The sequence below is a fragment of the Fulvivirga sp. M361 genome (assembly GCF_007097395.1).
In the GTDB taxonomy this organism is placed as follows: domain Bacteria; phylum Bacteroidota; class Bacteroidia; order Cytophagales; family Cyclobacteriaceae; genus Fulvivirga.
Genome location: NZ_VKDC01000001.1, coordinates 295,858 through 353,528, shown reverse-complemented (window position 1 = coordinate 353,528; position 57,671 = coordinate 295,858). Strand labels below are relative to the sequence as shown.

Here is a 57,671-nt window from a genome sequence, read left to right as displayed (position 1 = left end):
TTTGGCTTCGGCTATAGCAGACCTTTTCTCTCTCCTATATTTAGCACCCCCGCCTTTTTTCTTTCCACCGCTTAGTTTAGCCAGTGTGGCTTTTATTTTATCTTGTATTTCCTTGTCAGAAGGTTCTTCCTTATCAGCTCGTGCTTTATTAAATGAAGGTTTTCCACCTCTGTTATCACGTTCTCCGGCTCTTGGTATTCTCTTCCTGGGTCTCTTCTTCTTTTTCTGCTCTTTTTGATCGTCTGAAGAGGCCACCGGTTTCGTTTTATCTTTTTCTACCGGCAAGTCAATTTTTCCAACAACTTTTAACCCTTGTAGTCTGTCAGCTTTGGCTTTTCTTACCTCCTGTTTCTCCTCCGGTTCCGGCTCTGGCGCCACCTCCGGCACTTCTTTTTTAGGTTCTGCTACCTTTGCCACCTCTTTTTTGGGTTCTTCCTTTTCTGCAGGCTTAGCAGGCATTTCTTCCTCCTTGTCAGGGGCGCTTTCTGTTACGTCGGGTTTTTCTTCCTTTTTGGCAACAGGTTCCGGTTTGGGCTCAGGCTCAGGCTCTGGTTTAGGTTCTGGCTTCGGCTCAGGATCAGCCTTCTTTTTCCCCAAATCTATCTTTCCAACTACTGAAAGCCCTTTGAGTTTCGGCTTGCCCTGCTCAACTTTTTCGGCTGGCTTCGGAGGTTCTTCTACTTCCTCTTTTTTCTCCACAGCAAGGTTTTTGATGAGCACATTTTGCTCTTCCTCTTTACGGGGCTTAGGTGGTTGTACACCTGCCTCCACTGCCACTTCATCGCTGATCTTAGTTCCAATGGTAAGGCCAGAAGCTTCCTCCTTATCGTGGGCAGAGTCGGCAAACTCTTTTGAGAGCATAGAAAACTGCTCTCCCGTCAATTTAGAGTTGGGGCTGCTGTCAACGGTAAATCCTTTTTCAGCAAGGAAATCAACAATAGTGGAAAGCCCAACATTAAGCTTCCTAGCTACCTGACTCAGCCTCATGGTTCTTTCTTCTGACATACTCAAATATCTCTTTTTTTTGCGATTTAAAAAACTTGACCTATTCGAACTCCTGCTTAAGAATGCCTAAAACATTATCAATGGTTTCTTCTTCCAGGTCGGTTCTGCGTTCCAGCTCTTGTTTGGTTAAAGTCAATACGCTCTTGGCAGTATCCAGTCCGATACGTTTCAATTCATCAATCACCCAGTTTTCGATTTCATCTCCAAATTCATCCAGATCTACATCCTCCTCTTCGAATTCACCTAACTCTCGGAACACATCTATTTCCATTCCAACCAGCCGGCTGGCAAGTTTGATGTTTTGACCACCTTTACCGATAGCAAGACTTACCTGATCTGGTTTTAGGAATACAGAAACCCTTCCGTCTTCCTGGTCGATCTTGATACTACCTATTTTCGCAGGGCTCAACGCTCTGGAAATGTAGAGTTCCATGTTATCGGTAAAATTGATGACATCAATATTTTCGTTTTGCAATTCACGTACGATACTGTGTATCCTTGATCCCTTCATACCCACACAGGCACCTACCGGGTCAATCCGGTCATCATATGACTCTACGGCTACTTTTGCGCGTTCGCCCGGCTCACGTACTACCTTTTTGATGGTAATCAGGCCGTCATATACTTCAGGTACCTCGCTCTCAAAAAGACGTTCAAGAAATACCGGACTGGTTCGGGATAAAATTATTTTTGGACTGCCATTAAACATATCCACGCGATCTACAATAGCACGGACCTGATCTCCTTTTCTAAACCTGTCTTTGGATATTTGCTCGCTTTTGGGAACTGAAATCTCATTACCTTCAGCATCGATCAACAATACTTCCCTGCTTAATATCTGATATACCTCTCCGGTGATGATCTCTCCTACCAGGTCTTTGTATTTCTGATATAAAATATCTTTTTCCAGATCTTTCACCTTTTGAATAAGTGTTTGTCTGGCAGTCATTACCGCTCTTCGTCCAAAGTCGATCAACGTAATTTGTTCGGCCACTTCTTCTCCTATTTCAAAGTCCGGTTCGATCTGCTGTGCGTCTGACAGACTTATTTTATCATGATCCCAGATATCTTCAGAATTATTATCTACAATTTCTCTGAATCTCCATATTTCAAGGTCACCCTTATCTGCATTGATAATGATATCAAAGTTTTCATCTGTCTCAAACTTTCTTCTGATCATGGTACGGAATACGTCTTCCAGGATCCTGATCATCGTAGGTCTATCGATATTTTTCTGCTTGGCAAAATCGGCAAACGACTCAATTAATACAGAAGCATCCATTTTTACTATTATTTAAATGAAATCTGAACTATGGTTTTACTAATATCTGAAAAGGACAACTCCACCCTTTCATACGCTTTTTTCTTTCCTTTTTTTATCTCCTGATCAAGTACAATACAATCGTTTTGTACTTCCACCAGGCTACCTTTAACATCTTTTCCCTCGGCCAAAGATACTTTAACAGCTCTTCCTATATTTTTTTGATACTGTCTTTCGGACGTGAGAGGATGTTCAACACCGGGAGAGGATACTTCAAGTATATATTTATCGCTTATGATTTCCTCTTCTTCAATAATGTGACCCAGCTTACGACTGAGACGGGCACAATCATCGATATTAACTCCTTTATCTCCATCTATTAATATCAGCACTTTTCCCGACCCTTGCCTGGAAGACATTATTATATCGACCAAAAAATGGGACTCATCTTCCAAATTCTTCTCTGCTATTGCCGCTATTTTTTCCTTCAGCTCCATGAAAAAGTGCTAATAAAAAGAGGGGACTGTTGTCCCCTCGAAAAAATTCTTTTCTCTATTTCCTCACAAAATTAAGCCAATTTAATTTGCTTTACAAACTTTGAATTAAATCAGACAGATTTAAGTTTACACCCTGCACTAATTGTTAATGACCATGAAACTGATCTCCAAAGTATTTTGTCTTGTATTACCTGCTGTTCTTATCATCTCATGTAATACTTCAAAGGAAAAGACAGTTGATGTCGATGCAGAAGAGCATGTGATTACCGTTCCCCTGTTTAATAAAGATTCAGCCTATGCTTTTGTGGAGTATCAGGTAAGTATGGGGCCCAGAGTGCCGAGTACCACACCGCATGTGAAAACCGGAGATTGGTTAGTACATAAGTTTAGAACATATGGTGCACAAGTAGAAGAGCAAAATTTTGAAGCGACCAGTTTCGACGGCAAAAAGATGTATCTGAGAAATATTATAGCCAGTTATGCTCCGGAAAAAGCGAAACGAATACTATTGGCAGCGCATTGGGATACCAGGCCATTTGCAGACAAAGATAATAGCCGTAAAGATGAAGCAATTGACGGGGCTAATGACGGGGCCAGCGGGGTGGGCGTATTATTGGAGATTGCCCGGTCAATACAACAAGAATTACCCAAAGGAGTGGGGGTAGATATTATTTTATTTGATGGTGAAGATTGGGGGAATGATGTATCGTTTCAAAAGCCTGTGCCTTTAAGGGATGGTTGGGAATCCTGGTGGTGTATGGGTTCTCAGTATTGGGGAAAAAACCCGCATAAACCCAATTACTCTGCTTACTATGGGATTTTACTGGATATGGTAGGGGGTAAAAACGCCAGGTTTTTCACTGAAGGGTATTCCCGGCAGATAGCCCCTTCGATAGTGAAGAAAGTGTGGGATGTCGCTTCTCAAATAGGTTATTCCAATTATTTTGTACGGAGGGAAGGTGCAGCCATAACAGATGATCATTATTTTGTGCATAAATACCGAAACATCCCTATGATAGACATTATACCAATGGATCCAGAAAGTGATTCCTTTGGTACTTTTCATCATACCCATAATGACAATATGGACATCATTAGTAAAGAAACGTTAGGTGCCGTAGGAGAAACACTTCTATATGTATTATATCACGAATAAAAAAGCCTGCTTTTTTGTAAGCAGGCTTCCATAAAAAAGATTATTTGTCTCTTAGGCTTCCATGGCTTCGGGTTCTTCCAGATATTCGTCGACAGGCAGGCAGCTACACATTAAATTTCTATCTCCGTATGCGTTGTCTACTCTGCCTACAGTAGGCCAGAATTTATTTTCTTTCACGAATGCTAAAGGATAAGCCGCTTTTTCTCTGCTATATGGCCGGTTCCATTCATCGGCAGTTACTTGTTTGGCGGTATGTGGAGCATGTTTAAGAACGTTGTCTTCGCTATTAGCGATACCATCTTCAATTTCCCGGATTTCGTTTCTTATTTCAATCAGTGCTTCACAGAATCGATCAAGTTCAGGCTTGGTTTCACTTTCCGTAGGTTCGATCATCATAGTGCCGGCCACAGGAAATGACACAGTAGGTGCGTGAAAACCGTAGTCCATCAATCTTTTGGCAATGTCCTCAACTTCAACACCTACTTTTTTGAATTCCCGGCAATCTATGATCATCTCATGGGCTGCACGTCCGTTTTTGCCTGAATAAAGTACAGGATAATATCCATCAAGTCGTTCTTTGATATAGTTAGCATTGAGAATGGCTAATTCAGTGGCCGCTTTTAAACCCTTTTTACCCATTAAAGCAATATATGCGTAAGAAATGGTCAGAATACTGGCACTACCAAAAGGCGCTGCTGATATTGACGTTATTGCTTTATTTCCACCTGTGGTTATCAATGGATTTCCGGGAAGGAAAGGTGCCAGTTGTGGGGCTACTCCTATAGGTCCCATGCCCGGTCCTCCTCCTCCATGAGGGATACAGAATGTTTTATGCAGATTGAGATGGCAAACATCAGCTCCGATATTCGCCGGACTGGTAAGGCCTACCTGGGCATTCATATTGGCGCCATCCATGTAAACCTGGCCGCCATGCTCGTGGATAATATCACAGATCTCAACGATACTTTCTTCAAATACACCATGAGTAGAAGGATAAGTCACCATCAGGGCACAAAGGTTCTCACTGTTTTCCTCTGCTTTAAGTTTCAGATCTTCCAGGTCTATGTTTCCCTGATCGTCACACTTGACGATTACCACCTTCATTCCTGCCATCACAGCGCTTGCCGGATTGGTACCGTGGGCGGATGAAGGGATGAGCGTGACATTTCTATGGTGATTGCCGTGGCTTCGATGGTAGGCTCTGATTACCATCAGCCCCGAATACTCTCCCTGAGCACCACTGTTAGGCTGTAAGGATACCGCCGCAAAACCAGTGATCTCACACAACCATTTTTCCAGGTCTTCAAAAAGTTGGGTATAACCCTTTGCCTGTTTTTTAGGTGCAAAAGGGTGCATATTTCCAAATTCCGGCCAGGTTACAGGGATCATCTCCGTAGTAGCATTTAATTTCATAGTACATGAGCCAAGAGATATCATACTGTGAACTAAAGATAAATCTTTGTTCTCCAGCTTTTTGATATATCGTAACATCTCATGCTCTGAGTGATGTGTGTTGAAAACCGGGTGTGCAAGGTAATCAGAGGTTCTTACTAACTCCTCCGGCCAATTCAGATGGAGGTTTGCGGCCTCTTGTTCAGCTGAGAAATTACTTTCAATCTCATTTGCCTCTGCCAGGATATTAAGTATTAATGAAACATCCTGTATGCCGGAGGTTTCATCCAGTGATATGCCGATAGCACTTTCGTCAAAATATCGGAAGTTCACTCTTTTATCTTCGGCTAATCTTTGCACCTTGGCAAGGTCTGAGATCCTAACTTTAAGGGTGTCAAAGTAATTTACATTGTATTGCTCAATGCCCAGTGTCTTCAGGCCTTTGTTCAGCAATTGAGTCAATCCATGTATGCGCCCTGCAATGGCCCGTAGTCCTTTTGGGCCATGGTATACAGCATACATTCCTGCCATCACAGCAAGCAGCACCTGGGCTGTGCAAATGTTACTGGTAGCTTTTTCACGTCTGATATGTTGCTCTCTTGTCTGAAGGGCCATTCTGAAGCCGTTATCGCCCTGTGCATCTAATGATGCTCCTATGATCCTGCCCGGGATTTGTCGTTTGAACACCTCTTTAGTAGCAAAAAACGCTGCATGAGGACCGCCATACCCCATAGGTACACCAAAACGCTGACTTGAGCCCACCACAACGTCGGCACCCATTTCGCCGGGTGACTTTAACAGTAAGAGGCTCATCAAATCGCTGGCAACGGCCACAGCTACGTTATTTTCTTTGGCTGTAACCACCAAATCAGTGTGGTCAATGATTTCTCCGTTATTATCCGGGTACTGAAGCAAAACCCCATAAAGATCAGGGTCGGTCAGGTCCAGGTTAGATAACTCGTCTATCACCAATTCGATATCGACCGGTTCCGCGCGGGTAGTGAGTATATCAAGTGTCTGTGGGAAAGTATTTTTATCAACAAAGAACTTATTAGCACTTTTTTTAGCTCCTTTTCTGGCTCCGGCTAACATGGCCATCGCTTCTGCAGCGGCGGTGCCTTCATCCAGCAGGGAAGCGTTGGCTATTTCCATTCCGGTAAGATCAATGATCAGCGTTTGAAAATTGATCAGTGCTTCGAGCCTTCCCTGGGCGATCTCTGCCTGGTAAGGTGTATACGCTGTGTACCAACCCGGGTTCTCCAGTATATTTCTCAATATTACCGGAGGTACTACTGTATTGTAATAGCCCGTGCCAATGTAAGACTTAAATATTTCATTTTTTTCAGCAAGCTTTTTAAATGTCTCAAGAAACTGAGATTCGGTTTGAGCCACTGGTAGATCCAGGTCTTTTTTAAGTCTGATTAACTTTGGTATAGTTTGGTCAATAAGATCGTCCAATGAATCTGCGCCTACCAATTGAAGCATCTCGGCTATTTGTTGATCGTCCGGCCCGTTATGACGGGTGTCAAATCTCACTACATTATTAACTTCTAACTTCATTCTCTTTGTTTATAAACCTGATAATATAACAGAATACCCTATCAAAAAGATTTGCAAATCTAGCATTATTTGGCCTAAATAACGGTCCTAAAATAATTATTCTGAGCAATTTAAACGTCAGGAATTCTGTATGAGCCGCTCGTCATAATTTGGGGTGATAAATCAAATTTGGCCGCTTTATTCTATATTTTTGATTCTCTTATCAAAGAAATAATCTATGAAAAAAATAATGATAATAGCATTTGTTCTGGCCTTCACGGGCTTGTCATATGCTCAAACTGAACAAGATGCCGTAAAGTATGCCGAAACAATCACGGAGGATGAACTATATGACAAGCTTTCTATATTGGCATCAGACGCTATGGAAGGACGAGAGACAGGTGAAAGAGGACAAAAAATGGCGGCGGCGTTCATCAGTGATCATTTTCAACGTCTTGGATTAAAAGCGCCCGTAAAAAGTGGGACGGAGAATAGTTATTATCAGCCTGTATTTCTTTATTCTGCTGTACCTGGCGATACATACATTATAGCAGGTGAAGAGAAGCACAAAAACTTTGATAAAATCATTTATTATGGTTCTTCTTCTTCCGGTGCGGTAAAAGAAACGGAGGTATTGTTTGCAGGTAAAGGGAGTGAGCAGGATTTTGCTCAACTGGATGTAAAGGATAAAGCAGTAATCGTTATGGTGGATAACCCCAGGGCGTGGAAAGCGCCACACGATCTGGCGTTGGAGAAGGGGGCGAGCCTGACCCTGATCGTTTCACACAAGGACGATGCTAAGTTTACCGAGTATGGCCAGCTATTTAAAGGCTTTTTGGAAGGGGGAAGACTATCATTAGAAAAACCGGACATGGGTGGATCAGATCCGGGGGTGTTTTTTATTGCGCCTTCTGTGGCGGCTCAAATACTGGATGTTAAAAAACAGCGACTTCAGGATGCTATGGAAAAAGGGAATCTGAAAAAAATAAAGAAGGGGACTTTCAAGTATCATATGGAGCAAAAAATAAAAGAAGTTGAAAGTGAAAATGTATTGGGATATATGGAAGGCTCTGATTTGAAAGATGAGTTGGTGGTAATTACCGCTCACTATGACCATATCGGAAAAAATGGGGAACAGATTAATAATGGTGCGGATGATGACGGCTCGGGAACTTCTGCAGTGCTTGAGATAGCGGAGGCATTTGTACAAGCTAAAGCAGATGGCAAGGGCCCAAGAAGAAGCATTCTTTTTATGACAGTAACCGGTGAAGAAAAGGGCTTGCTGGGTTCGGCATATTATACTTCTAATCCCATATTCCCTCTGGAAAAAACAGTGGTTGACCTCAATATTGACATGATAGGCCGCATAGACCATAAGCACAAGGAAAATCCTGAATATGTATACCTGGTAGGATCAGATAGATTATCTACGGAATTACATGAGATCAGCGAGAAGGTGAACGAAACATATACAAAGCTGGAACTGGATTATACTTATAATGATGAAGACCATCCTGATCGGATCTATTATCGTTCGGATCATTGGAATTTTGCTAAAAATAACATTCCAATTATCTTCTATTTCAATGGTGTTCACGATGATTATCACCAACCTACGGATACCATCGATAAGATAGCATTTGATATGTTAATGGAAAGGACCAAGTTAGTTTATCACACGGCCTGGGTATTGGCAAACCGGGACCAAAAGCCGGTGGTAGATAAGCCACAGTCTCAAAATCTGGGAAATAACTAGCGTTAAGTCACGCCTCCATTGTCTTTATTTTACATAAACATAACGGTTAGCTGATAATAAGGTCGACGGCTAACAACAAGGAGCAGGCAAAATTTTATAACACACTATTGCCTGCAAACACTATGCACATAATCTACATCGGATACGTCATTTAGTCCTTGACGTAACACGGAGAAGTTCTTTTGACAGGAATAAAAACAGGCCATGAATTTATAAACTAAGGGCCTGTTTTTATATAAGATAATATTCTTGAGAAGGGGCCTGACCTATTTAGATCGGAACGTCTACATGTCTTTCTGCATGATAGGATGACCTTACTAAGGGGCCGGACTCTACATATTTCAGTCCTCTTTTTAAACCTTCTTCTTTGTAGGCTTCAAACTGATCTGGATGAATGAACTCAGCTACTTCCAGGTGCATTTTAGTCGGTTGCAGGTATTGGCCTAAGGTAAGGATGTCAAGTCCGTGTTCCACAAGGTCATCCATAGCTTTGTGCACTTCATCAACGGTTTCTCCTACTCCCAACATGATGCCTGATTTTGTTCTTTTGCCTTCGGCTTTGGTCAGTTTAGTCTGTTCGAGGCTTCGTACATATTTGGCTTGCGGCCTTACACGCCGATATAAACGTTCTACCGTTTCCATATTATGTGACACTACCTCTTGTCCTCCCTCTATCATTCTATACAAAGCATCCCAATTACCTTTTACATCAGGGATCAGCGTTTCTATAGTAGTTTCAGGAGAGAGCTCTTTTGTCTTTACTACGGTCTGATACCATATTTCGGCCCCCCGATCCTTCAATTCATCTCGATTTACGGATGTGATTACGGCATGCTTGACCCCCATAAGCTTAATCGCCTCAGCAACTCTTTGAGGCTCACCATCATCGTATTCGGGAGGTCTGCCTGTGGCTACGGCACAGAAGGTACAACTTCTGGTGCATACATTCCCAAGGATCATAAATGTAGCCGTACCGGCTCCCCAGCATTCACCCATATTCGGACAATTACCACTTTCACAGATGGTATGTAGTTTATGCTCATCGACTAGTTTTCTAACGTTGGCATACTCTTTTCCAATAGGCAGCTTTACTCTCAACCAATCTGGCTTACGTTTTTTCTTGTCTTGTTCGGAAACTACAGGTAATTCTATCATTACTTATGAGATTTTCAATACTTCAAAGTTAGGTATTTATGGTTTCAGAATAGCTCCATGAGCTTTACTATCTTCTGGAACCGTAGAAAAGAGTGAAAAACGCGGTGGGGAATACAGCTTTGTTTTTTGCAGCGGACATAAGTTCAATACGCTGTGTGTAAGCATCTACCAAAAAACCTACTTCCACTCCGGTAACACTGTTTTTGGTAGTACCCAGTTCAAAGCTCATGGAGGTTTTCAGGTTAGCTCCTATTCTCAATTTTGATTCAGTGACCCCTTGCAATACATATCCCGACCCTAAAATGTTATCTATGGAATGAACATTGGGGTCATAAGGGACTCGTCTGCTGCTAAGTCGTTGAGAGCCTCCCGAGGCAATTTCTACATAATAGGGAGCAAGTAACCCCAGGGAAGGGCCGGCAGCGGCATTTAGCTTTATTTCTACGCCCTGTTGTGGCGCTTTTCTAAATAATATCATCTCTCTGCCGTATTGGAAACGCAACGCATAGAGATAATTTACTTTACCCAAAATAAACGAATTAGTAGCCCCATTCCTACGTAAATGAAACTCCTGTGGGTGCTTAACATTCATCACCTCAACTCCTAAACTCTGATATAGCCCTTCGTTGATCCTTTTCGATTTCCTGAAAATGAACCCTCCAATAAGGCCACCAGAGGTATTTTTGTTAATACCCCATATAAATTCCGACTGGTAATCTTCCGTTTCGGGGTTTTGACTTACAGCTACCAACGGAAGGCATAACATCAGAAGAAGAATAATTTTCCACACTTTCTGCATCCGCTCCAATTAAAAGATCATTAAATTTAAGAATATACTGGTCTAACGCAAAGTGAGTTCAGATAGTTTAGTTAATCAAATCAAGAAATATGTATAGCATGCAGTCCGAATATCTGGGTAGTTTACGCACTCAATCAAAACATTTAAAATCAGGAGAGGTAGTAATGAGTGATGCCCCGGTAGATAATAATGGAAAAGGAGAAGCTTTCTCACCAACCGATCTTGTTTCGTCAGCCCTGTGTAGCTGTATGATGACAATAATGGGAATATTGGCTGCCCGTGAGGATATCGATTTGCGAGGATTAAAGGCCAATATTACCAAAGTAATGGACAGCAATCCCAGAAAGATCTCAGAAATACGGATTGATTTTTCCGGTGACATAAATGCCACAGATATACAAAAGGGAAAACTTCAAAAAGCTGCTTTAAATTGTCCTGTAGCTCTAAGTTTGGCAGATTCAGTGAGTCAAAAAATAAGTTTTAACTTTTGATAAATGCCCTGATGTCAGCATAGTTAATGCCCATATGCGAGTTGTCATATACAGGAGATCTGTCTTTGATCACAATCACCTGGGGCGACTCGTGAGATATGCCAAAATCTTCCACAATCTTGTTGGATATTTCACGGTGTTGGATCAAATCTAAATAATAAGGTTTCAGGTTGCCCACTTCTTGTGGTTGCCAGGCGCGTTCTAATCTGTCGATTGCCATACTGCTAATGGGGCAGCGTGTACTATGCTTGAAGATCATCACCGGGTGGTCTTCGGATTCTTTCTTGATCCTTTCCAGTATGTCGATATTTTCAAGATTGTTCCAATTCATATTAGTCATACCAAAGTCCTTGTTCTCTTTTGTCAAACCGGGGCTTGCGTTCTTTACTTTTCAAATGTTGAGGTTGGTTTTCATTCTTCTTAAACAATTTTGCCCAGAAAAGCCTCAAATTAAATAGTCCTTTTTTGAATTCATTAGAATCATCCCTTCCATCATTATACTTAAAACTTGGGTGTGTATTACGGATGGATTTCTTTGACATTTTAATGTTTCCCTGGTAGTTGCTGGCCTTGATTGATGCTCTTGAAGGGCCGATACCTTTCAAAGCGCCATCCGCTGAATTTGGGTTTTTAGTAAACCGCATGGTTCTTTTTAGGGTGCCACGGTATTCTTTGATCTGGGCATAACTTGTTCCCGGGGCCCGTGCTTTCAATGATTCTTCAGCGGCCTGTTTATTTTTCAGATATCTCAAAGGGGTATGAAAACCGCGATAATTGCCAGCCTCTGTTTCGTTTTTGCCAGGTTTAACCACGCGCAAGGATTCGTCAGCAGCATTCTTGTTCTTTACATACTTTCTTCGTGTTTTAGTTCGTCCTTGAAATTGGGCGCTGAGTCTAACGTTCTTTTCTGGTTCCCTCACCTTTAATGCTTCATCTGCTGAATTTGGATTATGTACGTAGCCAAATTTCCTTTTCTGCTCGCCGCGATATTCCGATGCGAAGCCATCGTATTTACCACGTATAAAAGGTTTGGTCCTGCCCGTGAAAGTTGTTGCCTTTTTAGTTTCCGAAGAAGGTTCTTTTGATTTTCTCTTTGTACGGCCTTTCCATACGGCTATATCCATGTCCTGGAAGCGCAACCTCTCTTTAGTGATGGGTTTTCCATCATTGTTCCAATTATTTCGACTCACACTGCCACCTCCTTTGAACGGTTTTAAACCCTTAATATTTCCCTGAAATTTTGCGACATTATTGTCTTGGCGTGTGGTTCCTTTTCTCTGTAGAGGAGTTCCATTGTTGTTCCAACGCTTACCACTGATACTTCCACCTCCCTTTAAGGGTTTACCCCCTTTTATATTCCCCTGGAAGCGGGCAATGCGGTTGTCTTGTCCCGTGGCGCCACGCCCTTGTACGGCCCTGCCCTGGTTGTTCCATCGCCTTCCGCTAATGCTTCCACCTCCTTTGAGGGGCTTTCCACCTTTTATATTTCCCTGGAAACGGGCCGTTCGACTATCTTGTCCCGTGGTGCCACGCCCTTGTACGGGCCTGCCCTGGTTGTTCCATCGCCTTCCGCTAATGCTTCCACCTCCCTTTAAGGGTTTGCCCCCTTTTACATTGCCCTGGAAACGGGCAATGCGGTTGTCTTGTCCTGTGGCGCCACGTCCCTGTACTGCCCTTCCCTGATTATTCCAACGTCTGCCACTGATGCTTCCACCTCCTTTGAGGGGCTTTCCACCTTTTATATTTCCCTGGAAACGGGCCGTTCGACTATCTTGTCCCGTGGTGCCACGCCCTTGTATTGCCCTACCCTGGTTATTCCATCGCCTGCCACTGACGCTACCGCCTCCTTTCAGGGGTTTGCCTCCTTTTATATTGCCTTGAAAAGAAATACCCCTTCTTGTACCCTCACCTGGTGGTTTCCTTCCTTGAATACGTTGTCCGGGACGTTCCTTGCGACTACTGACGGATTTATAACCGCTCCCTTTTATTTTTCCTTTGAAGGCCCGTTCGCCCTGCTTTTGTCTGAAAGGGTAGGTTTGATAATAGTTACCATTGAATTTTGGTCTTTTAGAAGTTCGTTTTCTGAGTTTGGTCCCTGAGATATCATTTTTCCAGGCCCTTTCGCTGGGCCTTGTTGCTGTTCTGAAACCACCGCCAAGTGTTCCTCCTTTGTAAGGCCTGTCTTTCCTTCCGCCTTTGCTGTAACGCGTATCACGTGGTTTTTGTATGATGGGTCTTTCTACCGTCCTTTTTGTTCGGAACGGTCTGCCGGTAATGTCACCCTTATATGCTTTTTCCCAGGCGGTCTGTCTTCTGAATGAAGAATAGGGGCTTCGACCTTTTCGTATTCTATTGGCGCCTGATACAGAGCGAGGTACGATCCGTGTCTTCTTTTTTGGCCTTTCCGGGTCCCGTGTAATTGACCTGGCGGAACCTGGAAACCGTTGATATTGACTTTTTCCGGTGTAACTGGTTCGTTTAGATCGTGTGGAGATAACCCTGCCTGCAGCATTTCCCTTCCATGCCCTTTCACGTCCTTTGGAAGCAGAACGAGGAAGTCCGGTGCCTCTGCCTGCAGTTTCGTTGCGTTTTCTTGAAAATCGTGGGTCAGAACGGCGTGCTTTAAACCGCGAACCTTCCCCACCTTTGGGTCTTCCGGCATATGGGTTCGGTGGTGCTTTTCCTGCGCTGGAGCGGCGTGGACTGGTTTTAGTGACTACTTTTCTTCCGGTAATATCTCCTTTATAAGACTTTTCCCCTTGCCTGGAACGGGTTTTGAAACGTGTTGTGCGAAGTTTTTGTCGATTTGATTTTCCTTTGTCCCCTCGCCTTTTTAAGCGCCGGTTTGATTTATTCTTTTTTTCGTTGACTTTTTCGAGTTCTGATTTCCTCTTTTCCTGGGCTTGTAGTTCAGGGGCTGAAAGCTGACCTAAGGCAAACATCAGGAGTAATGCCAGCATTACCTTGCCAGTACCTCTTAGGATGTTAGCGATATTTTCTTTAGGATGGCGACCGGTCAAAATAACAGTGCTCAATTAAAAAATATGTAGGTCAATAAGCCTTAAAAACGCAGCAATTTAATTAAAATTCCATCAAATGCTTAATTTTTCCTGTTAACCTTCCTTTGGGTAAAAAGTTTTGCTCCAGTGGAGGGGAAAAAGGAACGGGTGTATCCAGGCTCCCTTCTCTTAATACAGGAGCATCCAAATATTCAAAACAGTTTTCAGATATCCAGGCACTGATTTCTGCTCCTACGCCTCCTGTAATACAATCTTCATGTAAAATAAGCACTCGGTTAGTTTTCTTCACACTTTCAGCCACTGTCTCTTTATCCCATGGAAGCAGTGTCCTTAAATCGAGTATATCAGCAGATAGGCCTAGAGCTTCTATTTCTTCGATGGCCCAATGTACGCCCATTCCATAGGTTATGATGGAAAGCTCATTTCCACTTTTGACCAGTTTGGCTTTTCCGACTTCGGTGGTATAATAATCATCGGGTACATCTTCTGTGAGTGAACGGTAAAGTGCTTTATGCTCAAAAAAGAGATAGGGGTTAGGGTCTTCTATGGCAGCACAGAGCAGTCCTTTGGCATCGGCCGGATTGGAAGGGTATACAATTTTTAGTCCCGGGGTATGAAAAAACCAGGCTTCGTTAGACTGGCTATGGAAAGGTCCGGCAGCTACACCAGCTCCTGTAGGCATTCTTACTACCACATCTGCCTGCTGCCCCCATCGATAGTATGATTTGGCCAGGTTGTTTACAATTTGGTTAAATCCACAAGTAACAAAGTCGGCAAACTGCATTTCGATCACGGATTTTTGTTTTTTAATTGACATGCCCAGGCCGATACCAATGATGGCTGATTCACAGAGTGGAGTATTTCGTACCCTGTCTTCTCCAAATTGCTGAATAAACCCTTCCGTAACCTTAAAAACACCACCATATTCGGCCACGTCCTGCCCCATAACCACTAATTCAGGGTATGCTTCCAGGCTTTGCTTTAGTCCGTCTGAAATAGCATCTACAAGTCGCTTACTTTGTGTAGTGTGGCTTTTGGGTACCTTTTGTTGTTGTTCAAAAGGAGCATAGACATCCTTTAATTCTTCTTGAGTGGAGGCCTCAGGCAGTGGTTCGGCATAGGCCTTTTCCAACCCTTCATCGATCTGTTTCCGGATTTTGCTCCTTAGACGTTTTATGGACTGCTCTGTAATGACTTTTTCCTTTAAAAGGTATGCCTCATAGTTTTCAAGAGGGTCTTTGGCTGCCCACTCTTTCATTAGTTCTTTGGGAACATATTTAGTGCCGCTTGCCTCTTCATGTCCGCGCATCCTGAATGTTAATGCTTCGATGAGGACCGGCTTGGGAGATTTACGCATCTTCTTGGTAGCCTGCTCAACTGCATGATACACATCCAATACATTATTGCCATCTACGAGTATTCCTTCTATCCCATAACCAGGGCATTTATCTACAAAGTTTTTAAACCGAAACTGTTGATTACTTGGTGTAGATAAGCCATAGCCATTGTTTTCCACCATAAATATTACAGGCAGGTCCCAAACTGCTGCTACATTAATAGATTCATGAAAATCACCTTCACTGGCTCCTCCATCTCCGGTAAAAACGAGTGTGGCTTTTTTATCGCCGCGCAATCTGTTAGCCAGAGCTATACCGTCCGCTACACCCAACTGAGGGCCCAGGTGAGATATCATACCTACAATGTGATGCTCGTTAGATCCAAAATGAAAAGAGCGGTCGCGGCCTTTAGTAAACCCACTAAGTTTCCCTTGGAACTGTGTAAATAGCTTGTGGTATGCCACGTTTCTTGCGGTAAAAACACCCAGGTTTCTATGCATTGGCAGTATATATTCATCTTTTGCCATAGCCAACGTAGCTCCGGCGCCAATGGCTTCCTGACCTATACCGGAAAACCACTTACTTATTTTACCTTGTCGTAAAAGGATGAGCATTTTCTCTTCTATCATCCTTGGCTGTAGCAGAGCTTCATAAAGGTCTTTAAGCAGTCGATCAGAGTAGTTCCGGCGATTGAACTTCATAGGTCAGTGTTTTTGACAAATTTAAAGTATTGCTGTTATCAGCATAGTGCAGTGATCTTTTTTATTTTTGTCTGAATTCATGATTGATTTTAATACTTTTTCGCTGGACAACGGGTTACGTGTTATAGTACATGAAGACCCAAACGTACAAATTGCCGTAGTTAACCTCCTTTATGATGTGGGTTCTAAAGATGAAGACCCCGAATTCACAGGCCTGGCGCATCTTTTTGAACACTTAATGTTCGGAGGGTCGCGGAACGTTGACCGATACGATGAGCAGTTACAAAAGGCAGGCGGAGAAAATAATGCATTTACCAGTCCTGACATTACCAACTATTATATGACGCTTCCGGCTCAAAATATTGAGACGGGTTTTTGGCTGGAGTCGGACCGTATGCTGGGACTTTCTTTTGATCCGAAGGTACTGGAGGTACAGCGTAGTGTGGTAATAGAAGAGTTCAAACAGCGTTATCTGAACCAACCCTATGGAGATGTGTGGATGAAGCTGCGACCACTTGCTTATCATGACCACCCGTATCGCTGGCCTACTATTGGCAAAGACATTGATCATATTGAGAAGGTGACGATGGAAGACGTGAAATCTTTTTTCTATAAATATTATGTGCCGAACAACGCTACCTTAGTGGTAGCTGGTAATATTAAGCTGGATAAGGTGAAGGGACAGGTCGAAAAGTGGTTCGGTAGCATCCCATCACAGGAACGACCATTAAGGTCACTACCTATGGAAAGAAAGCAGGCAGAAAAAAGAAGGCTGACCGTTGAGTCTAACGTTCCCATGGACGCGTTATATATGACTTTTCATATGCCGGGAAGGTTTTCCGAAGATTATCAGGCGGCAGACCTGCTAAGTGACGTGTTAGGAAGAGATAAATCATCCAGATTATATAAAAAACTAGTTAGAGAGGATAAGCTTTTTAATACGATCAATGCACATGTCACCGGAAGTATAGACCCGGGCCTCCTGGTGATTAGCGGTAAGCTAAACCAGGGTATCCACATTGCACAGGCTGAACAGGCAGTATGGCAGGTTATTGATGAATTAAAGATGAACCGGGTGACGGAGAAAGAGTTGATAAAGGTTAAAAATCAGGCAGAGTCAACGTTATTATTTGCCGAGGTAGAAATACTTAATCGTGCTGTAAGCCTGGCTATGGCATCTCTTTCCGGTGATATCAATACAGTTAACAGGGAGGTTGATAAAATACGTAATGTTACATCGGACAGTGTTACCCGCACTTTTGATGAGCTGCTTACACCTGCAAATGCATCCGTACTACATTATTTATCAGAAAATAACTAATTATGAAGATCAGAACAGGTTTCGGCTATGATGTACATCAATTAGCTTCCGGGGAAGAATTCTGGCTGGGGGGTATTTTGGTAGAACATGATAAGGGTGCTGTGGGGCATTCCGATGCAGACGTACTGATCCATGTGATTTGTGACGCATTGCTGGGGGCGGCGAATCTTCGCGATATCGGATATCACTTTTCTGATAAAGACCCAACCTACAAAGGCATAGACAGTAAAATTTTGCTAAAAGAAGTGCTGCTACTTATTCGTGAGAAGGGCTGGGAAATAGGGAATATTGATTCCACTATATGCCTCCAGCGGCCGAAAATTAACCCACACATCCCGGCGATGAAGCAATGCATGGCAGAAGTCATGCAAATTGACGAAGAAGATTTATCCATAAAAGCCACTACCACAGAGCAATTAGGTTTTGTAGGAAAAGAACAGGGCGTAGCGGCGTTTGCATCTGTGCTGATCACAAAGTCATGAATGACGATGACGAACGATTTAACGGGCCGGAACTCATTGTAACCGAAGACGGCTCTCATTCTCTTTACTTGTCCGCCATGAAAGAAACTTATCATTCTTTTCATGGAGCGTTACAGGAATCTGAACATGTTTTTATCCGGTCGGGACTGGAGTATTTTTCAGTACAAAGTGATGTATCTCCCATACGCATATTGGAGATAGGTTTTGGGACAGGGCTGAATGCTTTATTATCTGCCATTTGGGCTGCTGAGGAAGGCAGGAACCTGTTTATGGACAGCATTGAAGCTTATCCATTGCCGTTAGACCTGGCCAACCAGCTTAATTATCCGAAACTCATTGGTAAAGAGACATCTCAACCATGGTTTGACAAGATGCATGAGAACCCCTGGAATAAGCAAATAAGTATTCACTCATCCTTTTCACTTAAGAAGGTCGATAATAAGCTACAAGTGCAACGCCTGTCATTAGAAACGTATCATATCGTCTTTTTTGATGCTTTTGCTCCTAATAAACAGTCAGAGTTGTGGGAGCGGGAAGTACTGGCCAGAGTATTTCAAAGCCAGGCACCAGGAGGTGTTTTTGTGACTTACTGTGCCAAAGGTCAGTTAAAACGTGATCTGAAGGAGATTGGCTACCGAGTAGAAACCTTGCCAGGGCCTCCCGGTAAAAAGGAAATGGTTCGTGGGATCAAAAAATAAGTTGCTCCCCACTAACTCAAAGAAAGAAAAGCTACGAATTAAATTTCTTTTGGTAATGTTCTCTCTTTAGAGTCAGAAAATTGGTGAATGGTTTGTTGTAAAGAACAATATTCTGCCAATATGTTAAAAAAGCATATATAATGGTAAAAATACCGCAAGATACGTAGGCATTATTATGTGTAGTTTGCAAAAATGTTAAATGTTTCAATTTCAATCTCATCAAGTAAAAGAGTCCGCAATCGTTTGATTATTGGATAAATTTTAACGAAAAGGCGGGTTGATTGAAAAATTTGCAAAAAAATCATTGATAACGCGTTTTTAGGATAGTCATAGTACACTAGCGTTAGGGAATTTTTAATTATCTTTATTTTCCGGTAGGCACCGAAATGCGTTGTATTTGGGTGCTTTTGTTGTCTAAGAGTAGTTATGAAAAGAAGAAATATGAAAGGATTATACACGCCAGAGTTGGAGCATGATTCGTGTGGGATTGGATGTGTTGCCAATATTGATGGGTCTAAGACGAGTCAAATCGTTCAGGAAGCCATTGATATGCTGGAAAACATGGAGCATAGAGGAGGAACAGGCAGCGACCCTGAAACAGGAGATGGAGCGGGAATAATGGTCCAGAACCCTCACGATTTTCTAAAAGAAGAATGTAAAGACTTAGACCTTGAACTACCTGAATTTGGTCATTACGGAGCGGGTATGATCTTTTTCCCGACCATTAAATCCGTACGTGAGGAGTGCAGGGCTATTTTGGAAAAGAATGCTCAGGAAATGGGTTTTAAAGTATTGGGCTACCGGAAAGTCCCTGTTGATCATACGGTACCGGGTTCAGGGGCTAAAAAAGTTGAACCTGTTATTGAGCAGGTATTTATCACGCACACCACTGCCACTTTTGATGAATTGGAGCGTAAACTTTTTGTATTGCGTAACTCTACTACACATTACATCGGACATAATGTAAAAGGGAACAACGGCGATTTTTATATGCCAAGTTTTTCTTACAAAATAATGATTTATAAAGGTCAACTGCGTACGAATCAATTGCGCCCTTATTTCTATGACCTTCAAAATGAAAACTTTACAAGTGCGCTTGCACTTGTCCACTCCAGGTTTTCTACGAATACATTTCCTAACTGGAAACTGGCCCAGCCGTTTCGTTATATTGCCCACAATGGAGAGATCAATACCATACGAGGTAATGTAACTAAAATGAGGTCGAAGGAAGCGATCATGGAATCCTCACTTTTTACTGAGGAGGAACTCAAAATAATACTTCCGGTCACAGATCCTTCGCACTCCGATTCAGCTAATCTGGATGCTTTGGTAGAGATGTTGACGATCAGTGGTCGTTCACTTCCTCATGTAATGATGATGCTTGTCCCGGAGGCCTGGCAGGATAATCCATTAATGGACAAGGAGCGGAAAGCCTTTTATAAGTACCATGCCTCCCTGATGGAGCCCTGGGATGGTCCCGCAGCCTTGGTTTTCAGTGACGGTAAAATGATCGGAGCTACGCTGGACCGTAATGGACTCAGGCCCTCTCGTTACTGCATCACTAAAGATGGTCGACTGATCATTGCCTCAGAGGCGGGTGCTTTACCGGTAAAACCTGATAATGTCATAAGTAAGGGCCGGATGCAGCCGGGTAAGATGCTTATCGCTGATCTTGAAAAAGGTCGTATAGTATATGATCATGAAGTGAAAACGGAGATCAGTACAAGTAAGCCTTATGGAGAGTGGATCAGTAAACACCGGGTAAAGCTGAGTTTGTTACCTACGCCATCAGATGTGGAGCAGGAATATGATCTGAAAACATTAAAACGGCGACAGAAAGCTTTTGGCTATACTAAGGAAGATCTAAAAGTCATTTTGGGACCTATGGCAGTGAGCGGTACAGAACCTATTGGTTCAATGGGTGCAGATACACCTGTAGCCATACTCTCTAACCAGAGCCAGCATATATCTAATTATTTCAAACAGCTGTTTGCCCAGGTTAGCAACCCTCCCATTGACCCGATACGCGAGCGTATGGTAATGTCGCTTTTTACCAGGGTGGGACAAAGTCTTAACATACTGGATGAAACACCGGAACATACCAAGCAGGTACATATTTCGCAGCCGGTATTGCTTAATACCGATCTGCAAAAGTTTAAAAACCTTCAAAATATTGGGTTTGATTACAAAGTTATAAGTGCGGTATTCAATGCTGATGGCAAGCCGGGGAGGCTGGAAGAAGGCTTGGATAATATATGTGGTGAAGCAGAGGCTGCAGTACTTGACGGTAAGACTATACTTATTATATCCGACCGAAATATTGATGCGGCTAATGCCCCAATCCCATCGATGTTGTCAGTAGGTGCGGTTCATCAGCACCTTGTACGAAAAAACCTAAGGACACGGGGAGGCATTATAGTTGAAAGTGGTGATATTCGGGAAACCCATCATTTTGCTACTGTCATAGGGTATGGTGCCAGCGCTATCAATCCGTACCTGGCACTTGAAAGTATCCATGACCTGAATGAGCAAGGTCTGCTTGAGCAGGAGGTAACGGATGAAGAGGCTTTTGCCATGTATCAAAAAGCCATTGGATATGGATTATTAAAGATCCTGTCCAAGATGGGCATCAGTACCTTACAATCTTATCAATCCGCTCAGATCTTCGAGGCGTTGGGGATAAGTTCCAGGGTCATTGATAAGTGTTTTAAAGGTACGATCTCTCGTATTGAAGGCCTCGATTTTGATAGTCTGGCTAAAGAAGTTTTAGTGCGAAACAGGTCGGCCTTTGTAGAAGATACCACTACTCCCGATACATTGGAAGTGGGCGGAGTATACCAATGGAAGCATAGGGGAGAAAAACACCTGTTCAATCCGGATACGATCCACCTCTTGCAACACTCTACACGTACCAATAATTATGCTCTCTATAAGCAGTATGCAGATAAAATTAATGATCAAATGCGTGATGCCCTTACATTACGCGGGCTGTTTGAATTTAGGAACAGGGCGCCTATTCCTATTGAAGAGGTAGAGCCCAAAGAGGAAATTTTTAAACGCTTTGCTACAGGTGCCATGTCATTTGGTTCTATCTCGCATGAGGCCCATTCTACGTTGGCTATTGCTATGAATCGTATTGGCGCTAAGAGTAACAGTGGAGAAGGAGGCGAGGATGAAATTCGTTTTGAGAAAAAACCGAATGGAGACTGGGAGCGATCGGCCATCAAACAGGTAGCTTCGGGCCGGTTTGGTGTTACCAGTTATTACCTGACCAATGCTGATGAGTTACAAATAAAAATGGCCCAGGGTGCGAAGCCCGGAGAAGGAGGCCAGTTACCAGGGCATAAGGTGGATGACTGGATTGGAAGAGTAAGGCATTCTACGCCTGGAGTAGGTTTGATCTCACCACCGCCTCATCATGACATTTATTCCATAGAAGACCTTGCACAATTGATCTATGACCTAAAAAATGCTAACAGGGAAGCCAGGGTGAATGTGAAGCTGGTTTCTGAGGCCGGTGTAGGGACGGTAGCTGCCGGTGTTTCCAAGGCAAATGCGGATGTGGTGCTGATCTCTGGCGCTGATGGAGGTACGGGGGCTTCTCCGCTTAGTTCTATACGCCATGCAGGTCTTCCCTGGGAACTGGGACTGGCAGAAGCACACCAGACCCTGGTGAAAAATAACCTGAGAAGTCGTATCACCGTTCAGACGGACGGTCAGATACGTACCGGAAAAGATTTGGCAATAGCTACTTTACTCGGGGCAGAAGAATGGGGCATTTCTACAGCAGCTCTTGTAGTGGAAGGGTGTATCATGATGCGTAAATGCCACCTGAATACATGCCCGGTAGGTATCGCTACTCAAAATACTGAGCTTAGAAAGTTATTCACAGGTGATCCTGATCATGTAGTGAACTTTTTTACTTTCCTGGCAGAAGATCTGCGGGAAATTATGGCCTCACTTGGTTTCCGCACCATTAATGAAATGGTAGGTCATACCGAAGTCATCAAGCTGAGAGGTAATATCGACCACTGGAAGCTTAAAGATCTTGACCTGACTCCCGTATTATATAAAGAGTATATGCCGAGTAACATTGGTACCTACAAACAGATAGAGCAAGATCATGAGATTGACGAAGTGCTTGACTGGGCCCTGTTAGAAATGAGCCGGGCTGCGTTTGAAGAGCAAAAGCCGATAAAAAAAGCCTTTCCAATAAAGAATACGAACCGTGCTGTGGGAGTAATTCTTTCTAATGAGGTAAGTAAAAAATTTAAAAGTGACGGACTGCCGGAAGATACCATTCACTATTTATTTGAAGGCTCAGCCGGGCAGAGTTTCGGGGCTTTCCTTGCGCCGGGAATATCATTTGAGCTGGAAGGCGAAGCCAACGACTATTTTGGGAAAGGACTTTCGGGAGGAAAACTGGTAGTATACCCTCATCATAAATCGGACTTTGTAGCCAGTGACAATATCATTGTAGGTAACGTAGCTTTTTATGGAGCTACGCGAGGACGAGCGTTCATAAGTGGTATGGCAGGAGAGCGTTTTGCCGTACGCAATTCAGGAGTAGAAGCTGTTGTGGAAGGTGTAGGCGATCACGCTTGCGAATACATGACGGGAGGACATGTGGTAATACTTGGACCGACCGGTAAGAACTTCGGAGCTGGTATGAGCGGTGGGGTAGCCTATGTATATGATGTAAATGGCGACTTCGATACATTGTGTAATATGGGAATGGTCTCCCTGGATCCTTTGGATGAAGAGGATGAAATCAAACTAAAATCGCTTTTAAAAGAGCATTTGCACTATACAAAAAGTGTGTTGGCAGAGGAATTACTGGAGAATTGGCATAGTTCGCTGGATCGGTTCATTAAGGTAATGCCTAACGATTACAAGGCAGTATTATTAAAACAAAGAGAACAACAGGAATCAATTAAAGTGGCTGTGTAATATGGGAAAGGTAGATGGATTTTTAAAGTACGATAGGGAACTTCCTAAATCACGTGATCCGAAAGAAAGGTTAGGTGATTTCAAAGAGATATATGAAGAATTTCCTGAAGAGAGGACCAGGGAACAGGCAGCGCGTTGTATGGATTGCGGTATTCCGTTTTGTCATAACGGATGCCCTTTGGGCAATATAATCCCGGAATTCAATGATGCAGTGTATCAGGAAAAATGGGATGAGGCAATAAGTATATTACTTTCCACGAATAACTTTCCGGAGTTTACCGGACGCATTTGCCCGGCACCTTGTGAGGCAAGTTGTGTATTGGGAATTAACAAGCCTCCTGTAGCGATAGAACATATAGAAAAGACAATAGCTGAAAAAGCCTTTGAATTGGGTCATATAAAAGCCCATATTCCAAAGCACCGCACTGAAAAGAAAGTAGCTGTAATTGGTTCTGGCCCGGCAGGTCTTGCCTGTGCGCAGCAGCTGAATAAAGCCGGACATTGGGTAACTGTACTTGAACGTGACGATCGTATCGGTGGGCTCTTACGATATGGTATCCCCGATTTTAAGCTGGAAAAGTGGGTAGTGGAACGTCGTGTTGAATTGATGGTAAGTGAAGGCATACGCTTTAAAGTGAATGCCAATGTGGGTGTAAATATTAACCCCAAAGAACTTATGGAAGATTTCGATGCTATTGTTATTTGTGCCGGTGCTACAGCGCCAAGGGACCTTCCGATCCCCGGAAGAAAAGCCAGTGGTATTCATTTTGCCATGGACTTCCTTACTCAGCAAAATAAGCTTGTTTCAGGAGATAAACTGGATGTAGATCAATTGATATCAGCAAAGGATAAACATGTGGTAGTCATTGGTGGTGGAGATACCGGTTCCGATTGTATAGGCACATCACATCGGCAAGGAGCAACATCAGTGACACAACTTGAATTACTCCCCAAGCCATTGAATCAGCGTACACACCAGGACCCATGGCCTCTGTGGCCAATGACACTGCGCACATCAAGTTCACATGAGGAAGGTGGAGACAGAGAGTGGTCTATCCTTACCAAAGAGTTTTGCAATAATGGTCAGGGTGAAGTGAAAAAAATCAAACTTGCTCATATTGAGTGGTATACCGATGGTGGTGGACGACGTGCTTTCCGCGAAGTACCAGGATCAGTACATGAAATAGACTGTGACCTGGCTTTGTTAGCTATTGGCTTTCAATCACCTGAGAAAGGTCTATTAGACCAGTTTGGCCTGGCACCTGATGGCAGGGGCAATGTGTATACCAATGAATACCAGACAAATATCGACAAAATATTTGCAGCAGGAGATGCTCGTCGAGGCCAGTCATTGGTGGTGTGGGCGATCTCTGAAGGTAGGGAGGCCGCTGTAGCTGTGGATAAATTTCTAATGGGAGAAAGCCATCTTGAGCGCAAGGAAGAAAGCTCGGTAGCGTTGGGTTCCCAGTTGTAGGGGCTGGGTTTCTATTTTTTTATTACAGAGAAAAATTAGGTAAAGGCAGGTTTTTCTGATGTGAATAAAGTCAGAGTATAGATTTTCTAATAAACCGTTATAAGAGATTTAAGATGCCAGAGGTCTGTTTTAGCATAAAACCAATTGTTCTTTAACCCTTTAAAAGGGCTTAGACCAAAAACATCATTTTTTTCTAAAGAGACAGTTTCCCTTCCCGATTCAGTGTATCAGGCGGTAGATCCAGGTGTTTTTTTCTCAGATGGTCCCAGGGTTCAAGTTTAGACCAGTCAGGCTGCTCATATTTGATAAAAGGGGAATGTTGCTAAAAAGGTGATGCCAGAAAAATGGTTCTTTGTTGGACCCCTTCTCCGTTAAATGTTCGGAATCCCCAACTGATAGGAATAAGTTTTTATCCAGGCGGCGGTAAAATTCTGCCCGTGACGTTCTGCGCTCTAGCTTCAGGGCTTCCGGAGTAGGGTCTTTTCCGACTCTTTGTTTTCCCCGATACAAATATAGAAATGCCATGGCCCAAAATCCACCGTCAGGTAGCTGCCGTGAAGTGATATCTGGTTTGGTTTATTAGGTTGCGTCACCTCCCAGGCCGCACCTTCGGTCAAGGGGCCGAAATGGATTTTATCGTAAAAATTTTGATCGATGTCTTCGAAAATAGCAAAAAGGGTTTCTTCCTCTGTGGGCACCGGGAATACTTCTTCCCAAGTGCCGGACTTATTCGGTAATGATCTCGTCCCTTTTAATCGCATTTATAGTATACTTATAGTTTATTGGATGGGTTGAAAATATTTTAGTTGATGATCGCGTAGTACATCAGGGTGAAAGATCCGGACCAGGTCAGCCAGTAGGATGTGAGGTTCTACCATACCTTCCTCCCAGTAATGATTATGTCCTTCTTCAGAAAGCCATCGATTATTGTTATATACCCCTGATTGCTTTACACTTTTGAAATCAAGGTATCGCTCGTCTTCAGCTATTAAAGTCTCCAATTTCTCAACGAGGTGGCCTGGGCCTAACCAAAAATCTGCTTGTTGGCCTTTTATGAATGCATGTTCAAAGCTGATTCTGTTCTCCTCGTATTGTGTGCTGTCTTCGAGGATGTAGCGCCCACCGGCATCGTGGATGAGTTGGATGAAAAAGTTACTCGATCCGTGGGTGGACCACATCCCCCTGCTACTGTGGCCTACAATGACTGCAGGCCTGTCCTCAACATCTTTTACCAGAAGGGCTAGTGAGTCATACCGGCTGGCTATGGTGTCGAACAAGGCCTTGGCCTGCTTTTCTTTATTTAACAAAACACCAAAGTATTTGATCCACTCTGCTACCCCAAGAGGATGGTCCTCCAGGTGTACGCAATTCATCATCGGGGTAAGCCCTAATTCGATAAGCTGACGGGTGATATCGTACTTGTTGCCGGATGCATTCTCAAAAATAGCCTCGGGCTGTAGTTTTAAAACAAGTTCGGTGTTGATCGTATTTCCCCTGCCGATCACACTTATTTCACCGGAAGCCGCTTTTTCCAGCAGGTACGGGTTAGCGATCCATTTGGGGTCTGCAATGGCTACTACGTCCTCCAGGTTTCCCAATAAGGTGACCATGGCGGCTTCTACCGGGCTGCGAAGGGTGAATCGTTGCAATGGAACGGCTAACGGGTGCGCTTCGGGAAATTGATCCGGTAAGTCTTGACCTCTCTCGAACAGCACGTATTGGTAGTCAACGCCCTTTTGTTTTCCCTTAGGTTTGATGATCGAAAGAATTTTATACTTACCACTATCGACGATATCGAACCTTGCAGCGTACCGGGTGCGCTCTTTATGTGATTCAAAGACTACTTTTCTATGTTCTTTTTCATCTTTACCTGGATGGCAGCCGATTAGATATAGGCCTGAATAAAACAAAATAGTGATGGTATTAATGACTTTTTTCATCAATCAAATAGGTTTTCTGAAATATACCAGCGAATCAGGATGGATTGTGTTGGGGCTTAAAGCCATGGCCAGGTCCTTTAAGATCACATGCGGCGCTAAGAATCCTTTTCCCCAGTAATCGTTTCCACCCTGGGCGTTGATGGATCCGTCATTGCTGAATACTTTTCCTTGTGTTACACTTTGCCAGTCATTGATCAGTGGTTCTCTGGCCCGTATCAGTTCCCATTTAACCGGACCCATGCTGATAAAAAATAAATAGTCTGCCTGTTGACCTAGTTCGTGGGCACGTTCGAAACTTAAAGTGATGTTCCCGCTGTCACCATTTTCCGCAAATACATAGTCCGCCCCGGCATCCTCCAGCAGCCGGGCGAAATAACTCTTGCCTCCCGGGGCTATCCAACTCCCTCTTCTGGCATAGCCTGCCATAACTTTTGGTTTGTTATGTTGACCCTGATAACGTTGTTTGGTTTGCAGGTAATCATCTTCTATACCCCTGAAGATCGAATCGGCTTCCGGAGTACGGTTAAATAATACCCCGAAAAACTTCAGCCATTCTGCTTTACCCAAGGGGTGTGTCTCCTTGTGCGACGTAATCGATAGTACAGGGATGGACAACTCTATCAATTTGTCATGAAGCTCCAGTGCTGTCCGGGTGTAGGGAATAAACAAGGCATCAGGGCCTAGCGCAACCAACTGCTCCTGGTCAAGGTTTTTTGTGCTTCCAAGGGTGATGATCTTTCCATTTTCATTGAGGTGGGTCAACGTCGCATTATACAGACTCATTATGGACGAAACAGCACGTACGGCCCCGGCTTCTCCCAGTGCGTCGATGATGGCCAGGTAAGGAGTAGTCATGGCTACTGTGTTTTGCACAGGTATTTGAAAACAGGCGCTGACACCACGGCAGGAATTTGGGTAAGTGGAAGTCCTATACTGTTGAACTACCTGTCTCTGCTCATCCATTACAGTCAGTACAGCAGTAGTATCATAATGAACTATACTGAATCTTTCTGCATACGATAGTCTTGCAGTATCTCCTGAAGAAATGCTGAGGTTTTCTCCAACGGGATTACATGTAGTAAAGTGGATGATGATCAAGATGCTCCAAAATGAAATCAGCCCGTTGAAGGACCGGTACTTTTGGCATGACCACCACACGGTATTGGTATTTTTCATAAGCTTTCTTTAATTCCTTCCCGAGCGCCTGTGCTTCCCGGAAGCGCTGGGGCCTCTCGGGATCATTCCTGTAAATTTCCTGCCACGGAGGGCACCAGAATACTACCGGATGGTATCGCTTCTGTGCAATAACCTCCAGTAGCTCCGCATGGGGTTCAATATTGTTTAATTTGAGATAGGCGATAATATCAGGTATGCCCCTATCATAGAATACCTTGCCACTACAGCCACCCACCCGTTCCCAATCATTGACCATCAGCTCAAGACATCGTTGGGCAAAACCGCGCATGTCAGTCCAGGGAAGAATACCATCAGGCTTTTGCTTTTCCTCCCGAATGAGCTTGCGGCTTACTTCAGGGCAGACATCAAAGTTACCGGACGCTAACACTTCAATCAGGCTGGTTTTGCCACTGCCTGGCCCGCCGGTCACTATGATCCTGCTTACCGTACCCATAGGATTGTTGCAGTTACAGTAAGAATAAGGACCAGGGTACAGAGATGGTTGAGCCGTGCTACTTTAGTAAAATCCCGGTCTGTGATACTTCGTTGCCCGTCCCCGATAAAGGGTTTTTCTATTAACACTCCACCATAATAGTTTGGCCCTCCAAAACGACACCTCAGGATGCCGGCTAATGCCGCTTCAGGATACCCGGCATTGGGGCTTTTATGGCAATGACCGAATCTTGTCGCATAAAGGATCGCTTTTCCACTCCATGAAGCTAATCCCAGTAAAAGTACGGTCAACCTTGCCGGAATATAATTTGCCACATCATCCAAACGGGCAGCAAACTTACCGAACTCCTCGTACCTTTCGTTTCGGTACCCCATCATGGAGTCCAGTGTGCTGATCATTTTAAAAGCCATCATACCGGGCACCCCAAGAAGGGCGTAGTAAAAAATAGGAGCGATCACCCCGTCACTCAGGTTTTCGGCCATAGTTTCCAGAGTAGCGATCCGGACGTCTTGCTCATTCAGCGCTTTTGTATCACGCCCAACGATCCGTGCCAGCTGTTGACGTCCTGTTTCTAATCCCTGGTTGAGTTTTTTAAAGACCTGTGAAGACTCATTGATCAAGGATTGATTTGCCAATCCCCAATACGCAAAAAGAACCGTAAAGGCCATCCAGACTGGCCAGCTATTTTCCCATAGCCAACGGTCTATAAAAAAGAAGATCAGGAAGGTAATGCCGACCAGGAAAACTGACAGTAACATTCCTGTTATAAAGCGGTATTTACCCTTGTTAAAAGCTTTATCACCGGCGGAAATGGCATTTCCAAACCATCGTACCGGATGGGGCCAGTGTTCAGGGTCTGCCAGCCACAGGTCCAGCAGGTAAGCCACGACCAAAGGTATAGTCAGGATCAACTTCTCCATAGTGCCAGGGCGTTGATAAGCAATTCATTTTTTGACCGGGTTTGTGTGGCCACCCGGAATACATTATCGCCCAACCCTCTGAAATTGTCGGCATTCCTGATCAATAGTTGATGATACCTGATCAAATACGCTTTCAGATCGGCTGCACAGCCTCGTTGGTTTTCCACCAGGAAAAAAGTGGTGCATGAGGGTATACACTGATAACCTGTAAGTCGATTGACCTGTCGGCATAGCCATTCCGTTTCTTTCAAAAGTCTATCAACCTGAGGTGTTGACCTGTCATAATGCTCTGTAATGTAGAGACCGGCATCTAACGCCAATGCATTAACGGACCAGGGTATTTTAAATGTTTGTAGCTTTTTGATCAAGGGGCCTGAGGCGATAATATATCCTAACCGTAAGCCGGGTATGGCAAATAATTTGGTGAGTGAACGGAGTATGACCAGGTTATGGTGTTTTTGCAGCAGGGGTAAAACACTTTGAGCTTCCTCTGTGAAAGCGTAATAGGCCTCATCCACCACGAAGATGGTTTTGGGATTTTGGGACAGCCAGCGATCCAGGATCTCTATGGGTAAAAGGTCTCCGGTAGGGTTATTGGGGTTACAGATGAAGGTCAGTTTAGTGGAAAAGGACAGTGAGGCCTTTACCTCTTTCAGTGAAATAAACTGACAGGAGATCCCATTGATCCTTGCAGCATCCTCATACTCTGAGAAGGTGGGCACTATGATGGTGGCGCTGGTATCCCGAAAGCATTGACAGATAAGATAGATAGATTCCGCAGTACCATTACAAACCATGAAGTGCTGTGGTGTCAAACCATGATGAATGGCGAGCGATTGTTTTAACGGTTCCGCATCAGGTTCAGGATAATTGGCAATGCGTTCCACTTTATTTGCTATAGTTTCCACCAATTTTTCATTAGGACCTTCCATCCACACATTACTGCTAAAATTGGCTTTTAGCTCTTGTTCCACCCTATAAATATCATCACCGTGGCCGTATATCATGATTGCAAAAATTTATATACGGCCGCAATATCTATTTTATCTCTGACCAACGCAGCCAGGCGATCATACTGATGAGCTTTATAGTGATGAAAATCAAACCCCGGTTCATCAAGATCAAAATCTTTCAGAAGGTCTTGTAGCACTACTTTGTTATCAAAAATACCGTGTATGTAAGAGCCCCAACAGTGTTCTTTGTGCCAGCAACCTTCGGAGTCCCCTGTCTCGTAACGGTTCAGTGATGAAAATGCTTGTAAAGGTGTGGTTTCACCCATGTGTATTTCATAGCCGTGGCAAACTTCATCCGGGTAATTTTTATAAGTAAACGTTCTTTGTAAGGTGGTTTTGTGTTGTAAAATACGTGTGTGGATGGGAAAGATCCCCAGCCCTTCGGTGGAGGGAATACCTGATTCCACCCCGTCCGGATCTTCTACACGAACTCCCATCATTTGGTAGCCGCCACAGATACCGATGATCTTTTTTTGTGCGTGATACGATGCCAGCAAGGCTTCGGCCATCCCGTTTTTCCGGATCTCAATAAGATCTTCGATGGTATTTTTACTGCCTGGTAGCAGGATTACATCGGCCTGCCTGACCATATCAGGTATATCGGAATAAAACAGGTTTACTCCTTTAATATGTTCAAACACGCTGAAATCAGTGTAGTTAGCCATACGAGGTAGTCGTACGACACAAATATTGACCTTGCCTGCCTGCAGTTGCCGGGATTTACTGTCTATTGCCACGGAATCTTCTTCATCAATGGTGATATCCGTGAAGTAGGGCATGACGCCCAATACCGGTTTGCCGGTAATTTGCTCCAGGATGTCTTTCCCCTCTTCAAAAAGTCGTTCATCTCCTCTGAATTTGTTGATGATCACTCCTTTCACAAGAGCTTGTTCTTCCGGTGGCAGAAGTTTTACCGAACCATATACGCTGGCAAAGACCCCACCCCGGTCAATATCAGCCACCAGTATTACCCGTGCACCGGCGTGGGTCGCCATTCGCATATTGACAATGTCCCTGCTTTTCAGGTTCAGCTCTGCGATACTGCCCGCCCCTTCCATGACGATCGGATTATGCCGGTGAGCAAGACGGTCATAGGCTAATTTCACCTGGTCGAAGAGGAGTTCCCGGTTTGGATCGTTAAAATAACGGTAGGCAGACTGGTTACCGTCAGGCTTGCCATTCAGGACCACCTGCGACGAAGTATTGCCGGTCGGCTTGAGTAAAACAGGGTTCATATCCGTATGACATGGAATGCCGGCGGCCTCAGCCTGTACCGCCTGTGCACGGCCAATTTCAAAACCCTCCGGAGTCGCAAAACTGTTCAGCGACATGTTCTGTGCTTTAAAAGGGGCCGGCGCATAACCGTCCTGTTTGAAAATACGACAGAAGGCCGTACAGAGTATACTTTTGCCTACATCTGAGGCTGTACCGACAAACATCAAAGGCTTTAAAGACTGCATCATTTTTTAGGATTGACTTAAGATGAATTGCTGAAGAAAACCTTCCTGTTCGGCCCAATAAAAGTGGATATAAGAAGCGATTACATTGCCTTTACGATACACTTTTGACCCCGCAGGTTCTTGCTTTGCATTAAGTAAAGTACCAATGGAAGGTAATTTACCGTCTCCATACAGTGTAGAATAATGAAATTCATGTCCTTTCAATGTTGTTTGTTCCCATGAAAATGTCCGGTAGCCCAGGGTCAGCTTTTTATCAGCCATAGAAGCTGTGGAAGGAAAGAAATTAACCATTGCATGGGCTTGTCCTTCCGCATCAATGATCTCATGACCAAGATACATAAACCCTCCGCACTCGGCCAAAAGGTGCCCACCTTGCGAGCAGTACTTGCGAATGGCATGGAGCATATCCTTGTTTTTAGCCAGCGTTTGCACGTACAGTTCCGGGTATCCACCGGCCAGGTAGATAACATCAGCCTTGGGTAGTGCCGTATCATGCATAGGGCTAAAATAAATAACGCGTCCCAGTCGTTTGAACGTTTCTATATTTTCATAATAGGTAAAACGGAAGGCTTCATCTCTGGCAATAGCGATAACTTTACCTGCGTTGATCGCGGTGCTATCATGTTGACCAGGCCTTCCGGGTAAAGGTCGGCTGGTGATCTCCGCCAGTTGGTCGAGGTCAAGGTGTTTTTCCAGGTGATCGGCAGTTTGATCAATGATCCGGTCAAAATTGATAGTACGCTCAATGCTTAACCCCAGGTATCGGGACGGGATCTTAATATTTTCTTCCGGTGGAAGGTATCCAAGCGCCGTCACATTGATTTTCCGGCAAGCGTCACATAAGAAACGATAGTGCGAAGCTGATCTGACAAAATTAAAAATGACGCCAACCAGGTTGACTTCCGGATCAAAATGCTTAAAACCATATACTAATGCTCCTGCCGAATAAGCCATCGCACGGGCATCAACGACCAGGATAACAGGGAGCTGTAACAATTTGGCGATAGAAGCAGAGCTACCCCGATCATCAACAGCGCCATCATACAGGCCCATGACGCTCTCTACCACTACAGTCTCTTTATTTTCACAATGTTTTTGATAAAGGTACTTTACATGATTGGGTGAACTCATAAAAAGGTCAAGGTTGATACCTTGTTGCCCGGCTGCTAATGTATGATGTGTAGTATCCAGGTAGTCCGGACCACATTTAAAAGGTTGCACGGACCTCCCTTTCCTTTGAAACGCACGGAGTAGTCCCAGGGTAACGGTCGTTTTACCTGAGTTACTGGAAGGCGCTGCTACCATAAATTGGGGTGATGAAGTCATTTGTCCTTTTTTATTCTTTTGTAAAGAAACAACTGCCATCTTTCTTCTTTGATCCCTGCGTGATGCATTTCGTGACGTGCCAGAATAAAGAAAAGGTCTGATAGGCGGTTGAGGTATGCCGCGATATAGTCTTCCACACATTCAGGATCTTCGTGGGCCAGCGATACCAGCCGGCGTTCTCCTCTTCGCATCTGGGTGCGGACCATGTGGCACAAGGCAGATATCTCGGTACCCCCGGGCAACAGGAAGTAATCGGACGGCTCATCGATCTCTGCTTCCAGTTGGTCCATCCACTGTTCGCAAAATTCAGCGCCGTCCAGAGGCTTGGGGTTCTTGTTTTCTTTGTTGGAGTCGGAAGGCCGGGCCAGGTGTGACATCATGTCCATCAGGTCTTTTTGGATACGGTGAAGGTTAGTCTGCCAGGAATGATCTATTCCCAGCCTGGCCCGCAAATAGCCGATAGTGGAGTTGGCCTCGTCTATTGCACCGTTACACTCGATACGCGGTGAATCTTTATATTCCCGCTTGCCTCCAAACACTCCGGTTTTTCCCTGGTCTCCTTTACGTGTGTATATTTTCATAGTATGGTTTTTAAGGTTATCTTGAATTCCGTATTTACTTATTCTGCTGCCAGATAAATAGCTTCTAATTTTTCCCTGATAGCTGGGTCAGGTTCGTTCCACATCCCTCTTTGGATGGCTTCCAACAGCCGCTCGCTCATGTCTCTTAGCGCCCAGGGGTTTGCTTTATCAAGAAATTCCCGGTTGTCCGGATCGACCAGGTACGATTTGGCGATGTTCTCATACATGAAATCCTCTACCAGACCCGTAGTAGCATCATAGGCAAAAAGATAATCCAGGGTAGCCGCCATTTCAAAAGCACCCTTATAGCCATGCCGTTTTACCCCTTCGATCCACTTGGGGTTGACCACCCGTGACCGGAATACCTTGAGTAATTCCTGCTTTAGGGTTTTTATTTTCGGTTGGTGGGGGCGTGAATGATCGCCGAAATAGGTAGCCGGTTGTTTTCCGCTCACAGATTCTACTGCATTGGCCAACCCACCCTGGAATTGGTAGTAGTCATCGGAGTCCAGTAGGTCATGCTCCCGGTTGTCCTGGTTTTGTACCACTACCTGTAGCTTTCCTACCCTATGACGGAACACATCAGGTAAAGTCACTCCTTTACCGGCAGTGTTGTAGGCATAATGGCTCCACTGCAGGTAGGTTTCAGCGAGCTCATCACGATGTTCCCATGCCTGGCTTTCGATCAGCGCCTGTAAACCGGCACCGTAAGCCCCGGGTTTCGATCCGAATACCCGGTACAGGGATTTTTGTTCTACTTCCTCCGTAGACATTCCGTTCATTTCGAAGCTCTTTTTGTCTTCCAAAAACCTTTTGCGGATGAAGTTATCGGTGACTGGTTCCTCCAAATGTGCCAGTTTTGTGACTATAGCATTAAAAAGACGAATGATGTCCGGGAAAGCGTCACGGAAAAACCCTGAGATACGTAACGTGACATCAATCCGCGGTCTTGTGAGCTGGAACAAAGGAATCACTTCAAAATCGATCATCCGGCGACCGTTCTTTTGCCATACCGGTTTTACCCCCATCAACGCCATGGCTTGTGCCAGGTCATCTCCACCGGTACGCATGGTGGCGGTACCCCATACGGAGATACCTATGTTTTCCGGGTATTCCCCATGCTCTTGCAGGTACAGGTCTATGAGGGCTGCGGCGCTTTTTTGCCCGACCTGGTAAGCCGTGGCAGTAGGAATGGTCCGTACATCCACCGCATAGAAATTACGTCCGGTGGGTAAGATGTTGCGCTTTCCACGGGTAGGCGCTCCTGATCCCCCGGCAGGTACGTATTTACCTTCTAATCCGGCTAATAAGTTGCTTATTTCCAGCTCAGTATCCTTTAATGCAGGAAGCGTCTGCTGAAGAATTTGAGCGATCACCTGGCTGGTGGCAGGTAACTTCTGCTCTATTTTCGGTACACTTTGAAGATCAATGGCGAGCGCTACCAGTGCTTTAGCACATTCTTCCAGGTGTTCAACCACATCACCGTTATGACGACAATATACTCCTCTTACTTTTTGACCGAAAGGCTGACCATATTCCACCTCCAGCGGATCGATAGAAAGGGCGAGGTCCTTGGCCAATGCTTGTGTGATCCCTGAAACCTGGTCATCAGGCATCCGGTGTAAGGCAATGATGAGGTCCACCAGCTGTCCATTCGCAGGGCTTTCTCCTAAAATATGCAAGCCGTCCCTGATCTGGGCCTCTTTCAGCTCGCACAGGTATCCGTCCAGTTTCAGCAGCCATTCCTCCATTTCCCCGGATTCGATCCCCAGGTCGACTTGCAGATTTTGTTTTTCTATGATTTCCCTGATCCGGCCTTCCAGTAGTTTGGTTCGCTTCGGGTCCAGGTTAGCGGCCTCATAATATTCATCGGCCAGGTTTTCGAGATCTGTCAGGGCGCCGTAAGTTTCTGCCCGGGTCATGGGAGGCACCAGGTGGTCTATAATCACCGCCTGGTTCCTTCGTTTGGCCTGGGTACCTTCACCAGGATCGTTGATGATAAAAGGATAGAAATGTGGTAGCGTGTCCAGTATGGCGGCAGGATAACAGTTTTTTTCATCTAAAGCAATGCTTTTACCCGGTAGCCATTCCAGGTTTCCATGTTTACCCAGGTGAATGACCGCATGAGCCTTGAATTCATGTTTCATCCAAAAATAGAAGGCCATGTAATGATAAGGAGGTGGCAGATCCGGAGAGTGGTACGTTTGCTGAATGTCAATATGGTAGCCTCGTGAAGGCTGGATGCTCACGAAAACATGACCAAAACAAAGGCCGGGAATGGCGAAAGCTTCGCCATCGAAATAGGGATCGTTCTCCACAGGGCCCCATTGGTCAGTCATTTTCTTTTTAGCGTCTTCGCCTACCTGCGAAAAGTATTGGTCAAAAACCTCCCGCGACAGGGAAAACTGGTAAGGCCGGGCAAGTAATGTACCCGTCTCGTTAGTGATTCGGCTGGTGATCGCCTCCATCAGTTCACCGGACCCGGAAGGATAGCTTTCTCCAAGTTGATAACCTTCATGTGCCAGTGCCTGAAGTATTTTTACTGCACTTTCAGGGGTATCCAATCCTACGCCATTGGCCAGACGGCTGTCTTTATTAGGATAATTGGGGAGTACCAGGGCAATTTTCTTATCATGGTTTTCCAATTCCTGCAATTGTAAGAACTGGCGGGTAAGCCGGGCCACAAACTCACACCCGGGTGGATAGGCTTTGTAAAGTGTGATCTTTGAATCTGTTAATAGGTCTTTTTCTCTTTCTTCTTTGAATGAAATGATACTTGTATTGATTCTTCCGTCCAATTCGGGTAATGCAATATTCATGGCTACGTCCGTGGGAGAAAGCCCAAAGTCTCCCTCTGCCCAGGCTTCCCGGGTAGTAGAAGAGTGAACGGCCTGTAAAACTGGTAGCTCAAGCCGGTTAAAAATAAAGTTTTGGTCCGTTTCCCGGAACTGGCGGATGGAAAAGCTCGTAGTATTGATAATGAGTTGAAGCGATTGTTTTTTCAATGCCTCCAGCTGTGCGGCAAGTTCATCCACCTGCCCTTTTTCCCTTAGGCTGTGGACAAAAATGATCGCGGCTGAGATGCCCTGTTTTTCCAATGTATGCATCAGCGTGACCAGGGGGTCAAGGTTATGAGACAAGTAATGTGCACGATAGGCAATGATCACCGCCCGGGCGTTATCGGTTAACGATTCCCCTATGTTGATCTTCCCGGTATCAGGGTGGTACCAAAAAATATCAGGTACTCTTTCAGGAGGTTCTACAGTAAACTCCTGCTGAAAAAAATAATGTGCAATGAGCTTCAAAGCGCCCTGGTAATTGGTTACCCCTCCTGCCAGGCAATATTCCCAAAGTTGGTGGACAATGGGTTGCGGAATATTAGAGCGTTCCGTTAGCTCGCGGTCTGTTGTATCGTACCCAGGTAAGAATACTATTTTTATTCCTTTCTCTTCTGCCAGTGCAGTGGCTTGCTGGATAAGGTAAGGAAAATAGCTAAGCCCCCCTAATGGCCGTATGATACAAACCTTCGCATGAGATAATACCTCTTCCAGGTAGGTGTCGATGGTAAGCTCTTGCTTGAAATAGACCAGGTTAGCCAACCGAAGAGAGGGCAGGCCTGTATGCTCTTCCTGCAAAGACCGGTAAGCCTCAAAAACCGTAGCCAGCTCCGTATCGGCGGCTGAAAGGAATATAATATCTCCCGGCTGCTGTTCAATATGGATTACACCCTCCTGGTTAGGGTTCCATCCGCCCGGTATAGAGGCTATCAGATGCATAGCATTATGTTTTCAATATCCCTGCTTTTTACCTCCATGATTTTTGATGTATTTACTTATGCTACATTCAATAGGACAGTATGATTGGCAAATGTAGGATCCGGCAGATTTCAAAGAGCCAGACCCTATCTATGCATCATGCCTTCAAACTGCCAGCTTACCCTCCAGTTTTTGTTTTATTCGTGCAGTAATATCTTTGTCTTCAATATTATTCCCGATCACTACCAGCCTGGTCGTTCGTTTTTCGCCTTCTTTCCATGTGCGGTCAAAGTATTTTTCGAACCGGTCTCCAACGCCTTGAATGACCATACGCATGGGCTTACCGGGGATATAAATGAACCCTTTGATACGGTATATTTCCAATTCCTGTACCAGTTGGTCCAGCACCTCTAACAGCTGTTCCGGGGTGTGAGGCTGGTCTATGTCCAGCGAAATGGACTGAAACCCTTCGTCATGATGATGGTGATGTTCCCCTTTTTCATGGGCAGCTTCATGATGAGAATACCGGGCATCCAGGTCATTTTCAGCCGCTATTTCTAGTCCTATCAGCAGGTCAGCTTCCACCTGACCTTTGATAGAAGGGATGATCTTGATCGAGTCGTTGCGCAACTTGCCGACAATGATATTGACAATATCCTGGTAGGCCGCTTCTTCTACCAGGTCTTTTTTACTCATTACCACCAGGTCAGCGGCATTCAGTTGGTCTTCGAAAAGTTCTTCAATCGGGGTCTCGTGATCCAGTGAATCGTCCGCTTCACGCTGCTGCTGTACTCTGGCGCGGTCACAGATCTCGCCGGTGGCCTGGCCTACGGCATCCACCACAGTGATCACGGCATCAATCGTAAAGTGTGGTTTCAGGTCTGGCCAGTTGATCGCCCGGAGTAAAGGCTTCGGCAGGGCCAGTCCGGAGGTTTCGATAACAATGTGGTCTATGTTATCCTTTCTTTCCAGCATTTGCTGTAAGGTGGGTAGGAATTCCTCCTGCACAGTGCAGCATAAGCAGCCATTGTTCAACTCTATTAAGCCGTCTTCGTCGCAACCGCAGTCCGATGATTTTAACAGTTCACCGTCTACACCTACTTCTCCGAATTCATTCATAATGACTGCGATCTTTCGCTGACCCGGATATTTGAGCAGATGATGCAGCAATGTGGTTTTTCCCGAACCCAGGAAGCCTGTGATAATAGTGATGGGTATTTTTTTCATTATAATTTTCCTGTTTTACCTTAAAAATTCAAAGTATACCTGAGCATATAATTCCTGCCCATAAGATTGAAACCTCTCTTTTCGTAGTAGTTTTCATCGGTTACATTGCCTACCATTAAAGACAGGTTGTTGTTTTTGAAACTCACCGTGGTCATAAGATCAAGCACCATAAAAGACGGGTATTTGACATCAGCGTAGTCACCGGTAGTGTTTTCACCCCCCAGATAGTACGACCAGTCCGTATCAAACCTTTGGCCAACGTACCTTCCGGATAACTGTGCAGATAACCAGGACAGCTTATCATAGCTTATTCCATAGTTAAGATTGAAGTCGGCTACATTATGCATGTCCAGTGTGAGAGGCTGTGGCTGCAGAAAAACATCCCTTATCTCTTCTGCCTTAATGATGTACACTCCGTTTGCAAAAACATTGAGCCCTGTTCGGCTAATGCGATAGTTAGCATCAAATTCAAGCCCGGTCAAGGTGGTTCCCTGGGCGTTCCTATAAGAATTCCTGTTACGGATCACAGCCCCGTCTTCTGAAGGTGTTCCGGGGAATGGGTTGACCTGGTTGATCACATTGTTATCAAAATGAGTATTAAAATAAGTCAGGTCGATTGAAAAACCTTTGGCCTCGTTGACATAACGAACCCCGATGTCAAATGTCCGGCTTTCCTGGTTTTCCAGATCCGGGTTTCCTATCCATACGTCTACAGTGTCGATCCCATCCTGTGTATTTTTATCTATGGATCTCTCATCATACCCGGCAATTTGAAATGCTCCTACAGTAGTGAAAGCGGTACCGAAAGTAGCATGGGCAAACAGGTTCGGAAGCACTTGATAATTGACCCCGAAACTTGGGTTGATCACGTTATTGGATTCTGACCGGGAAGGAAACAGGTCAGTACCGGTAATATTGTAGTCAATGGTCTCATTTCTAACCCCGGCTGTAATATTAAGTCGATTATTGAGCAGATTTATTTCTCCCTGAACATAGATACCGGTGTTTTGCTGGTTAAAATTGGGGTTACGCGCTGAAACTGATCTTGCTTCACCACTATCATTAAAAGATACATTATCTTGTTCTACCCGGTTGTAATCAATACCTGCTGTAATAAAATGGTTTCCTATCCGGTAACGGTCCATCAATTGTACCCCGATCCATTTTAATTGATTGTCACCGCTCACAAACGTGTTGCGTACAGTGGTGGTATCATTTACACTGACCCTGTAGCGTGTGTTGTTTTCACTGGTGGCAAAGAATTTAGCAGTGATCTCATTATTTTCCCCCAGATTCCCATTGAGTATGATGTCCCCTCCATAGCGGTCCACATCTTTAAGGCCTGGTCGTTGGCTTCCATCTTCTATATCACCGGGAGTATTTACACCTTCCGCATAAAAACGATCCATTTTAGCGTCAATCCTCCAGTTGTCGTTAAGATTATATCCCAATCGAATGGCCCCGGTATACAATTTGTAGGTGGTGTTAGGCCGTACATCACCGTCGCCACGGTCATCCTCAATCTCTACTTCTTCTCTGCCAGTATCCGTCCAGAGTATACGTGTAGCATTATCTCCTCCGAACCGGTCCCTGAACAGGTTATCACTTCCTAAACGGAAGTCTCTTCCCTGTGTAAAACTTTTAAAACTGACGTCATAGTCCAGGCGATCCGTCAGATTACCTCCGGAAGAAAACCCACCTTCCACACGTCCGAAATTACCGATACCACCGAATACCTGGCCACCGACGCCACCTTTGGTTTTTTTGGTGATCAGGTTGACCACACCTCCCATGGCCTGGGCTCCATAAAGCGCTGAAGCAGGCCCCTTTAACACTTCTACGCGCTCTATGTTATTCATATCAATCGTAGCGAGATTCGTAGCGCCTGCCGGGCGTCCGTCTATCAATACCAGGGTCCTTTGGTTGATCCCTGAAAACTGCGGGCGAAAACCCCGGATGCCCACTCCTGCCAACAAGCCCGGATACTGGATAACATCTACACCGGATGTCTTTTTCAATATGTCTGTCACATCATTGGCAATCGTTCTATCAATTTCTTTTCGGGAGATCACCTGAATTTGCTGGGGCACATTTTCAATATCGCTTGCGGACCGGGTTGCAGTGATCACCATATTATCTAATTCCCAGATATTCTCTTCCAGGATAACCTCCAGGTTGGAAAGGCCGTCGGTCTTCACTTCTTTACTATAGAATCCCTGGTAGGATATTCGAAGTTTTGCCTTTGAATTCAGCATAATGACACTGAATTTCCCATTGACATCGGTAATTGTACCATTAGAAGTGCCTGTTTCCTGTACCGTGGCGCCCACCAGCGGATGGTCATTTTCATCTTTAATATGGCCCGTTACCGCTGACTGGGCAAAGGCGCCTGTACTATATAATACTACTGCCAGTGTGAGCATTAAAAGGCTGGATCTTAAGAGAGTAAAGTTGTTTCTCATGTTATTAATGGATTAATGATGTTGTATTAACTGCTTATTCGTGCATAGTTATTGATCAGGTGTTCCCACAGTCCGTTGCTTTTCTCCCAGTGTGCCTGTAAGACCACTCCTTCTTTAAGGTTCGAGAAATGCAAGCCAAACTGTTTTTCGTCTTCGGTATGAAATAGCTTGATCTCACTGATCTTGTGGGGAAATTCTTCCGATTCCCTGACTGCTTTCATTACAATTTCTATTGATATATCTTTTGAAGGACAATGGATAAAAGCTTTGCCTTCGCTGTATTCTACATGACATTTCCCCTCAATGGCTCCGTGTTTTTTTGTAAAAAGAGAAAGCCCTTCCCAACGCTGTGTGAAGCACTCTTTAAGCAAAGGGTAGGTGTTGAATTCCCAGGGATATATCCGAATACTATTGACCCTACCCAGAACAGCGTCATCCTGCCATTGGAGTTCACTGCGGGTCTTCGGGGTGATGATTTTGGCAGGCTGCATTTCCTTCCAGCCTTTTTTGTAAAACTCGTTACTTTCCAAGGTTTTACCCACTTCCAGTTTCATAGACACCAGATCTTCTATGGTGTCCTTAGTCATTTTTTTATACCAGGTGTTATTGTTGTCGACAAACATTACCGGGGCATTTTCACATTGCCCCATGCAAAGTGTTTTGATCGTGTGTGTGTTTTCGTGGAGGCCGGCCATTTTCAATGCGCACCTGAGTTCTCTGACGCTATCTTCTGCCGCTTGCTTTTTACAGGACCCGCCGGTACAAATGAAAATGGTATTGCGCACTTTTGTTAGATCTTTTCCCATGCCAATGTTTTGGTAGAATAAATACTATTGTTTTCGGCTATTTCCCTATGCTCTGGGTGTCGCAAGAATTGAATGACGTGCTCCAGCAAGGAAAATTCATATGCCCTGTCTTCATACTCAATGTGCCATATGGTGTCTGCCCCATTCTCCCGGATCACGATGTTAAAGTCTCCTTTGGAAGCTATGGCATATCCCTCCCGTTCCAATGCCCTGACTGTCCAGATACGTGTGGCTTTCCCTCCGTGAAGGGCGACTGTTTTCTTCCCGTCCCACTCATGAAATTTGAAGGAGCCGGTCTGGTCGTCAAACTGTAATCCCTCTTTTCGGAAGGCCGAGGCAAAGGTCCCGTTGAGCACCAGGTCTTCCGGAACGCCTGTTGTCAGGGATTGATCAGGCATAATGAGCCAAATGGCGTCTGCAGCTTGTAGCGCCAGGTCGAGTTCATGGGTGGAAAGCAGGATGGCCTTTCCTGTATCACGTGCCATTTTTTTCAGCAATCGTATGATCCCGATGCGGTTAGGCAGGTCCAGGTGGGCGGTAGGTTCGTCCAGGATGATCACAGGAGTTTCCTGGATCAATGCCCGGGCAATCATCACCTTTTGCTTTTCCCCGTCGCTTAGCTTATCGATGTGGCTATTGATGAATGGAGCAATGCCTGTTTCCCTGATGGCCCATTTTATGATGTTTTTATCCTTTTCCTGCAACTGGCCCAACCAGTTCAGATAGGGGTACCTTCCCAGTGTCAAAATACTGTAAACACTCAGATTGCCTGTCTGCTGTCTTTCCGTGAGCACCAGGCTCAATTCTTTGGATAGTCTTTTTTGGTTATATGCTTTGATGGGATGGTTTTTGAGGTGAACCTCTCCGCTTAATGAGGGTTGGATCCCGGCCAATGTCCTCATGAGTGTAGATTTGCCGGACCCGTTCGGTCCCAGCAAGCAAACCAGCTCTCCCGGATGCAATGCAATGTCGATATGCCGGGCCACTATCTTGTGCTGCTTTTTGCGCCGGTAGCCTATGGCCAGGTCATGCGTGCGGACCAACGGGGTTACATGACTTTCATTTCCGTGGTTTTTAAAGTCTTTTTCTTTTATGGTATGGCTGTTGTTGATCATTGCTTCACGGAATTAAAAAGCTGCCTTAAGGTTTCTCTTTTTCAGGATTACCCAGATCACTACGGGAGAGCCTACCAGCGAGGTGACGGAGTTGATCGGCAGCATACTTTGGCTTCCCGGTAATTGGGCGATGATATCACATCCCAACATAAGTGCCGCGCCGACCAGGCAGCTCATGGGGATCAGTACGCGATGGTCCGACGTGTTAAAAATAGAACGGCTTAGATGAGGCACGGCTATGCCTATAAAACCGATGGGGCCGCAAAATCCGGTAATGGCCCCGGCCATCAGGCTGGTAGAGAAAATAACCAATGCCTTGACTAGCCGAACATTCAATCCCATGCTCCTCGCATAGTTTTCCCCCAGTAAGAGTAGGTTGAGGTATTTTGAGGAGGCAAAAGTGAGTAATATGCCTGCTGAAACCGCTATAGACATTACCTTGAGATGCTGTTGCGTCACACCGCTAAGACTGCCGAACGTCCAGATCAGGTAGTCCTGGATCTGTTCAGGTCCACTGAAATATTGCCAGATACTGACCACCGCTATCGTGACATTGGCGATCATGATCCCCACGATCAACAGTACCACATTATCATGGATACGCAACGAAACACCCATAACGATAACAAAGATCAATGCGGAACCCAACGTTGAGGCCGTGATGATCAACCAACTCCCGTTGACACCAAACTGTTGAAGTGCATAGCTGGTGGTGACATAGCCCGAGCCAAGCATGACAATGGCTACCCCCAGACTGGCCCCTGCGGTGATCCCGAGCACGGAAGGCCCAGCCAGAGGATTCCGGAATAAGGTTTGCATTTGTAAGCCACTCAGCGACAAGGCGACTCCTGCCAGGATGGCCGTCATGGCTTTAGGTAGACGTATACTTTCTATTATTTTCAACCAGGCAATGTTTTCCGACCCCTTACCGGTTAAAATATTGAACACTTCATGGAACGGAATATGTACGGACCCTAAAGCCAGATCCAGAATGAGCAAGATGAAAACGATCGCTATCAACGCAATGGTTAAGGTTATTTTAGGTAACAACCGGGGCAGTTTGATCTCTTCTAAAGCTGGTGCTTCCGGCATCTCATTCAATTTTTTGATAGAAAAATAAGTCATGCCCGGGTAAAAGCTCCGGATGGAGAATATGGATGAGATCCGCCAGTACCAGGTGGGGCATGATGGTGCCTGATTCCCAGTAATCATTGCCTCTGTCAGGCTTCCAGCGCTTCGTATTCACATAGATCTCACCGGTTTTGTAGGGGTTGAAATCCGTGAGTCGCTCATCTGCGGCTGCAATTTCTTCCTTACTTTGGGCCAGTCCTGCGTTGAGCCAGATATCCGCTTTGATACCAACACGGTAGATCTCTTCAAAACCTACAGAAATACTCCCTGTATTGTCGTTATCCAGCCAGGGGTACTTTCCACCGGCATCACGGATCAGTTCTACTACATAGCTGTTTCCCCCAGACACATACCAGGTACCCCGGCGGGGAAGGTTGTTGATTACCAGGGGTCTCTCGGTAACCCTGCTTGCGAGTCGTTTAAGTGAATCGTATGTTTTTGTTGATTGACTGAAAAATTCTTTGCATTTCTCTTCTTCATCCAGGAGAATAGCGGCTACTTTTATCCATTCTGCCCGCCCTAAAATGGACCGCTCTTGCCATTCGGCATTGTAGATCACCGGGATGCCTGAATCTTCCAATACTCCGTAAGTCTGGTATTGCAGTTCGGGGAAACCCACCGCCATCACCACATCAGGATTTAACTTGAACATTTGCTCCAGGTTCAAATTATTTGCCCTTCCGACTTCCGCTATCTTACCTTTTTCGACCATTTCGGATATTTTTTCACTCCAGAGATATTCAGGGTTAGGCAGTCCGGCAATCACATCTTCTGCTCCCAGTGCTTCAAAAAGAGCTACTTGTGTAGTAGACATGAGCACTACTTTTTTTATAGGTGTCCGAATTACAGGCAGGTCGTCGTACGTAGGAGGAACCTGGGCACTGTCAGGAAGCAGTAGATAGGTAGCAGTATCTTGTTTTGGTTTGTAGTGGTATAGGACATGCAATAGTTTAAATCCGTCATAGTACTCAAAGGCGAATCCTACTGCATACGAAGTTTCCAGCTTTTTTAGTGGTTTTATAGCAATTCTGTTGCTTAAGGGCTGTTCCCGCTTTTGTGCACCACAGGAGGAAAACAACAAGGTTACCGCGGCGATGAGGCCAGGGCATATACGGGCAAGTATGTAGCTAATGTTTTTTTGCATGTACTTCCTGCTTTTAATCCCGAAAGCGTTAAGTTCAATGATTTAGGCAGGTCTTCTGACTTTCCCGGTTTTCGAAAGCCTTCCCGCTCCATTTAGTATCGGAGCAGTGGCTAAAAGAAGTTCGAAAACACGATGGTTGTACTACAACCATGGGATTACAGCAGCGGGTACTGTTCCGGATTCTCACCGGATTCCCTTTTAACATATCTTGCACTCATGCGACAAGATACGACGCTAAATCGCCGTGAAGGTATTTACTAAATGGCTAGAATAACAAAGAAAATCAGGAAAAAAATGTCAAAGTGATTTTTATCAGCTTTACCTTATTTTATAAAACTTTGATAGTAAGGGTGTTATAATGAGGTCCCGTTTACCTGATTTTGAAATACCCACTGAAACACAGGAATTTAGTGCCCGAGGGAATAAAGTTTTTTGATAGAAGCAGCCTGAAATGAGTTCTTCACTTTTATTTAGCCTGATTTATGAAAAATATCTAATGGTCAAAGGACTACTCAATAATCTGGTATCTGGCGTTGAGTTTACGGGCCAGTTCTGCCGCTTTACCCAGTTTTACAAAACCCTTTTCCATATCAATAACGCTAACGGTGTCGAGTTTTTTGAGATGGCGTTGAAAGTAAGTTGTAGCTTCTTCCACAGGATTGAGGTGCTCACTAATTCCCTGGTTTATCTTGCCATCAGTCAGAATAAATAGCGAACAACGTTTTGCTGTATGTGTTTGATCTTTGAGCAGGTAACTGACCTGACGGAATCCATGCGTAAGGCTGGTCCTTCCCCCGGTGCGGAATTCCTCCAATGTCCGGATCAATTGATCGGTGTTTTGTGTCTCGGTTTGTACGATCTCTGCCGAACCGTTGATCATGCCAATTGTGGCGAAGGTGATATGTCTCCCTTTATTTTCGGAGATGGTGTTGCTGATCACTCCTTTGACAAAGCTTACCTGGTGGTGCCGGGCCATTGACCCACTGGAGTCTACCAGGAAGTAGATGGCCGTTTTAGATCTCTGTTCGTGGGTTTTGTAGATAACTTTGAACTCTTCTTTTACTAGATAGTTTTTTACAGATTGGCGGTGATCTATTTCCCGGACAGACCGGCCGGTATTCCCCGCCTTGACCCTACTGTTCATGGCCAGCGCTTTCTGACCTTTTCGGCTGGACTCCGATGTCTTTTTATGAAAAAAATGGAGACTTTTATCGGTGCCCCGGGTTTGAAAATGTTCGAGATCGTTTGCCCCATTTTCTGTATTTAATGTCTCTTCGTCCTGTTTTAGGGGGTGATTATGAGAAGTATTGTTTTTAGGATACCGGTCCTGCTCCTGGTTTGGAGGGTTCTGGTCATTATCTATGTCCTTGTTCTTTGGAGGGTTTTTAGCACGATGACGTAAAACCAATGGGGCTACTTTGTCTATATCTTCCTGCTCAGCTCTGCTCTTTCCTTGCAATGCGGCATAGGCTTTACCGGCTTTAATGAGCAGGATATCAGCTCTCATACCCTCTACCTGGTATCGGATGCTCAGGTTGCAGGCATGTTCGTAAAGTTCATCATCCGTTTCCATTTCGAGCGCTTTTGTCCTGGCGCTCATAATACTTTCCCGACAACGGGTTTCCTCTTCCAGGTATTCACTATAGAATTTTTGAGGGTCCTGGTCGAAAAGTATCCTTCTTTTTACGATCGCTTTTCGAATGGGTAAGGCGCCTGGTGTTTCAATATCCACACATAGCCCAAAACGGTCCAGCAACTGGGGCCTGAGCTCACCTTCTTCGGGGTTCATCGTACCTACCAGGCAGAACCGGCTGGGTTGCCATATGGAAAGCCCTTCCCGCTCCAGGTGGTAGCACCCCACAGCAGCAGCATCTAATAAAACATCCGTTAAGTAATCATTGAGCAGGTTGATCTCATCAATGTAAAGGATGCCTTTATGCGCCTGTGTCAATAAACCTTTTTGTACTTCCTGTTTCCTTTCATTGATCAATTTTTCCAGGTCTACAGCACCTAAAACACGGTCTTCTGACGCGCCAATGGGTAAGTTGATGAAATTAAACTCTTCTCCCGTGCCGGACATTAATTGACTTAATGAACGTACAATGGTTGTTTTGCCGGCCCCTTTATCACCAAGGGCGAGTACTCCCCCAATACCAGGGTCCACAAGGTTCAGCTCAAGGGCCAATTTGAGATCTTCCTGCCCGACTATGGCAGAGTATGGAAAAATTATCTGGCTAATGATCGCTATAGAGTTAAAACATATACAGTGCTGACAAAACTATATAAAAAATACCAGCTATGTGTTTACCAAAAGTTCGCCGATATTCTTTTCTGCAAAAGTACTTCATTACTCATCAGACCAGTTGTGAATATGGCTTATGTTAGAAAAACAATAATTTGGATACTATTAAGAACTTTATTGACCCGTTCAATTGAATTTAAATCAATGGGTTAGTCATGAGTTGAAAGATTGAATCGAGATAACTATTTTAAAATGAGATAGACTGGTGCAGCCATTTGATCATTCTCTAAATTATATCATCATTGTCTCTTTAAAATCTCCGCGTGTTAGAAATTCATAAATATTGATTTTTCTCATGCAATCTCTCCAGTCAGGCTTACGTATTTGTGATAACCGTCATTTTCAAAGTTTTATGATCTTAGTAGATTTATTTATAAGAATTGACTCACCCATTTAACAGAATGAACCATGCCAAGACCAACTACGAAAGCTGATCTCCTAGCACTTAGTCAGAAGAATTTTACTAAGCTAAATGAGTTTGTAGACAATTTTCCTGAAGAACAACAAAATGCAGAATTTCCTGAAGGTATGCTCAACAGAAATATCAGGGATGTGCTTGCTCATCTCCACCAATGGCATTTGATGGTACTGGATTGGTATACTGTGGGCATGCGTGGGGATAAGCCTGATATCCCGGCCAAAGGATATAACTGGAGAACCATTCCTGACCTGAACAGGGAGATCCAAAAGAAATATAGTCATACACCACTAATGGAAGTGAGGAGATTACTGAATGACTCTTACACCAAAATTCAAGACTTGATCCAATCGCATAGTGACGAAGAACTTTTTGAACGACAACGATACAAGTGGACCGGAACAAACGCACTGGGCGCTTATTTAGTATCTGCCACTTCCAGTCATTACGATTGGGCATTTAAACTTATTAAGAAGGCAACGAAATAAGCCGCGGCCGTAACTTCAGTTCTTCCAGCGAATTTTTAAATATTATCCGACCAATCTTTGCTTATCCTTCCTTTTCCTGGTAGAAAAGAAAGCAACCTGTAATAATCGTCTTTTAGGAAACACCATTATAGCGCGTGATAAGATGAAAAACGCTCTATGCTGGAATTAGTAAAATTTAGAAAATCATATGGGTCCGTACCTGTTTTAAAAACAGACTATCTGAAACTTCCGCCAGGCATTTTTTGGATCAAAGGACAAAATGGATCAGGTAAAAGTACTTTACTCAGGGCATTGGCAGGCATTCTCTCTTTTGATGGACGAATAATACTGAATGATCAAATGGACTTGAAAAAGCAGCCTGTTGGCTATAAGCAACGGGTGAATTTTGCGGAAGCGGAGCCCTTATTTCCTGAGTTTTTAACTGGTATGGAAATGGTTAACTTGTTTTCGTCAGCGAAAAAGGCACCCATAAACCAGCATGAGTATTTTGTAGAACATATGAGTATGAATGACTATATACATGAACCGTTGGGCAGCTATTCCAGTGGCATGTTGAAAAAACTATCCATTGTACTGGCTTTCCTTGGCAAGCCTGAAATTATATTACTGGATGAGCCCTTGGTCACCCTGGATGAAAAATCGTTGGCGATACTCTGTGCCTGGATAGAGGAAAAACACAGAAAAGAAGGCATTAGCTTTTTGCTGTCGTCACACCAACCAGTAGAAGTGAAAGGGTTAAATACTATCAGGGAAGTTTTAGTGGCAGACCAAACTATAAAGGTTAAAGCCTGATGCGATCACCATTGACCGTTGTCCTGGTAAGAATATTTGCCTTTGGTTTCTACCGCGTGCATTCCGGGATGCTATTGTTTTCATTGGTTACCCTCGTTGTATATTGTCTTTTCATTAATGTCTTAAATCAAACTCACTTTACGCCTGAAGAAGTAGTACTGCTTAATTTATCTGTTGTAATGGCATTCATTGAATCGCCCGTGGTAGCAGGGTTGATTTTCCTTATTTGGTTAGGTTTTACTTTTAAAAGCTGGAGCTATGTACTTGGACAGGTGAAGATGACCGAACACCGATTCTTGCAGTATAGTGGTACCGCTTATAGTAAGTTTAACCAGTTTAAGAGCTGGATGATGGTGCAATGGGTTATATCACTGCCATTAGTGGGGTATGGATTATTTACGATAGTAGTAGGCACGATCCTTGGTAATTATCTTCTTCCTGTCATAATCATGTTGTATGTACTTTTCCTGGTAATAGTCAGCGCTGCGATTTATGTGAAATACAGTAATGAACCTGTTCGCGTGAAAAGAAAATCAAACCTCTCAAAACTCGTAAGTCATTGGACCAAGCCTTTTTTTAGCCTGTTTCTCTACCATTGTGTTGAAAAAATGAAAGTAGCCTTTATGATTACCAAAGTCCTGTCATGGGGGACGATCATCGCCAGTGCTTATCTGCTTAATGATGTTAAAGATGACCTGCGGACGGCAAGTATTGCCGTACTGGGAGTAGTTACTATACACACTATTCTTTTGTATCAATCTTATCGTTTTGAAAGGCTGTATTTAAGTTTTTCAATGAACTTTCCTTATAGGAAAAGAAAGGTTTATCTTGATTGGGGTATTATGTATTTGCTGATGACACTCCCGGAGTGCGCCTGGTTTTTTATAACGTTTGATATGGTTACGGGTGTGACTTTATTATTTTTTAACCTGGGTACGGGAATGCTATTGCGTAGTGTACTTTACAGCATTGGTGTGGATATCAGAAAATTTTTATATGTTGTTTTCTATCTTTTTAATGCATTATTTATCATAATCTTATTTGATCTTTTATGGGTAATAATACCTCTGAACCTGGTATTATCCATCCTGCTATTCTCCCGAAATTATTATAGCCAAAGACCGTTTACCTTAACATAACTTTTACACTGTTATATGGTGAAAGGGCAGAACCTGGTAAGTGATGAGTCCTTTGTCTTGTCAAATTGCCTAATTTAGTTCAACAGCTAATATCAATGCTTTTCTATAAGTATAGATTTTCTTTGGGTATGCATGAAAGACTTAAAAAACACCTGTCAAAGTTTGCCGATCCTTTGGAAGAAGACCTGGGCTCGCTTTCAAAAGTGCTACGACCCGTAAAAGTCAAAAAGAAGGACTTTTTATTAAGACAGGGTCAAATTTGCAAGTATAAATATTTTGTTGTGAGCGGCTTTTTTCGGATGTATTTTATCAATGATAAGGGCGTAGAAAAAACGATCAACTTTAGTATAGAGGATTGGTGGTTAGCGGACTTTGATAGCTTTGGCAACCAGACCAAGACACACTTGTTCATTCAGGCTGTAGAAGATGCCGAAGTACTTGGAGTGAGCCGGTCAGACCTGGAGGAAGTACTAACAAAATCTCTGGAACTCAATCGTTATTTTAGAGCGGTGGGTGAAAGAGTACGCATCGCAGACCAGCGCAGAATAGAATACATTTCCGACCTATCCGGAAAAGATCTGTATAGAATTTTCCAAAGCCTTAATCCTGATTTTGTGCAGCGTGTACCCCAATACATGCTGGCCTCTTACCTGGGGGTTACTCCTGAATTTTTAAGTAAAGTGCGAGGACTGAAGTAAGCTGCATCCATCTCCTGATCTTTTTTATGGTAAGGTCATTAAGGCTCAAGAATAATGGTTTTCATCTCTTATCTTTATCCAATGGATAAGATGATCTTCAGAACAGCCAGGCCGGATGACCTGGAAACACTACTGGAATTTGAACAAGGTATTGTCGCGGCAGAACGTCCTTTCAACCCTACGCTAAAAGAGGGGCACATTAATTACTATGATATTCAGGCGTTGATCGTATCTGACAATGCCGAAGTAGCCGTTGCCGAAGTAGCGGGAGAGATTGTAGGTTCCGGCTATGCATTGATAAAAGAAGCGAGTGCTTATGTCCAACATGATCACTACGCTTATCTGGGGTTTATGTATGTAAAGCCAACGCATCGAGGACAGGGCATCAATCAGCAGCTTACCGAATATTTAAAAGACTGGGCAAGATCAAGAGGTTTAACGGAGGTACGGTTAGACGTATACAGTGACAACCAGCCGGCCATAAAGGCCTATGAAAAAGCTGGATTTCAGTCACTGATGCTGGAGATGCGTATGGAACTATAGCTGGTGAGTACGGAATATACTATGTGCTTTTTGAAGAGCAGATCAGATAGGTCCAATGTTAAAAGGTATGGTGGCTAAAGTGAAAAGTGGATGGAGAAAGAAAAACCAAGGCTGGCCCGGTTAACCGCGATACTCACTCAATTACAATCCAGGCGAATGGTGACAGCGCGGGAAATTGCCGACAAGCATGGCATAAGCATCCGGACGGTTTATCGTGATATACGCACTTTGGAAAAATCGGGTGTTCCAGTCCTTACCGAAGAAGGAAAAGGGTATTATATGATGGATGGGTATAAACTCCCGCCCGTTATGTTTACCGAAGAAGAGGCCAATGCGCTCATTACGGCAGAACAAATGATGGTAAAAGCAAAGGACAAATCATTGGCATCAGAATATCAGAGCGCGATTACTAAGATCAGGTCCGTCCTTAAAGCTTCTCAAAAGGAAAAGACAGAGTTACTTTCAGAACGAATTCATATCCGCACTAAAGCTGGAAATGGAAAGACCAGTACACACCTGATAGAACTACAATCCGCTGTCACTAATTATCAAATAGTCCACTTGGCGTATACGTCACTTCAGGGTAAGAAAAGCCTGCGTGAAATAGAACCTTTTGCCCTTTACAGCACCAATGAGAATTGGCTGTTGATTGCCTTCTGCCGGTTAAGAAATGACTTCAGGTCTTTCAGGCTTGATTGTATCACTAAGATCACTGTGAGCACAACACGTTTTGAACCGCATGATTTTACGCTTCAACAGTATTTTGAACAATGTATTGAAAAACTTTTGCCTACCCCTGACATACCTATGACACAACCGGGGTCTACTTTTGCCATAAATCAAAAAAATAGCACTATGCAAAAAGTAGAAATTAAGCCTTTTCACCTTATTGGAATCTCCGTAAGAACCTCTAACCAGGATAACCAGGCCTTGACAGCCATAGGTGATCTATGGAAAAAATTTATGGCAGAGGACGTCAGAAACGCTATTCCTAACAAGCTTGAAGATCCGGTCTATTCGGTGTATACTAACTATGAAAGTGATCATACCCAACCATATGATGTGATTTTGGGCTGTAAAGTTTCCTCTTTAGAGCAAATCCCTGACGGAATGGTGGGGGTGTCATTTGAAGGAGGTACCTATGTCCCGTTCGTAGCTAAAGGTGATCTCACCAAGGGGGCTGTTTATCAAAGCTGGGTGGAGATATGGAATACAGACCTGGATAGGAAATATACTGCGGATTTTGAGGTATATGGGCAAAGATCATTAAACACCAGTGATGCCGAGGTGGATATTTTCATAGCTGTTAACGAATAAATTTGTAATTCAAATGCAGAGCAGCTTCAAAGCTGTTCTGACCCTTATCCTCCTGAGCAAATACATGCTTCAGGTTTTTTCAAATACATTTTTAAAAGCGTATTGTAGATGTATCATCCAAGGTTATATGGTGGTTTTTATGAAATGGGACATAAATATGGCGCTCTACTTCATAAAAACAAGGTTTCACTACCTGAAATGACAAAGTCCAGGTCTGATTTTGGTGCAGGTTGTTATGAAGAACTCAGGCATTTTTACCCTGAACTTATCAAAGAAGTAAGGGGCTTTGCCGATGGTATGCAAATAAAGGAAGCATTATTAGGGGCTTTTATTGCAGGCCTGGCAGTGTACGATGACAGTGCCAAGTGCAGCGTTTTTGCTTTTCGAAATCAAAGCTCGACGGTAGTAGGCAGGAACTATGACATGCTCTATGAATTTAAAAAGATCACAGAAAGTAGCCTGATCGCACCGGAGGGGAAGTATGCGTATATTAGCCAGTCCGATCTTTTTATAGGCCGGTCAGATGGAATGAATGAGCATGGGCTATTTGTGGCTATGGCATTTGTGAATGGTACGGTGATCCAACCGGGTATTACCTTTCATTTCGTGATAAGAAAGGTTTTGGACAACTGCAGTACTGTAGAAGAGAGTATAAAGGTGATCCGTGAGGCCAAAGTCACGTCTGCGAACAACTTTTTACTGGCGGACAAGTCAGGCCATATGGCGGTAGTAGAGACTGCACCACAGGCTACTACGGTAAGAAGGCCGGAAGGCGGCGAGAACTTTCTGTACATTACCAATGAATTTAAAACAAAAAAAATGATGCCTTTTGACAAAGGAGGAATAGCATGGAGTAAAACGACGGAACGAAATCAGGCGCTTTATGATCGCCTGAAATCTGCCCGTGAAATTGATGTGGAGCAGGCTAAGTCAATATTGGCTGATAAATGTGTGTGCTTAGACCTCAAGAAGGAGAAATTCGGCACCATTTGGTCACTTGCAGCTGATCTGAATACACTGAAATTGGAAAGAGCGGAAGGGAGGCCTACTATGAAAAATTTCAAGCCGGATACCAGGCTGGACTGGTGGTTAAAGAGAAGGGAAAGAAAATGAGGTTTTAAGGATGATTTGAGTGAAGTGGCTTTTCAGATCTTCCCTGAAAACTAAAGTTGTGGGGGGAGTATTTTTTTATGCGAAGCAAGGGGGTGTCAGATTGTGATGGAGGTTTTTGATCCTTGTCACAAAGAATCGAGAAATAATCTATTCAATTCCTGACATGCCTCTGATAATATTCCACCTATAATATGCGGTTTTGACCCCCATTTAGGAATATTCTCATTTCCCAGTAAGTCGAACTCAGAAGTAGAGCCCCCTATATGGTCTACTGATATGCCAAAGACAAGCACCGGTATTTTATGATGCCTGATGAGATATGAACACATTATGCAAGGTTCATGTGTGCTGTACATGGTGGCATTCTTCAACTCCTCCCGGTTTCCTTTGGAAATAGCATCACGGACTGACAAGATCTCTGCATGATTCGTTATATCTCCTGTTGATTTTCCGGACTCTATTCCTTCTCCGATAATATTGTTTTGATAGACTAAAATACTACCTAAAGGAGGATCACGGTTGTTCAACGCCTTTTTGGCAAGCTCCAGGCAATATTGCATGTAATTCTCATGGATTAACACGTTCGGTTCTTTTGACAACATCTTAAACTATTATGATCATACACTTAGAAACTCGCATCGCATTATTACTGTGATGAGTGGTCCGATGTCATATAACATCAGCATTTCTGATCTCTTGTCTTAAAGTTAATTGGATTAAATCATTCCAAATGAGTATAATGCTTTAGTTGACCTGTTATTTTACCTCTTCAAAGGCACGTCCCTGAAATACTTTTACAGGATTACCTCTTTGTAATGAGAGGTGTTCTACCCATTGCTCTTCGGTCTGTTTTTTTTGATCTATCATACTTTGGTTTTGGAATAGGGCATTCAGTTTTTTGATAGCCCCTTGTTTGTTCTGATACTGTGAACGTGACCCGTGTTCGGTAGCTATCAGTCCGGAGGGCTTGTGTATGACCCGTACGGCAGATTCCACTTTATTACGATGTTGCCCTCCCGGACCCGACGCCCGGAAGGTTTGAAATTCTAATTCATATGATTTTAGTTCTTTTTGCCTTTCGGCTTCAAAAAAGCTTATCCCGATAAACCAGTTCTTCCGCTTATGGAACTTCCGGTAAGGGCTTTTTCCAATCCATTGAATGGTTCCCTGCCATGAGGCCAGTTGACGTTTGGCCCCAACTCCATGAACTTCGATTAATGCAGAAGAAAGGGTGCCTGGCTGAGTACCTTTCTGTCGTTCCACTATCAGGGCTTCTAATTTCATTTCCCTGCACCTTTTTATGAGTTCTTTCAGTACCTGGGCGACAGCCCAGCAGCATTCTGCGGGGCCTCGCCCGGCAGTGATTTGAATGTATAGTATGCTTGTTTTCTTTTTCTGTTCCATCCTACTCAGTTTTTATCCATTCTCACAATTCGTGGCGTGAACTTTCCGATCACATCTACCAGGTCAATTTGGTTTGACATTACCTCTTCAAGGTTTTTATAAGCGATAGGTGTCTCATCTACACCACCCCCGATCAGGGTCACTCCTTCTCTGCTCAGCACCTTTTTCAGTTCACTCCCGGTAAATGACTCTCTCGCTTTCTTTCGGGACATCTTTCTTCCGGCGCCGTGGGCAGCAGAATGAATAGAATGTTCATTGCCTTTTCCCCTGACGATGTAGCCCGGCGCTGTCATAGAACCGGGAATAATTCCCAGGACACCTTCTCCTGCCGGAGTAGCGCCTTTTCTGTGTACCACCATTTCCTGGCCGTCGTGGACCTCCTTCCAGGCAAAGTTGTGATGGTTCTCGATCTTGATGACAGGGGTAAGCCCCAGGTATTTGCTCAGATGGTAATGGATCTGGTCATGACATGCCTTGGCATAGTCACCTGCCAGGTTCATTGAAAGCCAGTACTCTTGTCCGGCTTCCGTATCCAGGTCGAGCCATGCCAAATGCTGGGCTTGTCTTGGTAAGAAGCACTGTTCACGTGCTATATGGGTATATTCCTTTGCAATAGAAGCACCTAAACCCCTGGATCCAGAATGTGCCAGTAGTCCCACGTATTCGCCCGGCTCCATTCCAAGGTCATTGCTGTGGCTGAGGTTTACAAGTCCAAATTCCACAAAGTGATTGCCCGACCCGGAGGTGCCAAGTTGTTTTACAGCTTTTCCATGCAACTGTCTTAACAGCCTGGTATGTCCAAACTCCGGACGATCCAATATCTCATGTTCCTGAGAGATGTTCAATTCTCCACCTGCACCAAAGTTGGTCCTTTCTTTTAAAGCCAGTTTGAACTGGTAAGCATGACGCTTCAGGTACGCAGCGCCGATATCAAACAGGGTGAGGCTCATTCGACACCCGATGTCGAGGCCAACTCCATAAGGGACGATCTCATTTTTCGTGGTCAGTACACCTCCTATGGGTAGCCCGTACCCCTGATGTGCATCTGGCATCAAAGCCCCCTTTAAGGATATTGGAAGCCTCATGGCCAGTTCCATCTGCAGGTAGGCATTACTATCGATGTTTTTGCGACCGAATATGTTATAATGTCCATGCTCCCGTAACAACTGAATCTCTTCTTTTTCTTTAACCAGGTCTTCCTCGCAGAACTGTTCTGCCAGCATACCTAAAGCATTATTCTCGAGATAATTGAGAGGGTTATCTTTTACTTTACATAGGATGTCGAGTTGTTCTTCTTTCGAAGAGTGTTTATAATGTTTGGCCATCACATCAATGGCCAGTGCTATTGACTTATTATTAGAATAGTTTATTTTTCTGAGGTCTTTACCTCGTAATTTGATCTTGCCCATAAAGCATTTATTCTGCGTGTCGCCAATAGGAGAGCGTTTGAACGGGCTATCCCGTCAAGCCTCATATCATCCATTGGAGACGTGAAAAATCAGATTTGTGATAGGGCTCCTTGAGTAGTGTGGTCTTTTTATAAGAAAGTCTTACAATCTAATACAACAAAAAACCCGATCATGTGACCGGGTAGAATTGCAATAGGGAAAGTAATTGCTTACTTTTTGAATGTCAGACCCCCGGTCGGTTTTTCGATATGTAAATTTTGCACCATCATAACGACCTCCTTTCCAGATCAAAGAAGTGATTATAGTTTGCAAAGGTATGCTGATGTTTATAGGAATTCCAAATTTAATGGAGATAAGTTTTAGGAGTTTAGTGATTTACGTTCGCTGTGTGAGCTTAATACCATCTTTCTTCGAATTTTGTTGGCTAAATTTAATGTGAAATGATGAAAATCTCGCCAGCTAATCGTGATGATCTGCCAGAGATCTTGGCTCTTCAAAAGGAGT

The 57,671-nt window shown here is 44.2% G+C and carries 45 protein-coding genes and 1 riboswitch (2 of these 46 only partly in view); of the genes, 16 read left to right on the top strand and 29 right to left on the bottom strand.

The genetic code is table 11. The features are described 5' to 3' along the window. The 3 genes in view from infB to rimP are tightly spaced (at most 40 nt apart) and all read right to left on the bottom strand, a layout consistent with a single transcriptional unit that may run on beyond the window. Nucleotides 1-1,005 carry the beginning of a translation initiation factor IF-2 gene (infB, locus tag FNH22_RS01395; protein WP_143396498.1) on the bottom strand. Its footprint begins 1,782 nt before the window's first position, so only the first 1,005 of its 2,787 coding nucleotides appear in the window; the start codon lies at nt 1,003-1,005; its stop codon lies beyond the left edge, outside the window. Between the two features lie 40 nt (nt 1,006-1,045). Next, nucleotides 1,046-2,287 (bottom strand): transcription termination factor NusA, encoded by a 1,242-nt coding sequence (nusA, locus tag FNH22_RS01390; protein WP_143396497.1) that lies wholly within the window; start codon nt 2,285-2,287, stop codon nt 1,046-1,048. An 8-nt stretch (nt 2,288-2,295) separates the two neighbouring features. Then, on the bottom strand, nt 2,296-2,763 hold the full coding sequence (gene rimP, locus FNH22_RS01385) for a ribosome maturation factor RimP (RefSeq protein WP_143396496.1): 468 nt from the start codon (nt 2,761-2,763) through the stop codon (nt 2,296-2,298). Nucleotides 2,764-2,917: 154 nt separating this feature from the next. On the opposite strand from rimP, the gene FNH22_RS01380 reads away from it, so the two are divergent. Further along, entirely contained in the window at nt 2,918-3,919 is a 1,002-nt protein-coding gene (locus FNH22_RS01380) for a M28 family peptidase (RefSeq protein ID WP_143396495.1), read from the top strand. A 51-nt stretch (nt 3,920-3,970) separates the two neighbouring features. Here FNH22_RS01380 and gcvP read toward each other — a convergent pair whose 3' ends face one another. Further along, nucleotides 3,971-6,871: an aminomethyl-transferring glycine dehydrogenase gene (gcvP, locus tag FNH22_RS01375; protein ID WP_143396494.1), complete on the bottom strand. Its 2,901-nt coding sequence runs from the start codon at nt 6,869-6,871 to the stop codon at nt 3,971-3,973. 217 nt (nt 6,872-7,088) lie between these two features. On the opposite strand from gcvP, the gene FNH22_RS01370 reads away from it, so the two are divergent. Further along, on the top strand, nt 7,089-8,606 hold the full coding sequence (locus FNH22_RS01370; RefSeq protein ID WP_143396493.1) for a M28 family peptidase: 1,518 nt from the start codon (nt 7,089-7,091) through the stop codon (nt 8,604-8,606). Between the two features lie 270 nt (nt 8,607-8,876). Here the strand turns inward: FNH22_RS01370 and lipA are convergent, their stop codons facing one another. Continuing rightward, the gene (gene lipA / locus FNH22_RS01365) at nt 8,877-9,761 is read right to left on the bottom strand and encodes a lipoyl synthase (protein WP_143396492.1); all 885 of its coding nucleotides are present in this window, start codon (nt 9,759-9,761) and stop codon (nt 8,877-8,879) included. Between the two features lie 67 nt (nt 9,762-9,828). After that, on the bottom strand, nt 9,829-10,560 hold the full coding sequence (locus FNH22_RS01360; protein WP_143396491.1) for a hypothetical protein: 732 nt from the start codon (nt 10,558-10,560) through the stop codon (nt 9,829-9,831). Between the two features lie 98 nt (nt 10,561-10,658). On the opposite strand from FNH22_RS01360, the gene FNH22_RS01355 reads away from it, so the two are divergent. After that, nucleotides 10,659-11,051, top strand: a complete 393-nt coding sequence (locus tag FNH22_RS01355) for an OsmC family protein (RefSeq protein WP_370513157.1) — start codon at nt 10,659-10,661, stop codon at nt 11,049-11,051. Here the strand turns inward: FNH22_RS01355 and ytxJ are convergent. Genes ytxJ through FNH22_RS01340 form a run of 3 tightly spaced genes read right to left on the bottom strand, consistent with a single transcriptional unit; the run spans nt 11,041 to nt 16,109 of the window. Further along, entirely contained in the window at nt 11,041-11,382 is a 342-nt protein-coding gene (gene ytxJ, locus FNH22_RS01350; RefSeq protein WP_143396489.1) for a bacillithiol system redox-active protein YtxJ, read from the bottom strand. The two genes, FNH22_RS01355 and ytxJ, sit on opposite strands and share 11 nt — an antisense overlap. A gap of 1 nt (nt 11,383) precedes the next feature. Further along, nucleotides 11,384-14,086 (bottom strand): hypothetical protein, encoded by a 2,703-nt coding sequence (locus FNH22_RS01345; RefSeq protein WP_143396488.1) that lies wholly within the window; start codon nt 14,084-14,086, stop codon nt 11,384-11,386. A 46-nt stretch (nt 14,087-14,132) separates the two neighbouring features. Continuing rightward, on the bottom strand, nt 14,133-16,109 hold the full coding sequence (locus FNH22_RS01340) for a thiamine pyrophosphate-dependent enzyme (RefSeq protein WP_143396487.1): 1,977 nt from the start codon (nt 16,107-16,109) through the stop codon (nt 14,133-14,135). Nucleotides 16,110-16,188: 79 nt separating this feature from the next. On the opposite strand from FNH22_RS01340, the gene FNH22_RS01335 reads away from it, so the two are divergent. The 5 genes from FNH22_RS01335 to FNH22_RS01315 all read left to right on the top strand — a co-directional run bounded on the left by FNH22_RS01335 (nt 16,189) and on the right by FNH22_RS01315 (nt 25,034). Then, nucleotides 16,189-17,430 carry a pitrilysin family protein gene (locus tag FNH22_RS01335; protein ID WP_143396486.1) on the top strand — a complete coding sequence of 414 codons (1,242 nt, stop codon included), beginning with the start codon at nt 16,189-16,191 and terminating at the stop codon, nt 17,428-17,430. Nucleotides 17,431-17,432: 2 nt separating this feature from the next. Beyond that, entirely contained in the window at nt 17,433-17,912 is a 480-nt protein-coding gene (ispF, locus tag FNH22_RS01330) for a 2-C-methyl-D-erythritol 2,4-cyclodiphosphate synthase (protein ID WP_143396485.1), read from the top strand. Continuing rightward, nucleotides 17,909-18,610 carry a tRNA (5-methylaminomethyl-2-thiouridine)(34)-methyltransferase MnmD gene (mnmD, locus tag FNH22_RS01325; protein WP_143396484.1) on the top strand — a complete coding sequence of 234 codons (702 nt, stop codon included), beginning with the start codon at nt 17,909-17,911 and terminating at the stop codon, nt 18,608-18,610. Before ispF ends, mnmD begins: the two co-directional genes overlap by 4 nt. 426 nt (nt 18,611-19,036) lie before the next feature. Then, nucleotides 19,037-23,560, top strand: coding sequence for a glutamate synthase large subunit (gltB, locus tag FNH22_RS01320; protein ID WP_143396483.1), 4,524 nt, complete (start codon nt 19,037-19,039; stop codon nt 23,558-23,560). Between the two features lies 1 nt (nt 23,561). Further along, nucleotides 23,562-25,034, top strand: coding sequence for a glutamate synthase subunit beta (locus tag FNH22_RS01315; protein ID WP_143396482.1), 1,473 nt, complete (start codon nt 23,562-23,564; stop codon nt 25,032-25,034). A gap of 458 nt (nt 25,035-25,492) precedes the next feature. Here the strand turns inward: FNH22_RS01315 and FNH22_RS32350 are convergent, their stop codons facing one another. The 17 genes from FNH22_RS32350 to FNH22_RS01230 form a co-directional block, all read right to left on the bottom strand. Then, complete coding sequence (locus tag FNH22_RS32350; protein WP_221420187.1) at nt 25,493-25,795, bottom strand: hypothetical protein; 303 nt, start codon at nt 25,793-25,795, stop codon at nt 25,493-25,495. A gap of 18 nt (nt 25,796-25,813) precedes the next feature. Continuing rightward, on the bottom strand, nt 25,814-26,974 hold the full coding sequence (locus FNH22_RS01305; RefSeq protein WP_143396481.1) for an ABC transporter substrate-binding protein: 1,161 nt from the start codon (nt 26,972-26,974) through the stop codon (nt 25,814-25,816). A 3-nt stretch (nt 26,975-26,977) separates the two neighbouring features. Beyond that, a complete protein-coding gene (locus FNH22_RS01300) occupies nt 26,978-28,150 on the bottom strand; it encodes an ABC transporter substrate-binding protein (RefSeq protein WP_143396480.1) in 1,173 nt (390 codons plus the stop codon). Then, a complete protein-coding gene (locus FNH22_RS01295) occupies nt 28,044-28,604 on the bottom strand; it encodes an AAA family ATPase (protein ID WP_143396479.1) in 561 nt (186 codons plus the stop codon). The genes FNH22_RS01300 and FNH22_RS01295 overlap by 107 nt, the downstream gene beginning before the upstream one ends. Next, nucleotides 28,592-29,524, bottom strand: a complete 933-nt coding sequence (gene cbiB / locus FNH22_RS01290; RefSeq protein WP_143396478.1) for an adenosylcobinamide-phosphate synthase CbiB — start codon at nt 29,522-29,524, stop codon at nt 28,592-28,594. Before cbiB ends, FNH22_RS01295 begins: the two co-directional genes overlap by 13 nt. Beyond that, complete coding sequence (locus FNH22_RS01285) at nt 29,512-30,531, bottom strand: histidinol-phosphate transaminase (protein WP_143396477.1); 1,020 nt, start codon at nt 30,529-30,531, stop codon at nt 29,512-29,514. Before FNH22_RS01285 ends, cbiB begins: the two co-directional genes overlap by 13 nt. Further along, entirely contained in the window at nt 30,528-32,000 is a 1,473-nt protein-coding gene (locus FNH22_RS01280) for a cobyric acid synthase (protein WP_143396476.1), read from the bottom strand. The genes FNH22_RS01285 and FNH22_RS01280 overlap by 4 nt, the downstream gene beginning before the upstream one ends. 3 nt (nt 32,001-32,003) lie before the next feature. Continuing rightward, nucleotides 32,004-33,323, bottom strand: a complete 1,320-nt coding sequence (locus FNH22_RS01275) for a cobyrinate a,c-diamide synthase (protein ID WP_143396475.1) — start codon at nt 33,321-33,323, stop codon at nt 32,004-32,006. After that, nucleotides 33,320-33,904: a cob(I)yrinic acid a,c-diamide adenosyltransferase gene (locus FNH22_RS01270; protein WP_143396474.1), complete on the bottom strand. Its 585-nt coding sequence runs from the start codon at nt 33,902-33,904 to the stop codon at nt 33,320-33,322. Before FNH22_RS01270 ends, FNH22_RS01275 begins: the two co-directional genes overlap by 4 nt. Nucleotides 33,905-33,942: 38 nt before the next feature. Further along, a complete protein-coding gene (cobN, locus tag FNH22_RS01265; protein WP_143396473.1) occupies nt 33,943-37,680 on the bottom strand; it encodes a cobaltochelatase subunit CobN in 3,738 nt (1,245 codons plus the stop codon). Nucleotides 37,681-37,824: 144 nt separating this feature from the next. Continuing rightward, nucleotides 37,825-38,886 (bottom strand): cobalamin biosynthesis protein CobW, encoded by a 1,062-nt coding sequence (gene cobW, locus FNH22_RS01260; RefSeq protein WP_143396472.1) that lies wholly within the window; start codon nt 38,884-38,886, stop codon nt 37,825-37,827. Between the two features lie 20 nt (nt 38,887-38,906). Continuing rightward, complete coding sequence (locus FNH22_RS01255) at nt 38,907-41,348, bottom strand: TonB-dependent receptor (protein WP_143396471.1); 2,442 nt, start codon at nt 41,346-41,348, stop codon at nt 38,907-38,909. 26 nt (nt 41,349-41,374) lie between these two features. Further along, nucleotides 41,375-42,154, bottom strand: a complete 780-nt coding sequence (locus tag FNH22_RS01250) for a ferredoxin (protein ID WP_143396470.1) — start codon at nt 42,152-42,154, stop codon at nt 41,375-41,377. Beyond that, a complete protein-coding gene (locus FNH22_RS01245; RefSeq protein WP_143396469.1) occupies nt 42,139-43,269 on the bottom strand; it encodes an ABC transporter ATP-binding protein in 1,131 nt (376 codons plus the stop codon). The genes FNH22_RS01250 and FNH22_RS01245 overlap by 16 nt, the downstream gene beginning before the upstream one ends. A 12-nt stretch (nt 43,270-43,281) precedes the next feature. Continuing rightward, complete coding sequence (locus FNH22_RS01240; RefSeq protein ID WP_255517951.1) at nt 43,282-44,361, bottom strand: iron ABC transporter permease; 1,080 nt, start codon at nt 44,359-44,361, stop codon at nt 43,282-43,284. 1 nt (nt 44,362) lies between these two features. Next, complete coding sequence (locus FNH22_RS01235) at nt 44,363-45,544, bottom strand: ABC transporter substrate-binding protein (protein WP_143396467.1); 1,182 nt, start codon at nt 45,542-45,544, stop codon at nt 44,363-44,365. 27 nt (nt 45,545-45,571) lie between these two features. Then, nucleotides 45,572-45,777, bottom strand: a riboswitch (cobalamin riboswitch). A gap of 275 nt (nt 45,778-46,052) precedes the next feature. Further along, nucleotides 46,053-47,753 carry an AAA family ATPase gene (locus tag FNH22_RS01230; protein WP_255517957.1) on the bottom strand — a complete coding sequence of 567 codons (1,701 nt, stop codon included), beginning with the start codon at nt 47,751-47,753 and terminating at the stop codon, nt 46,053-46,055. A gap of 501 nt (nt 47,754-48,254) precedes the next feature. On the opposite strand from FNH22_RS01230, the gene FNH22_RS01225 reads away from it, so the two are divergent. From FNH22_RS01225 to FNH22_RS01195, 7 genes are all read left to right on the top strand, one after another. Then, complete coding sequence (locus FNH22_RS01225; protein WP_143396465.1) at nt 48,255-48,752, top strand: ClbS/DfsB family four-helix bundle protein; 498 nt, start codon at nt 48,255-48,257, stop codon at nt 48,750-48,752. A gap of 156 nt (nt 48,753-48,908) precedes the next feature. After that, complete coding sequence (locus tag FNH22_RS01220) at nt 48,909-49,544, top strand: ATP-binding cassette domain-containing protein (protein WP_143396464.1); 636 nt, start codon at nt 48,909-48,911, stop codon at nt 49,542-49,544. After that, a complete protein-coding gene (locus FNH22_RS01215; RefSeq protein ID WP_143396463.1) occupies nt 49,544-50,683 on the top strand; it encodes a hypothetical protein in 1,140 nt (379 codons plus the stop codon). The genes FNH22_RS01220 and FNH22_RS01215 overlap by 1 nt, the downstream gene beginning before the upstream one ends. A 128-nt stretch (nt 50,684-50,811) precedes the next feature. Next, nucleotides 50,812-51,381: a Crp/Fnr family transcriptional regulator gene (locus FNH22_RS01210; protein ID WP_185154033.1), complete on the top strand. Its 570-nt coding sequence runs from the start codon at nt 50,812-50,814 to the stop codon at nt 51,379-51,381. An 81-nt stretch (nt 51,382-51,462) separates the two neighbouring features. Then, nucleotides 51,463-51,924 (top strand): GNAT family N-acetyltransferase, encoded by a 462-nt coding sequence (locus FNH22_RS01205; protein WP_143396461.1) that lies wholly within the window; start codon nt 51,463-51,465, stop codon nt 51,922-51,924. 90 nt (nt 51,925-52,014) lie between these two features. After that, entirely contained in the window at nt 52,015-53,241 is a 1,227-nt protein-coding gene (locus tag FNH22_RS32835) for an effector binding domain-containing protein (protein ID WP_143396460.1), read from the top strand. Nucleotides 53,242-53,349: 108 nt separating this feature from the next. Then, nucleotides 53,350-54,354 (top strand): C45 family autoproteolytic acyltransferase/hydolase, encoded by a 1,005-nt coding sequence (locus tag FNH22_RS01195; RefSeq protein WP_143396459.1) that lies wholly within the window; start codon nt 53,350-53,352, stop codon nt 54,352-54,354. Between the two features lie 125 nt (nt 54,355-54,479). Here FNH22_RS01195 and FNH22_RS01190 read toward each other — a convergent pair whose 3' ends face one another. The 3 genes from FNH22_RS01190 to FNH22_RS01180 form a co-directional block, all read right to left on the bottom strand. Next, entirely contained in the window at nt 54,480-54,956 is a 477-nt protein-coding gene (locus FNH22_RS01190; protein ID WP_143396458.1) for a nucleoside deaminase, read from the bottom strand. Nucleotides 54,957-55,110: 154 nt separating this feature from the next. Next, on the bottom strand, nt 55,111-55,758 hold the full coding sequence (gene prfH / locus FNH22_RS01185; protein WP_143396457.1) for a peptide chain release factor H: 648 nt from the start codon (nt 55,756-55,758) through the stop codon (nt 55,111-55,113). Between the two features lie 5 nt (nt 55,759-55,763). Further along, nucleotides 55,764-57,167: an RtcB family protein gene (locus FNH22_RS01180; protein WP_221420186.1), complete on the bottom strand. Its 1,404-nt coding sequence runs from the start codon at nt 57,165-57,167 to the stop codon at nt 55,764-55,766. Between the two features lie 440 nt (nt 57,168-57,607). On the opposite strand from FNH22_RS01180, the gene FNH22_RS01175 reads away from it, so the two are divergent. Continuing rightward, nucleotides 57,608-57,671 carry the 5' portion of a GNAT family N-acetyltransferase gene (locus tag FNH22_RS01175; protein WP_255517950.1) on the top strand. It continues 401 nt past the right edge of the window, so 64 of the gene's 465 nt are visible here — the first part of the coding sequence; its start codon is at nt 57,608-57,610; its stop codon lies beyond the right edge, outside the window.

Coding starts and splice junctions, on each gene's coding strand:
- nusA (WP_143396497.1), bottom strand. CDS start 2,287: ATGGATGCTTCTGTATTAATTGAGTCGTTTGCCGATTTTGCCAAGCAG.
- rimP (WP_143396496.1), bottom strand. CDS start 2,763: ATGGAGCTGAAGGAAAAAATAGCGGCAATAGCAGAGAAGAATTTGGAA.
- FNH22_RS01380 (WP_143396495.1), top strand. CDS start 2,918: ATGAAACTGATCTCCAAAGTATTTTGTCTTGTATTACCTGCTGTTCTT.
- gcvP (WP_143396494.1), bottom strand. CDS start 6,871: ATGAAGTTAGAAGTTAATAATGTAGTGAGATTTGACACCCGTCATAAC.
- FNH22_RS01370 (WP_143396493.1), top strand. CDS start 7,089: ATGAAAAAAATAATGATAATAGCATTTGTTCTGGCCTTCACGGGCTTG.
- lipA (WP_143396492.1), bottom strand. CDS start 9,761: ATGATAGAATTACCTGTAGTTTCCGAACAAGACAAGAAAAAACGTAAG.
- FNH22_RS01360 (WP_143396491.1), bottom strand. CDS start 10,560: ATGCAGAAAGTGTGGAAAATTATTCTTCTTCTGATGTTATGCCTTCCG.
- FNH22_RS01355 (WP_370513157.1), top strand. CDS start 10,659: ATGCAGTCCGAATATCTGGGTAGTTTACGCACTCAATCAAAACATTTA.
- ytxJ (WP_143396489.1), bottom strand. CDS start 11,382: ATGAATTGGAACAATCTTGAAAATATCGACATACTGGAAAGGATCAAG.
- FNH22_RS01340 (WP_143396487.1), bottom strand. CDS start 16,109: ATGAAGTTCAATCGCCGGAACTACTCTGATCGACTGCTTAAAGACCTT.
- FNH22_RS01335 (WP_143396486.1), top strand. CDS start 16,189: ATGATTGATTTTAATACTTTTTCGCTGGACAACGGGTTACGTGTTATA.
- ispF (WP_143396485.1), top strand. CDS start 17,433: ATGAAGATCAGAACAGGTTTCGGCTATGATGTACATCAATTAGCTTCC.
- mnmD (WP_143396484.1), top strand. CDS start 17,909: ATGAATGACGATGACGAACGATTTAACGGGCCGGAACTCATTGTAACC.
- gltB (WP_143396483.1), top strand. CDS start 19,037: ATGAAAAGAAGAAATATGAAAGGATTATACACGCCAGAGTTGGAGCAT.
- FNH22_RS01315 (WP_143396482.1), top strand. CDS start 23,562: ATGGGAAAGGTAGATGGATTTTTAAAGTACGATAGGGAACTTCCTAAA.
- FNH22_RS32350 (WP_221420187.1), bottom strand. CDS start 25,795: ATGCGATTAAAAGGGACGAGATCATTACCGAATAAGTCCGGCACTTGG.
- FNH22_RS01305 (WP_143396481.1), bottom strand. CDS start 26,974: ATGAAAAAAGTCATTAATACCATCACTATTTTGTTTTATTCAGGCCTA.
- FNH22_RS01300 (WP_143396480.1), bottom strand. CDS start 28,150: ATGAAAAATACCAATACCGTGTGGTGGTCATGCCAAAAGTACCGGTCC.
- FNH22_RS01295 (WP_143396479.1), bottom strand. CDS start 28,604: ATGGGTACGGTAAGCAGGATCATAGTGACCGGCGGGCCAGGCAGTGGC.
- cbiB (WP_143396478.1), bottom strand. CDS start 29,524: ATGGAGAAGTTGATCCTGACTATACCTTTGGTCGTGGCTTACCTGCTG.
- FNH22_RS01285 (WP_143396477.1), bottom strand. CDS start 30,531: ATGATATACGGCCACGGTGATGATATTTATAGGGTGGAACAAGAGCTA.
- FNH22_RS01280 (WP_143396476.1), bottom strand. CDS start 32,000: ATGATGCAGTCTTTAAAGCCTTTGATGTTTGTCGGTACAGCCTCAGAT.
- FNH22_RS01275 (WP_143396475.1), bottom strand. CDS start 33,323: ATGACTTCATCACCCCAATTTATGGTAGCAGCGCCTTCCAGTAACTCA.
- FNH22_RS01270 (WP_143396474.1), bottom strand. CDS start 33,904: ATGAAAATATACACACGTAAAGGAGACCAGGGAAAAACCGGAGTGTTT.
- cobN (WP_143396473.1), bottom strand. CDS start 37,680: ATGCATCTGATAGCCTCTATACCGGGCGGATGGAACCCTAACCAGGAG.
- cobW (WP_143396472.1), bottom strand. CDS start 38,886: ATGAAAAAAATACCCATCACTATTATCACAGGCTTCCTGGGTTCGGGA.
- FNH22_RS01255 (WP_143396471.1), bottom strand. CDS start 41,348: ATGAGAAACAACTTTACTCTCTTAAGATCCAGCCTTTTAATGCTCACA.
- FNH22_RS01250 (WP_143396470.1), bottom strand. CDS start 42,154: ATGGGAAAAGATCTAACAAAAGTGCGCAATACCATTTTCATTTGTACC.
- FNH22_RS01245 (WP_143396469.1), bottom strand. CDS start 43,269: ATGATCAACAACAGCCATACCATAAAAGAAAAAGACTTTAAAAACCAC.
- FNH22_RS01240 (WP_255517951.1), bottom strand. CDS start 44,361: ATGCCGGAAGCACCAGCTTTAGAAGAGATCAAACTGCCCCGGTTGTTA.
- FNH22_RS01235 (WP_143396467.1), bottom strand. CDS start 45,544: ATGCAAAAAAACATTAGCTACATACTTGCCCGTATATGCCCTGGCCTC.
- FNH22_RS01225 (WP_143396465.1), top strand. CDS start 48,255: ATGCCAAGACCAACTACGAAAGCTGATCTCCTAGCACTTAGTCAGAAG.
- FNH22_RS01220 (WP_143396464.1), top strand. CDS start 48,909: ATGCTGGAATTAGTAAAATTTAGAAAATCATATGGGTCCGTACCTGTT.
- FNH22_RS01215 (WP_143396463.1), top strand. CDS start 49,544: ATGCGATCACCATTGACCGTTGTCCTGGTAAGAATATTTGCCTTTGGT.
- FNH22_RS01210 (WP_185154033.1), top strand. CDS start 50,812: ATGCATGAAAGACTTAAAAAACACCTGTCAAAGTTTGCCGATCCTTTG.
- FNH22_RS01205 (WP_143396461.1), top strand. CDS start 51,463: ATGGATAAGATGATCTTCAGAACAGCCAGGCCGGATGACCTGGAAACA.
- FNH22_RS32835 (WP_143396460.1), top strand. CDS start 52,015: ATGGAGAAAGAAAAACCAAGGCTGGCCCGGTTAACCGCGATACTCACT.
- FNH22_RS01195 (WP_143396459.1), top strand. CDS start 53,350: ATGTATCATCCAAGGTTATATGGTGGTTTTTATGAAATGGGACATAAA.
- FNH22_RS01190 (WP_143396458.1), bottom strand. CDS start 54,956: ATGTTGTCAAAAGAACCGAACGTGTTAATCCATGAGAATTACATGCAA.
- prfH (WP_143396457.1), bottom strand. CDS start 55,758: ATGGAACAGAAAAAGAAAACAAGCATACTATACATTCAAATCACTGCC.
- FNH22_RS01180 (WP_221420186.1), bottom strand. CDS start 57,167: ATGGGCAAGATCAAATTACGAGGTAAAGACCTCAGAAAAATAAACTAT.